Raw genomic sequence first — 56,133 nt, forward strand, 5'->3', positions numbered from 1 at the left:
GGCCGGGGATCGTGCGCAGAAAGGCGTCCTGGACGGCGTCCGGCATCGAAGTCGAGATACCATTTGGGTAGACGGTGTCGTCATCCAAACCTTCGGGCTCGAGAAATATCTGGTGCTCGGAACGATCCGCGAAGCGTACGACCTTGTCCTCAATCGATGGGCAATATCGTGGGCCACGGCCAGAGATCGAGCCGCTATAAACCGCCGATTGCTCAAGATTTTCCGCGATGATCCGATGCGTCGCCTCGTTTGTGTGCGTGATGGCACAGCTGATCTGAGGCACAGTGATCTTGGCGGTGAGAAACGAAAACGGCACGGGGACGTCGTCAGCAGCCTGTTGGTCGAGACTATCCCATGCAATCGAGGACTTAAGAATGCGGGCCGGCGTGCCGGTCTTGAGCCGCCCCATCCGCAGGCCCAGACCGTAGAGCGTTTCGCCCAACCCAATGGAGGGTTGCTCACCATATCGTCCGGCCGGAATTCGCTCGAGGCCGCGATGGATCACACCGCGCAGAAAGGTCCCGGTCGTCAATACAACACTGGGCGCGCGATAACTCTGACCTGAGGCGTCCAAGACACCAACGCAGCGGCCATCCTCGAGGATCAAATCCTCAACCGGGGCCGCGATGATTTCAAGATTGGTTGTTTCCGCCAGAGCGGCCTGCATGGCTTCGCGATAGAGCTTGCGATCCGATTGTGTCCGCGGTCCTCGGACAGCCGGCCCCTTTGAGCGGTTGAGCAATCTGAACTGAATCCCGGACGCGTCAGCCACGCGCCCCATCAACCCGTCCAGGGCGTCAATCTCGCGGACCAGATGTCCTTTACCCAAGCCGCCGATAGCTGGATTGCACGACATCTCGCCAATCGTTTCCAGCTTGTGCGTTAACAAAAGCGTCTTCGCGCCCAGACGTGCCGATGCCGAAGCGGCGTCACAGCCGGCATGTCCCCCACCGATAATGATGACGTCCCAGGTTTTCATGGTTTCTTGTCCAAACACGGAGGCGAAGTCCGGCGAAGGCCGCTACATAGGGCTGACGACGCTCTGAGTCGAGCGGTGGCGTCCAGTGTTTCACGTGAAACACCGCTGGAGCGCCCTATTTGCCGATGCAAAACTGACTGAAGACGCGGTCGAGGATATCTTCAACATCAACGCGGCCGGTCAGAGATTCGAGCGCCCGGACGGCCAGGCGGGCATCCTCACCGGCCAATTCCGGCGCATCGGCCAGCCGTGTCCGGCAACGCAGTAAGGCAGAATGAGCCGCTTCAACGGCGCGCCGATGCCGCGCCCGGCTCAAGGCCGGCAGTTCACGCGCACCCAGCCGCTCCTGCACAATCGCCTCGATGCGCCGCTCCAGGGCATCAATGCCCTCACCGGTTTTGGCGCTGACCCCAAGTCCGGCACCACCCGTCTTGCCCGAGACCAGATCCAGCTTGTTGAGGACCAGAAGATCGTCATCCAACAAACGACCTTTGAGATCGAGCAGTTCGCTCTGGGAGCGCGCATCAGCGACGCCGATCCGAAGATCGGCGTGCTCGGCCCGGTCCAGCGCCCGGCGGACGCCCTCAGCCTCAATCGCATCTACCGCTTCACGCAGCCCGGCCGTATCGCAGATCACGACCGGAAAGCCAGCCATCGTCACCCTCACTTCAACGATATCGCGCGTTGTCCCGGGAATATCGGTCACAATAGCCGCATCCCGGCCCGCCAGCCGATTGAGCAAACTCGATTTGCCGGCATTGGGCGCGCCGATCAGCGCGATCGAAAACCCAGTGCGGACCCGCTCGCCACGACGGCCGTCGGCCAAATGCAATTCGATGGAGAAGATCAGGCCCGAAATCGGCTCATAAGCCCGATGGGCCAGCGCATCAGGCACATCGGCCTCGTCGGGAAAATCGATCTCGCCCTCAATCGAGGCCAGCACCGAGATCAAGGCCTCGCGCCAGCCCTCATAGAGCTGTTTCAGTGAGCCGGACATCTGCGCCAGCGCCTGCTTGCGCTGACCTTCGGTCTCGGCCTCGATCAGATCCGCGAGGCCTTCGGCTTCCGTCAGATCCAGCTTGTCATTCTCGAAGGCGCGCCGCGTAAACTCGCCCGCCTGGGCCAGGCACCCACCAGCGCTCTCGATTGCCGTGATCGCTCCGTCAATCACCGCGGCGCCGCCATGCAGGTGTAGCTCGACGCAATCCTCGCCGGTAAAGCTGGCGGGAGCCGGAAACCAGAGTACCAGCGCGCGGTCGAACACATCGCCGGTCGCGGTGTGGAGACTGCGCAAACTGGCTTGGCGCGGCACGGGGTAAGGCTCCGTCAGCAGCGCGGCCAGAATATCTCTGGCGCTTGGTCCAGAAAGCCGCACCACCGCAATTCCCGACCGCCCTGGTGGCGTCGACAAGGCATATATAGTTGTTTTCACTTGCTTATTTCTTGGTTCCTGGTGTGGGCGTCACCGCAGCCTGACGCATCAAGTTCATGAAGGTGTCAGTCATTTGCCCGCCATAGGCGCTCCATTGCCGCATTAGGGCATCGGGCTCAAGCGATTCCATATTCGCATCCATGCGCCGGACCATCTCGCTGGTGAGGTGTTCATTGAGCGCTGTAACGTCCGGCAGACCCAGAAAAGCCCGCGCCTCAGCTGGCAAGCAGTCGATTTCGATATTGACCTTCATAACCATCTCCCGAAGTGTTGCGATGAGACTATCGCACAGAATTGGAGCGGACCATGAGCGGTCAAGACATTGAGATCGAATCTCCAGACGGAAACTTCTCGGCTTATCTCTCAACTCCGAAATCTGGCCAAGGGCCAGGCGTCCTCGTCCTGCAAGAGATTTTCGGCGTCAATCCGGCGATGCGATCACTCTGCGACTGGTTGGCCGGCGCCGGCTTCACCGCGCTTTGCCCCGACTTGTTCTGGCGCATTGAACCCGGGATCAAGCTGGATAGCGAAAGCGATGCCGGTCTCAAGCGCGCCTTCGAGCTGTTCGGTATCTTCAACCACGACACCGGCCTGTTGGATATCCAGACCAGCTTGGCCAAACTGCGCACGCTCGACGCCTGCACCGGCAAGGCCGGCGCGATCGGCTACTGCCTCGGCGGTCTGCTCGCCTACCGCACCGCCTGCCATACGGACTCTGATGCCAGCGTCGGCTATTATGGGGTCAGCATCCAGGACAGGCTCGATGAAGCCAAAGGCATCCGCCACCCGCTCATGCTCCACATTGCCGGTGCCGACGGCCTCACCCCGCCGGCAGCGCAGGCCAGCCTCTACAAAGGCTTGGCTGCGAACCCGCTGGTCACGCTGCACGACTATCCCGGCCAGGAACATGCCTTTGCGCGGCCAAATGGGGGGCATTACGACGCCGAAAGCGCCACCATCGCCAATCGCCGCACCTTGGAATTCCTGCATCTGCACCTGGATTGACGTTATCTGCCGAAACCGTGTGGCTTAATCGCTGGCAATAACCCAACTTGGCCGCGCTGTAAGCCGGGCGAAATAACTCTTGAGATTCTCGGGTGCGTCGGAAAACTGCCGGATCAGCTTCAAGAGAAAGAACATATACCCCATCGAGATATCGGCGGCCGTGAAGCGGTCACCAGCGATGAATTCACGGTCGCCCAGCCCGTGAGTCGAGGCAAAATCCAGCAGCTTGTCAGTCTCATAGCGCGCCCATTTCGCCAGATTTGGATCGCGCTTGTCCTCGGGCAGCAATTGGGTATGCGCCAAGAGCAGGGATACCGGCATGATCATGCCGCTTTCGCCGAAATGCAGCCAATGCAGGAAGCGGCCATAATCCGCTTCGTCAGGCGCGACGTCCAGCGGGCTCGGGCCGTAGCGGCCGAGCAGATACTGCATGATCGCGATCGAATCGAGGATGATCTCATCGCCATCCTTCAAGGCCGGGACCTTCCGGAGCGGGTGGATCAGCGCATAACTCTCATCCCCGGCCGGCCGCGTCGCAAATTGCACTGTGTGCAACTCATAGGGCAGCCCCATTTCCTCCAGCAACCAACGCACCCTGATCGAGCGGGTGCGCGGCGCATGGTAGAGCGTCAGATCAGGCGTGTGGCTCATGGGGCTTCCTCCGGAAATTATTACCCAATCCAAGCGCCAATTTCACGCCAAGCAAAGCGATCTCTGCTGCATCGCCACCAAACACGCCGTTCTGCGCGGGCCGAAGCCGACGGGCATCGCTGAACATCAGCCAGGTACAGACACAAAAAAGCCCGCCGAACCAAAGGTTTGACGGGCTTTTTGTCAGTCTATGACAGGATCAGGTATTCATCGAATCGAAGAACTCGTCATTGGTCTTGGTCTGACGCAATTTCTCGAGCAGGAACTCGATCGCATCCTGGGCACCCATCGGATTAAGGATCCGGCGCAGGACATACATCTTCTGCAATTGCGATTTGTCGACCAGAAGTTCCTCTTTCCGGGTACCGGATTTGAGAATGTCGATCGCCGGGAAGACGCGCTTGTCGGCAACCTTGCGGTCGAGCACGATTTCCGAATTGCCCGTACCCTTGAACTCTTCGAAGATCACTTCGTCCATCCGGCTACCGGTATCGATCAGCGCCGTCGCAATGATAGTCAACGAACCGCCATGCTCGATATTCCGCGCCGCACCGAAGAAACGTTTCGGCCGTTGCAACGCATTGGCGTCCACGCCACCCGTCAGCACCTTGCCAGAGCTCGGAACGACCGTGTTGTAGGCCCGGCCAAGGCGGGTGATGGAATCGAGCAGGATAACGACGTCACGGCCATGTTCGACCAGGCGCTTGGCTTTCTCGATTACCATCTCGGCGACCTGGACGTGCCGCGTCGCCGGTTCGTCGAAAGTTGAGGAGATAACCTCACCCTTCACCGTGCGCTGCATGTCGGTCACTTCTTCCGGCCGCTCATCGATCAGCAGAACCATCAGATAGCAATCGGGGTGGTTGGTCTCGATCGCATTGGCAATGTTTTGCAGCAGGACGGTCTTACCAGTCCGCGGCGGCGCGACGATCAGGCCACGCTGGCCTTTGCCGAGCGGCGCCACGATATCGATCACCCGGCCCGAGCGATCCTTGACCGTTGGATCGGGCAATTCGATCACGAAGCGAGATTCGGGATAAAGCGGTGTCAGATTGTCGAAATGTACCTTGTGACGGGCGCTCTCAGGGTCCTGGAAATTGATCGTGCTGATCTTCAGCAGCGCGAAATAGCGCTCACCGTCGCGAGGACTGCGAATTTCGCCTTCGACCGTATCACCTGTTCGCAGACCGAATTTGCGGATCTGGGTTGGCGAAACATAGATATCATCCGGGCCGGCGAGATAATTCGCTTCCGGAGAGCGCAGAAAACCGAAACCGTCCTGTAGCACTTCCATCACGCCGCCGCCGTGAATCTCAACACCGCGTTCGGCGAAAGCCTTCAGGATGGCGAACATCATCGCCTGCTTGCGCAGGGAAGATGCGTTCTCGATTTCAAGCGCTTCCGCGAATTCGAGCAATTCAGTCGGTTTCTTGAGTTTGAGGTCTTGCAGCGTCATGCGCTCAAGGCCTTCAAGCAAGGCTGGCGTGGTTGTTTCGTCGGTCATGATCAATCTGTTTTTTCAGGCAGGGGAACCGATTCCCGGACGGGAACAGGCTGGAACAAGCAATTCGGGTGCCAAAAGACGCTCATGGGCCCGGAAAGTCAGGATTGGGCAAGTGCGTTGTCGAATACGCGGACTTGACCGGAGAAGAGAGGATCCACGTGTGGATTCGTCGAAGGCTTGCCACGCTGACACGGCATCGTCAAGTTCCACGTAGCTACAGGGCCCTAGTGCAAGGCAACGACTGCAATGATGACAATCAAAATTGCCAAAACGAAGGGCAATTCGTTCAAAATACGGTAGCGCCGATCCGACCATTCATTGGTGCCAGCCTGAAAGCGCTTGTAGCGCAGCGCCAGGACGTGATGCAGCCCGCTCATGATCGACACGAGCGCAAACTTCCCAAACCAGGCAAAGCTCAAAAATACCGACCAGCCGCCGGCGCGCTCGGCATTCGACCAGATCAACAACAGGCCAAAAACCCAGGTCGCGATCATCGCCGGATTCATGATGATCTTCAGTAATCGTTGTTCTTGCAGCTTCAGCGTCTCATCAAGCTCACCACCGGGGATCGCACCGCAATGATAGACAAACAAACGCGGCAAATAGAGCAATCCGGCCATCCAGGCGATGACGGACAGAATGTGCAGGGCGCGTAGCCAATCATAAGCGGCGAGAATCATAGTGGTTCAAACCTCATTCAATGCGCAGGGGCAAGTCGTACAGGCCTGCGGACAAATACGTTCTCCGCCTGCGGCGGCAAGTCCGGACGGCCTTGCCAATGCCGCCAACACGATATCGGCGAGCGCAGCAATAAAATCCGGCGTCGTTCCCAGCGCCGGAACACGGGTATAACTGTTTACCCCACTAGACCGGGCCAGTTCCGCATAGTCTTCGTCCAGCTCGACCAAGGTCTCAATATGCTCCGATACAAAGGCGATCGGGCTCAACAGAATAGCCTTCCCGTCAGCGCCGGCTCGACAGACGGCCTCATCGGTCGCTGGGCCGATCCATTTGAGCGGCCCAACCCGGCTTTGATAGCAAATCTGCCAGTCGGGCAGTTCGGGCAACAGAGCCGCAACGGCATGAGCGGTCTGTTCGATCTGAAATTGATAAGGGTCACCAGCAAGAATGACCTTTTCGGGCAATCCGTGGGCCGAAAACAATAATCGGGTGTTGTCCGGCCGCCCGGCCTCGATCCAGCTGGTCCGGATCAATTCAGCATGGGCCCGGATAAAGCCTGGCTCGAGCGGATAGCAGCACACTGCGTGCGTTTCCAGGCCCGACGCCTTGCGCCAAGCCTTCAGCGACGAGCCCGTCGTGGTGGTTGAAAAGTGCGGGTAGAGCGGCAGCAAAACCGTCCGGTCAGGGCCCCAATCGGCAACGTCCTGGGCAACATCTTCGACGAAAGGGTGCCAGTAGCGCATCGCCGGCCAGATCCGGATCTCCTGCCCAGGCAGACGATCCGACAAGAGCGGCATCAAAGCATCGACCTGTTTCAAAGTCTCTGGCACCAGCGGTGACCCACCGCCCATCTTCGCATAATTCTGTCGAGCGGACTTTCCCCTTAATGTGGAAATCAGCCAAGCGAGTGCTTCACGGACAGGGCCGGGCGCACCAATGATGGCGGGGTCTCTAAACAGATTACGCAAAAACGGTTGTACATCATCGGGGCCATCGGGACCGCCAAGATTGAACAGAATAATTGCCAGCTTTCCCTCGGTCCTATCCATTTGCGGCTCCGTAATCAGCTCGAGCGCCTGATACGCGCCAGCAATTGCTCGACATGAGCGATTGGCACATCGGGTGTGATGCCGTGACCGAGATTGAAGATGTGCGGCCGGCCCGACCAAGTCTCAAGCAATCGATCAATCTCAGCGTCGAGCAAGGCCCCACCAGCTCGCAAGACCGACGGATCGAGATGGCCCTGAACCGGCAAAGTTTCGGGCAAGGCGGCGCGTGCCCATTCAGGTTGAACAGCTGTATCCAAAGCAAGTCCGGTAATTCCGGTTTCACAAGCATATCGAGGGTAGAGTGTGCCCGCACCGCGCGGAAAACCAATGATCGGGACCGTAACGCCAGCCGCGCGAATCTGATCAACGATCCGCCGCGTCGGCCGGATGATCACGCGTTCAAACAAGGGTTCCGGCAAACCTTCGGCCCAGCTGTCGAACAGTTTCAGCACTTCTGCCCCTGCCTGGGCCTGCATGATGAGATATTCGGCCGTCGCATCAGCGATCCGGTCCAGCATGCCATCAAACGCAACCGGGTCTCGCCAAGCTGCGACACGTGTTGCGTAACGATCCTTGGATCCGCCACCCTCAACCATATAAGTCGCAACCGTCCAAGGCGAACCAGCAAAGCCGATCAGCGTGGTCTCAGCGGGTAATTGCGGCTTGACCAGGCGCAGGGTCTCGGCGATTGGCGCCAACACCTCGGCTACGCGACCCTGCGTCAGGCTTTCATAATCTGTCGGGTTGAAAGGCTCGAGTTTTGGTCCTTCACCGGTGACGAACCAGACCTTGCGGCCCAGGGCGATAGGGATGAGTAAAATGTCCGCAAAGATAATCGCGGCATCAAAACCGAAGCGCCGGATCGGCTGCATCGTGACTTCGGCGGCGAGATCCGGAGAGAAGCAGAACTCGATGAAATTGGCAGCTTTTGCGCGGACTTGACGATATTCTGGCAAATAGCGACCAGCCTGTCGCATTAGCCATACCGGTGGCGGCGAACGCGTTTCTCCGTTCAAAACGGCGAGGATTGGTTTGGCAGGTTTTGACATCATGACGTTTGATTAGTCTGCTCTGTCGGATCATTCAATGCGGCCCTTTCACCCATATAGATATATGAATTTTTAGAGTCGTAATTGTTGGCACGTGGAAATCGGGGAGGGATAGGTTTATCCGGTCATACCGGAAAACGTCTTCCCCAGAATCCGAAAAGCCCAATCGAACCAGTATTTGCGCGAAGAAGGCAATTAGTCTCAAATTTATCAATCGTATAATCGAGCATCTTATGTTAAAAACCGTCTGAATTACTGTGCAAAACCGCTTATATCTGAACGGTTATTCGTCGGTTTTGAACAGGCAGCCAATTGTGGATAGAGATGTGGGTAGTACCGGGTCATACTTCGGGAAACCCACAGGTCAGCGATTTGAAACCATCCCTTGGGGAAAATCGCCACACTTGTTAACAATTCGTAAACGTCTTTAGGGCCCCCATCACCATGTCTTTCACCTCCAGGCCGCCTTTGAGCACCTGTTTTCATATTCACATGGTCTCCGATTCGACCGGTGAAACGCTGATGGAAGTCATGCGCGCCTCGGTCGCTCAGTTCGAGCACACCAACCCTCTGGAACATCTGTATGCGCTGGTCCGCTCCCCGCGGCAGCTCGATCGGGTTCTCGAAGAAATTGAAGGTTATCCGGGTGTTGTCATGTACACGATCGTCAATGCCGATTTGCGCCGGGATTTGGAAACACGTTGTGCCGATCTCGGCGTCCCAGCGATTGCCATTCTCGATCCGATGCTTGCGACCTTGAGCACCTATCTCGGCCGGGCCATGGCTAGCAGGGCAGGGGCGCAACGGGCTTTGGACGCAGATTATTACCATCGCATGGACGCCTTGAACTTTGCGATGGCACATGATGATGGCCAGGGCGATAATTTCGAGAATGCGGACATTATTCTGCTCGGCGTTAGCCGGACCTCAAAGACACCGACGAGTATCTATCTGGCGCATCGTGGCTATCGGGCCGCCAATATTCCACTTGTCAGAGGTGTGCCGACACCGGACTTTCTGTTCAGCCTGCGAAATCCTTTGATTGTTGGTCTGACCGCTTCACCGGAACGCATTGTGCAAATTCGCCGAAATCGGCTTTTGACTCTCAATGAAGATCGCTCGACCGATTATATCGACGATTTTGCCGTCCGTGACGAAATCGTTGAGGCTAAACGTCTTTTCGCGAAGCATGGCTGGGCCAATATCGATGTCACCCGGCGCTCGGTTGAGGAAACCGCCGCCAAAATCATCAATATGCTCAATGAAAAGCGTGGCCGGAAATGACGGCGCGGCTCATCCTCGCCTCAGGCAGCCACATCCGCCAGCAGATCTTGCGCGATGCCGGCATCGCATTCGAAATTATCAAATCCGATGTCGACGAAGATGAATTGAAACAAGCTCATCGCGAGCTGAAGCCAGCCGCCATGGCCGTTCTGTTGGCAAACGCCAAGGCCAACCAGGTCTCAAGCGCCCATCCGGAAGATTTCGTGCTCGGCGCCGATCAGACGATGGAACTCGACGGTGAGCTGCTCGACAAGCTGCCGCAGCGCGAATTGGCGCGGGCCCGGCTGACGGCGATGCGCGGCACGTCACACCAGCTTCATTCCGGTTTGGCTTTGGTGTGCGCCAATAAGACGGTCTGGGAGCATCAACAAAGCTCCACGCTCTGGGTCAGGCCCTTTTCAGACGCTTTTCTCGACATTTACCTCGCCACCGCCGGCGAAGAGCTGACGGCCAGTGTTGGCGCCTATGCCTATGAGGGCCTGGGCGCGCAATTGTTTGAGCGTGTTGATGGCGAATTTCATGCCATATTGGGCTTGCCGCTCCTACCTCTGCTCAAGGCGTTGCGAGACCTCCGGGTCATCGCATCATGAGGCCGACCGGCGCCGCGCGCCTGGCCGGCGTGGTCGGCGATCCGATTGGCCACTCGCTCTCGCCCAGCCTGATGTCAGCCTGGATCGACGCGGCTGGCCTTGATGCCGTCTATGCGCCCTTCGCTGTTCGCAAGGATGAAGCCGCTGACTTCTTTCGCACCATGGCGCGAACCCAGCTGGCCGGTCTCAATGTCACCCTGCCGCACAAGCAGACCGCGCTGGCGATCAGCGACCGAGCCAGCGAGGCTGCACAGGCGATTGGTGCTGCCAATCTCCTGACATTCAAGGACGGCCAGATTCACGCCGACAATACTGACGCCACAGGCTTCCTGAATGCCCTGCTTGCTGCCGGCATTGATCCCAAACAGGGGCCTGCACTGGTGCTTGGCGCCGGCGGCGCGGCTCGGGCGATCCTGCATGCTTTGGTGCAAGCCGGTGTGCCGGAGATTCGGCTCAGCAATCGCAGTTTCGCCAATGCTGAGGCCCTGGCGCGAGATCTGGCTCCACCAGCGCGGATCTATCCGTGGGAACAGCGCGACCAGGCGCTGGATCAGATCGCGCTGGTCGTGAATGCGACGGCTTTGGGATTAGCGGGAAACCCGAACCTTCAGCTTGATTGGCGAGCGGCGCCAACCAGCGCTATCGCCTGTGATAGCGTCTACAAGCCGCTCCAAACCGGGTTTTTGCGCGATGCCGACGAGCGGGGCATCAAGACGGTCGATGGCTTGGGCATGTTGATCGGTCAGGCGCGGCCGAGCTTTGAAGCTTTCTTTGGTGCTTCGCCCCCCGAAAGCGTTGATGCGCGGGCCCTGCTTGTCTCGCTATTGGGGTCTGAGCGATGAAAATCATCGGCTTGACCGGTTCGATCGGAATGGGGAAGTCAGCGACCGCTGCCCTGATCGCGGACGCAGGGATTCCGGTCTTCGATTCAGATGCCTGCGTCCATTCGCTATATGCGGCCGGCGGCAAGGCTGTCGCCCCGATAGAGGGCGCCTTTCCTGGCGTCGTTGTCGATGGTGCGGTTGATCGCCAACGCCTGTCGGCCGCTCTGCATGAAGACCCGTCGGGCTTTGCGCGGCTAGAGGCGATCGTTCATCCGCTGGTGTTGGAGGAGCGCGAAGCCTTTCTGCACAAGGCGCGTCAGCGCGGTGCGGACCTGGTTGTGTTTGATATTCCGCTTCTTTACGAGACCGGATCGGATAGCCATGTTGACCATGTTCTGGTCGCCTACGCGCCGGACGAAATTCGCCGCTCACGTGTCATGCAGAGACCCGGCATGACGCAGGACAAGCTGGACGCCATAATCGCGCGGCAACTGGATGATTCGAACAAGCTGGCCCGGGCGGACTATCGGATCGAAACTTCGGGCGGGCTCGACGACGCCAAACGGCAGCTGGATGCGATTTTGAAGTCCGTTCGCGAACGCAGCAAGGATTGAGACAGGCAGATGCGGGAAATCGTTTTCGATACCGAGACGACTGGTCTCTACGCCAATTCAGGCGATAGGGTGACGGAAATCGGCTGTGTCGAAGTGATCGATTTCATCCCGACCGGCCGCACCTGGCACGCCTATGTCAATCCACAGCGCTCTACCCCGAAAGAAGTGATTGCGATCACTGGGCTGACCGACGCTTTCCTCTCCGACAAACCGCTATTTAGCCATGTCGCGGAAGAGTTTATCGATTTCGTCGGCGACGCCGGCCTGGTTGCGCACAATGCCCCCTTTGACCGTGGCTTCATCAATATGGAGCTCGAACGACTGGGGCGGCCTGGCTATGAGGAAGTGCGCTTCAAGGATACGGCCCGGATGGCGCGCGCCAAATTTCCCGGCTCCTATGTCTCGCTCGACGCGCTCTGCAAACGCTTCGACATCTCGTTGGAAAGCCGCGACAAGCACGGTGCGCTGGTCGATGCGCTCCTGCTGGCCGAGGTTTATCTTGAGCTGTCGGGTGGACGCACTCGCGCCCTTGATCTCAGCGGTCAGGGTGTGACGGGTCCGGGTGAGACGGTCTTCCCGCCTCAACAGGCCCGGCCGCAGGCCTTAAGCCAAGCCCAGACAGACTCAGAGCGCGCCGCCCATGCTGCCTTCATTGAGGAGCTGGGCGAAAACGCGCTCTGGAAAAAACTGGCGATTGGTCGCGAGTAAGGCCTAGTTCGACGCTTCAGGCGCGCCATTGCCATTGGTGTCAGCCCCTGGGACAGCGGCGGCCCGCTTGACCATTTGCTGGCGGTAAAGCCCTGCAAAATCGACCGGATCCAGCATCAGCGGCGGGAAGCCACCATCGCGGGTGGCGTCGGCCAGAACGCGGCGGGCGAAGGGGAAGAGCAGGCGCGGACATTCGATCAGCAAGAAGGGCTCACGGTCAGCGTCGGCGACATTGGCCAGCTGGAACAGCCCACCAAAAGACAGTTCGGCGATGAAGACGACGTCATCATTCTCGCGTGTCGCCTTGGCTTCGATATTGAGCATGACCTCAAACGCGCCTTCGCCAACGGTGCGGGCTTGGACGTCGATCGCGAGATCAATCCCGGGGGTCTGGCCATTGCGCAGCGAATCCGGTGCGCCAGGGTTTTCGAACGACAAGTCCTTCACATACTGCGCCAAAATGCGCAGTTGTGGTTGGGCTGGCGGTGTGTTTTCGGTAGGCGTTGCTGGAGCGTCGGTCATGAAAGTCCCCACAAGACGGGCGTCGGCGATATTATGGCCGCTTCAGCGGTCACACGAAACGAGGCGCGCCGGTTACCATGCGGGCCCGGTGGGGGCAAGCATGCTGCGCCTCAGCGATAAGGCTGACGGATTGACAAATTCGGGCTATACCGGAACCAGATTGTCCATCGACCCCCTCTTGCGGCGAAAATCTTATGTTTGAGCTTCTATCCACTCTCATTTTCGCAGGCATCGCGATCTTCATCGCGTTTCGCCTCTATTCGACGCTGGGGCGGCGTGAAGGGCATATGGAAGCGCCGCCGGCATCGGACCCCAAAGCGCGCAGCGTCCTGTCGGATACACCGCAGACGCATTTGCGCCCGGCTTTTGAAGGGCGTGCTGCAGCAGGGCTTGAGGCGATTGCGGCGGCTGATAACCGCTTTGATCCCGACAGCTTCGTGACCGGTGCCAAAGCGGCTTACACCATGATCGTCGAGGCCTTTGCCAAGGGTGATCTGGAGGCTTTGCGGCCCCTGCTCGCCGATAAGGTCTATCAACGTTATGCAGATGCCATCACCGCGCGCAATGAGCGCAAGGAAAGCGTTCGAACCGAGATTGAACGGATCAAATCAGCCGAGATCTCCGAAGCCTCGCATGAGGGCTCCCTGGCCAAGGTCAAGGTGAGCTTTGAGGCTGAAATCGCTACGGAAACGCTCGGCGAATCCGGAGAGCGTGTGGCTGGCGATCTGGGCACGTTGAACACGGTTCGCGAAAATTGGGTGTTCGAGCGGCGCACCGATAATGCCAACCCCAACTGGGTGCTGTCCGGTGTGGCGGCGGTATAGTTCGGCCGCTCTGCTGGTCCTGCTGTCGGTTACAGCCTGTCAGCCAGCGCCCGACCCTGAACCGCCAACGTCAGAACCCCCTGTAGAACAACCACTTCCGACCGGTCTGCGGCTATTGCCGGCTGACTGGGATGCGATGGCCGGCTGGAGCGGTGCCGATCTGCGCCCGGCGCTGGCGGCTTTCCTGCGCTCCTGTGCCCGGCTCAGTAACCGCAATGATAACGAGGCCTTGAGCCCGCGCGCGCCGTGGGCTGGGCAGGTTGGTGATTGGCGGGCGGCGTGTACGGCAGCGTCCATGACCGAACCGTCGGCCGAGGCGGCGCAGGCAACGTTTGAGGCTTTCTTTGCACCGGTGCGGGCGATCGCGCTCGACGAAGAGGGCCAGGAAGCGGGCGAAACCGGCTTGCTGACAGGCTATTACGAGCCCTATGTCGAAGTGCGCCGGGTTGCGGATGCGGAGTTCAGCCAGCCCTTGCGGCGGCGGCCTGGTGATCTGGTTTCAATTGATCTGGGTCTGTTTGAATCCGATCTGGCGGGGCGGCGGCTGGTCGGCCGGGTGAATAACGGGTCCTTGGTCCAGTATTATAACCGCGGCGAGATCGAGGCGGATAATCGCGGCGAGATTTTCGCCTGGGGCCGGCCGATTGACGTGTTTTTCCTGCAGATCCAGGGTTCCGGCCGTCTGGTCGATGCCGAGGGTAACCAGACCCGCGCCGCCTTTTCGGCCCATAATGGTCTGCCCTATCGCTCGATCGGACGTGAGCTGATTGCGCGCGGTGAGCTGGAGCCGCATGCGGCCTCGAAAGCGGGGATTGAATCCTGGCTCAACGCCCATGGCCGCGACGCGACGGCGGAATTGTTCTCGGTCAATCCGCGCTATGTTTTCTTTGAAACACAAGTACTTGATGATCCCTCGCTCGGGCCGCGCGGCTCATCCGGCGTTGCTCTGACGCCAATGGCCTCGATTGCGGTCGACCCGGCCTTTCATGCTTGGGGCGTACCGGTCTGGCTGAGCGCTGATTTGCCCGATATGCCTGCCTGGACAGGGCTGGTGGTGACGCAGGATGGCGGCGGTGCGATCAATGGTCCGCTGCGCGGTGATTTCTTCTGGGGCTGGGGTGATATTGCCGAGCGGCGCGCCGGGACGACGCGGGCCCAGGCGCAATGGACTGTTTTACTTCCGGTTTCCGTCGCCCAGCGCATCGTCGATGCGACACCGCCGGCCTGATCTGATGGCCCGCAAACGATCCCTGCGCCCGGAAGAAAAGGCAATCTGGCGCAAAATCGCCAGCTCGACCAAGCCGATTTCGCCGGACCGGATGGACAGCTTGGACGATCCGGAAGCTGTTGAACTCGCACCGGAAAAACCAGCTCCTGACACCAAGATGTCATTGCGGAATGGTCATTTTCCTACACCCCAGACCACGCCGAAACTCCCCGTCTTGCCGGTTGATCGCGGCAATGAAAAGCGGGTGCGAAAAGGGCGGGTGGAGATCGATGGGCGGCTTGATTTGCATGGTCTGACACAGGATATCGCGCTGAGAACATTGCGCAATTTTTTGGCGATGGCGTATCGCGATGGCTATAAAACCGTGCTGGTGATCACCGGCAAGGGGCTCAAAGCGCGTGAGCGCGAGCGCGAGCCGTGGGAAAACCATGATGAGCCCGGCGTGCTTAAACGCAAACTCCCGGAATGGCTGGGCAATCCGGAATTTCGTCAGTGGGTGTCAGGGTATGCCATCGCGCATTTGCGCCATGGCGGTGGCGGCGCTTTTTACGTCACCATGCGGCGTGTGAAGCCGTAAATCGGCGTGTGACCAAGCCTGTCATTAGGTGGTCGTTAGAGTGTCACAGACCTGCCGCTCATTCACCGCTCAATGTCGATTGGTCTGCCCTTCAGTTACCGCTGTCTCGGAGCCGTGTTGTAGGAGTCACTTCGCGACCCGGAAAATGGTCAGAGAATGAATTTCGACAGATCGACATTCTTCGCCAGATTGCCGACATGTTCGGCGACGTAATCGGCATCGATCACGATGGTTTCGCCATCGCGGTCTGAGGCGGTGAATGAAATCTCCTCGACCAGTTTTTCCATCACCGTCTGCAAACGCCGGGCGCCGATATTCTCCACCGAGGCATTGACCTGGTGCGCCAGACTGGCAAGCGCGTCGATCGCTTCATCGGTGAAGCTCAGCGTCACGCCTTCCGTCCCCATCAGCGCGATATATTGCGTGATCAGGCTGGCTTCCGGCTCGGTGAGGATGCGTTTGAGGTCGGCTTCGCTGAGCGCCTGCAATTCAACGCGAATCGGCAGCCGGCCCTGCAATTCGGGCAGCATGTCGGAGGGTTTGGCGATGTGGAAGGCGCCCGAGGCGATGAAGAGGATATGGTCGGTCTTCATCACGCCGTGCTTGGTGGTGACCGATGTGCCCTCGATCAGCGGCAGCAGGTCGCGCTGCACGCCCTCACGCGAGACATCGGCGCCGCGGGCATCGGAGCGGCCGACAATCTTGTCGATCTCGTCGAGGAAGACGATGCCGTCATTTTCCGCCAGCTTGATCGCTTCGGCGGTGATTGCGGCATCATCGAGCAGCTTGTCGGCTTCCTCGGCCAGTAGCGGCGCATAGGCGTCGGAGACCTTCAGCCGTACGGTTTTCTTCTTTTTTCCGAAGCCCTTGCCGAGAATATCGCCGAGATTGATCACGCCGGCGCCGCCACCGGGCATGCCGGGGATATCCATCATCGGCATGCCGCCGGTATCGGCCAGTTCGATCTCGACATCTTTGTCGTCGAGCTCGCCCGCGCGCAGGCGTTTGCGAAAGCTCTCACGAGTAGCAGGACTGGCTCCCGGACCGACGAGTGCGTCCACCACACGCTCTTCGGCCTGGCTCTCGGCCTGGGCCTTGACCGCTTCGCGGCGGCTGTCGCGCACCAGGGTGATCGCCACCTCCACCAGATCGCGGGCGATCTGATCGACATCGCGGCCGACATAGCCGACTTCGGTAAATTTGGTCGCCTCGACCTTGATGAAGGGCGCCCCGGCCAGCTTGGCCAGACGGCGTGAGATCTCGGTCTTGCCGACGCCCGTGGGCCCGATCATCAGGATATTCTTCGGCATCACTTCTTCGCGCAGGTCCGGCTCGAGCTGACGCCGGCGCCAGCGATTGCGCAGCGCGATCGCGACCGCCTTCTTGGCATCGCCTTGGCCGACAATAAAGCGGTCGAGCTCGGAAACAATTTCACGGGGCGTAAATTCGGTCATGATCGGTTTCGCATTTGGCTTGGCTTCGCCCACCATGTAATCAGGCTGGAGCCGTGAAACCAGTGCTGAAAGGCATTTACCGACATGTCGAGCGATCAACAACGCCCCCGCTTCCACCTGGCCTTCCCCGTCGACAGCCTCGCGGCGGCGCGCGCCTTCTATGGCGGCATCATGGCCTGCCCCGAAGGCCGCTCAAGCGAGAGCTGGGTCGATTTCGATTTCTACGGCCATCAGATCGTCGCCCACCTCGCCCCCGAGGAATGCCAGGCCGTCGCCACCGGCGGTGTCGACGGCAAGGCCGTACCCGTCCGCCATTTCGGCCTGCTGATGGCCTGGGACGACTGGGAAGCCCTGGCGGAGCGCTTCCGGGCGGCCGGGGTGGATTTCATCATCGAGCCCTATGTGCGCTTCAAGGGCGAGCCGGGCGAGCAGGGGACGTTCTTCCTGCGCGATCCGGCGGGGAATGCGCTGGAGTTCAAGTGCTTTCGGGATGAGGGGGGGATTTTTGCGAGGTAGGGGTGGGAGTTTAAATGGGCGCGAAGTGGCTTCTGAGTGGGCTGTTGGCCCCCTCTCTTAGACCTTAGATGCTCTGATCTGGCGAATGCGATCGAACACTCGCGCCATTGGCTCTGTCCAGCCAAGATTGGTCCCAAGCGTGCCCGCCATCAAACGAAAGGCCTCTGCATTGGCGATCAGAAAAGCCCAGGCGGCGTCCACACTGCCAATGCCGGTCGCTATAACGAAAGCGCCGGGCGTGCTGCCCGCGACGATGCTAGCAATAATCGCTGCTCCGCCCACTTGAACAACACCCTTCAGAAGGGTTGTCGCAAGGTGTCCAAGGGTTTTCGAGGCGACCTGCGCTGAGCGTTCGGGCTGTGTGCCGTGGCCAAAGTCCGCGACAACTTCCGCTACCAGCTGGCGTACTTCGTTGGCAAACAGGTTCGGCGACTCTGCGATGGACGCACCGATTTCTTCGATGGCGGTGTGTAATGTTTCGACCTCGACTGTCGGTCGTTGAAAACTAGCAGCCGCATCAGCTATCGCAACCGCCTCAGGTTCGGTCATCATGTAGGCGGCGTGGAGGTGGAGAGTCGACCGCAAGTGCTGTTCGGTATCATATGGCAAAGAGGGAGTGTCGCCTGCCTGGATGCTTCGCTCGGCAGCATGCGATGCGTTTGAGAGGCGCACGCCTCGACCGTAAATCTGCGAGGCAGATGTCACTTCACCGTTCAATGCGTCGTTATAACGTGCAGCGGCTTGCAAGAGTTGAGGGTATGCGTTTGTGCCCGCAAGGCTTGTGAGAAGGTCGCTAAGTGTGCCCTGAAGTTCTTCTAGTAGATCCTGATTGCCTGTTGATCGTCTCAAATCTGGCGGTGGTTTGAGATGAAGGAGGTTATCTTCTCGAAATACAAACGCGGGGTCGGAGTCAGGTTCAGGCAGGCGTCCAACTAGGTCTTCAAGTTCAAGGACAAAGTTAGTAGCCGCGACCTCCGCGTTCGCTGGGGCGGAGAGCTCGTCGTCATCAATGTCGCCACCTCCGTAGTCTTCTTCGGATAGAATGCTGGCCCACTCCGTGATCCCTCCGGCTTCTAACTCAGCTGTTGCCAAGTTGATGACCTCTTCGTCCTCATCTGGAAAATTGTCGGCTAGTTCTGAACGGGCATCGTACGGCCCGCCGAGCACCCACTGGTAGCCGCCTTCGCGGCTTATATACGAGGTGTGCTCGGCGGGATCCTCAAAGTGCTCTCCAAACCATTGAACCATTTCGTCGACACGGTCCTGTCGTTCTTCGGCAGAGATGTCTCGTTCGCGCGCACCTTGGGGTTCGTTCCAAGGGTTGGCATTGAAATCGATCTCAATATCCCTCATCAAAAAATGGGGCTCCACGACAGTTTCTCGGTCGTTCTCTACTCCTGAGGGGTACTCCCAAATCAACCACGCCAGTTCGCCCAGCCCGAGGTGGTGGACGCTTGCTTCATGCCTAAACTCGGGCCCCATCTTCCGGTCTTCGTAGCCTGTCGTCTCAAATAAAATGTCTGCGGCGGGAATTTCATAAACGATGCCAGTTTCAGCGTGGCGGATCAGAGCGGTTCCTGTTGCGACGGCCATCAATTTGTACCCCCTCTTTTCAAATGAGTGGGGTCGAACGCGAATATTGTAGCGCACTGCACCCCCATCAATCCCTTGCCAGCCAGTGGGCCACCGGGGCTCAGCATGGGTTTTGGGGTGGGGTGTGGGCGCTGGTGCGACTCACCCCTCCGCCATTCAATCACAATACACCGCTTCCCCCGGACTTGTTCCGGGGTCTGCCGGGGTTGGTTGAGTTTGCTCGATTTCTGTTGGCAGGCCCCGGAATTCGCTGCGCTCCTCCGGGGGAAGAGATGTGGGGGGGAAGAGAGGTTGGGGAAGAGGTTGGGGAAGAGATTGGGGAAGAGATTGGGGACACAGTATACTGTGTCCCCGGGTCCCTATTCCGCCAGCTTGGCGCTGATGCCGGCGAAACCGGCTTCGTAAATCCCTGCCAGGGCCGCGGCCGCGGCATCGTCCATGCCTTCTGGTGTGGTGTAATGGCTGGACCATGTGACGGTCGAGACGCCGGTTGTGGTCTCGTCGACGCTGATGGTCGCGACATAATCGATCACGGGCAGTGGGCTGGAGATAATGGCGTAGGAATAGGTGTGGGCGTCGTCATCGCGGGTGGTTTCGCGCTCGTTGAAGGTCGCCGAACCGTCGGCGGTGACGATGGTGCGGGTGCCGTCATCGCCGATTGTGCAGCTGCCGACGACCGGATGCCAGTCGGGCAGCGAGCAGAACGGGCCGATCAGGGCCCAGACGGTGTGGGCGTCGGCATTGACTGTGACGCTGCGTGACAGGGTCGGTGCGGCGGTCTCGGCTGTAGCTTCGCTGGCCGGGGCGGCGGCGGGTGCGGCCTCCATTTCGGCGGGTGCGGCAGCGGGCGCTTCGGGAGCGCTGGCGTCAGGTGCGCTGCAGGCGCCCAGCACGAGGGCGGCGCCGAGGCCGAGCAGTGATGTGTTGAGAAGATGAGTCATAGCAGTATCGGCGACCGGAACGGCGCCCCCCCATTTGTGAAATTGAACGAGGGGCGAGGCTAGCATTTTGCTCGCGTGATGGGGGAATATTTTGGGGGGTGGATTGGGGACACAGGGTGGGGACACAGTATACTGTGTCCCCATCGGCCTCGCGCCTACTCCCCCGTCAGCGTTTCAATCGTCAGATTCTCATTGGTGTAGATGCAGATCTCGGCAGCGATTTTCATCGCTTTGCGGACGATGATTTCCGGGTCGGATTCATAGTCGAGCAGGGCGCGGGCGGCCGAGCTGGCGTAATTGCCGCCGGAGCCGACGGCGACGACGCCGTGTTCCGGTTCGAGCACATCGCCGGCGCCGGTGAGGACGAAGGTGGCGCTGGTGTCGGCGACGATCAGCATGGCGTCGAGCTTGCGTAAGTAACGGTCCGTGCGCCAGTCCTTGGCCAGTTCGACGCACGCGCGCGCCAATTGTGAGGGATATTGCTCGAGCTTGGCTTCGAGGCGTTCGAACAGGGCGAAGGCGTCGGCGGTGGAGCCGGCGAAACCGGCGACGACCTTGCCGTCAGCCAGGCGGCGGACTTTCTTGGCATTGCCCTTCATCACCGTCGGCCCGAAGGAGACCTGGCCATCACCGGCGAGAACGACGGTCTTGCCCTTGCGCACGGCAAGGATGGTGGTGCCACGCCATTGCGTTGCGTTGGTCGATGAGGCTTTCATGCTGCTCTCCGTCAAACTGGAGACACAGATGTGGCGGTCGCGGCGGCGGCGATCAAGCCCTCAGCCCATGCGGACTATTGGGAAACGGCGCGCTTGGCTGAACCTTCATGGACGTATTCCACGAAATCGCTGGCCGGCATCGGACGAGCAAACAGGAAGCCCTGAGCCAGGGTGGCGCCTTCGGCCCGCAGCATTTCGAACTGTTCGCGGGTCTCGACGCCTTCGGCGACGGTTTCCAGCTTCAGCGCCTTGGCCATGGCCAAGATGGTCTCGACGACGATGCGGGCATGCGGATCGGTGGTCATGTCGCGCACGAAGCTCTGGTCGATCTTGAACACGTCAAACGGCATCCGCGTCAGATAGGAGAGCGAGGAATGGCCGGTGCCGAAATCATCGATGGCGAAATTGACGCCGCGATCACGCAGGGGCTGGACCTGAACGATAGCGCGTTCGGGGTTTTCCATCGCAATCGATTCGGTCAGCTCAAGCTCGAGCAGGTTTGGCGGCAGATTGGCCAGCTCCAGCGCGTGCAACACGGATTCCGAGAAACCTTCACGCTCGAACTGCATCGCCGAGACATTGACCGCAACAGGGACTTCAATCCCCAGCGTGCGCCAGCGGGCAGCCTCGACACAGGCGGCGCGCAGAACCCAGTCGCCGATCTCGCCGATCAGGCCGCATTCCTCGGCCGCCTCGATAAAGGCGCCAGGTGAGAGCAGGCCGGCGGTTGGGTGCTGCCAGCGTACCAGCGCTTCGGCGCCGGCAACCGAGCCGTCGCGCATGTCGATCTTGGGCTGATAGAAGACGACCAGCTGGTCCTGGTGGACCGCGTCGCGCAGCTCGTTTTCCAGCACCAGACGCTCGAAGGCTGACTGGTTCATCGCCGGTTCGAAGAAGCGGGCCGAGGAGCCACCATCGCGCTTGGCATGAGCCATGGCGAGGTCGGCATGGCGGATCAGGGATTCCGGATCGGAGCCGTCCTGCGGGAAGACGGCGATCCCGATCGAGACGCCGAGGAAGACCTGGTGACCGGAAATTTCAAACGGCAGACGGATCGCATCAACCAGACGGTTGGCGACGCGCGCGGCTTCGGCGGCGTCCTCGATCTCGGGCAGCAAAACGGTGAACTCATCGCCGCCAAGACGGGCAACCAGGCTCGGCTCACATTCCTTGCCGGCGGCCATATCGCAGCCGCGTGCCACTTCTGACAGGCGCCGGGCGACCATTTCGAGCATCCGGTCGCCTTCGCCAATGCCCAGGCTGTCATTGACGCGCTTGAAGCGATCAAGGTCGAGGAAGAGCACGGCGCCGGTGCCGCCATCTTCCAGCGCCTTGCGGGCGACGCGCTCGGCTTCCTTGCGGAAGCGCTCGCGATTGGGCAATTCGGTGACGAGATCGACATAGGCGAGGCGGTGGATGCGCTTCAGATTGCCGTCGAGACGCGCAAACATGCGGTTGAAGGCATTGGCCAGCACTTCCAGCTCGTCGCCGGTATGGACATCAATCCGCATGTCGAGGGTTTTTGAGGAGGCCAAGCGCGCGGCATCGGTCAAGGTCTGCACCGGCTTCAGGGCGCGGCCCACGATCAGGGCGGCCAGCGGCAGGAAGATTCCGAGCGCGAACAGGGCAATCAGGGTCTGACGCTGGATGGCGGCATTGCGCGAGCGGGTCAGCTCGGTGAGTTCCTGGCTGGCATAGACCACACCGACCAAGCGGCGCGATTCGGTATAGACCGGCACAGCGACTTTCAGCGTCGTTGCGGTCAGCGAGGCGCGGCGATCGCCGGCGCCCAAGGCCATGATGGCGAGGTCGGACTGGCTCAAGCGCTCCGGCACCAGACCATCGGGATAGGCGCTGCCGAGCACTTCGCGGCGGTTATTGATGACATAGACTTCGGACAGGTCGAGCGAGGCCAGCATTTCGGTGAGATAGCGCTGGACGAAATCAACATCATTGCCGGCGACGGCGGCGGAGAGCCGGTCGGTGGTGGCTTGCAGGCGGGCGATGGAACTCTCGGCCAGCAGATTGCGGGTCTCGCGCTGGGCCGCGAAATTCTCAAGCGTCATCAACATCAATGTCGTGGCAAAAATCAGCATGCCGGTCAGAAGAGTGAACTTCATCACCAGTGACCGCATTACGCGGGATATCGCCTTACGGATGGGTGCCATGTCTGCCCCTGATCACAACCCTTTCGGGCCGCGCCTACACCAATAAAACTCCGGAGTGACACGCAGTCATCCAGTTCTCATCGAGCAGAATGGGGGCAACCACTTGAATTGTGGTTAAAATGCCGGAGTTTTTTCATTAAGATTTAAATCGAATTTGTCGGCAGCCCTTATTCAAAAGGGATTCCGGCCTGTGTTGCGAGTGATCTCAGGCTGCATTCCGGCCGTGCACCGAAGTGAGAAATGATCTCTGCGGCACAAATCGCGCCCATTCGACCCGATTCCGCCAGGCTGCGGCCCTGGGCCAGGCCGAGCAGAAATCCGGCGGCAAACAGATCGCCCGCGCCTGTCGTGTCTAGCAAATTGGCGATAGGTTCGGCGGAGATTGTGATAGTTTCCTCGCCACGCAACAGGATGGCGCCCTTATCGCCGCGGGTGATCGCGGCAATCGCGACATCGCGACGGCAAAGCTCGACCGCAGCGTCGAAATCCTCGGTTTCGTACAGGGCCGTGATTTCGGCCTCATTGGCGAGCAGGATATCGACATGATTGGCGACCAAGTGACGAAATGCGTTGCGGTGGCGTGCGACGCAAAACGTGTCCGACAGGGTCAACGCCGTTTTGCGCCCGGCCGCGGCTGCCAGTTCGGCGGCGCGGACATAGGCGCGTTTCGCCTCTTCGCGATCAAACAGATAGCCTTCCAGATAGACAATGCTCGAGGCTTTCAGGGCTTCGGCGCCGGCTTCGACATCGTCTTCGGTGACCAAGGCCGCAGCACCGAGAAAGGTCGACATTGAACGACCGGCATCCGGGGTGACGTTGATCAGGCAGCGCGCCGTCGCCGGACCGCCAACCAGGGGGGCAGAGTTGAACTCAACACCAATGGCGCGGATATCATGGCTGAAGATCTCGCCAAGCTGGTCAGCAGCGACCTTGCCGATATAGGCGGCGCGCCCACCGAGTGAAGCGATCCCGGCGACGGTATTGGCGGCCGACCCACCGGAGGCTTCCGTGCCGGGCTGCATCCGCGCATAGAGCGTACTTGCCCGCTCTTCATCGATCAGCGTCATCGCGTCCTTGGCAATGCCCTCGGCAGCGAGAAAGGCGTCGGTGGCTGGCGACAGCACGTCGACAATGGCATTTCCAACGGCAAGGACGTCAAAGCGGGTCGCGGTCATGGGCATATCTCTCGATCGTTAAGGTTAAGCGTGGCGTGGCAGGCGTCGCCCGGATGGCTGGAGCCGGATTAACCCTGACAGCGTCATACAGCAAGACTTGCAGGCATCCATCTTCAGACGGTTTTCGAGGGGGCGCATTTTCAAACGGCAAAACCGCTTCCCACCTTGGCGGAAAATGCTTTAGGGAGCGCCCCATGAAACACGTCGCATTTCTCTCCGCCGCCTGCATGCTCAAGGACAGTCCCGAGGCCCGCAAGGATTATTGGGAATATGATCTGGAGATCTCAGCCCTCGCTCCGGCCTGCCTGGCCGCCGGGATCGAGCTGACGACCTGTATCTGGGACGATCCGGGTTTTGATGCATCTCGCTATGATGGCGCCGTGATCGGCACCTGCTGGGACTATATGCAAAAGCCCGTGGCCTTCGAGGCAGCCCTTGAGGCAATTGCCGCGAAGACGCGCCTGCTCAATCCGTTCGAGATTTTCCGCTGGAACCAGCGCAAGACCTATCTCAAGGATCTCGCCGCGCGCGGCGCGCCGATGATCCCGACCCTGTGGTGTGAGCGCGCCGATGCCGCGACCATCTCCGAAGCTTTCGACGCGCTGGGGAGCGATGATATCGTCGTCAAGCCTGTGCTGGGCGGCGGCGCTTGGCGTCAGGCCCGGATCCGGCGCGGCGAGGCCCTGCCAGAGGCGGAAAATCTGCCAATCGCGCAATGCATGATCCAACCTTTTCTGCCAGCCGTTTCGCAGGAGGGTGAATACGCCTTTCTCTTCTTCGGCCGTGAGTTCTCCCATTGCGCCCGCAAGCTCCCGGCCAAGGGCGATTACCGCGTCCAGTCGGAATTTGGCGGCCGCGAGGAGATCCACATCCCGACCGTCGATGAGCTGGCGCTGGCGAGTTCGGTGCTGAAATGCGTTGAGGGCGATTTGCTCTATGCCCGCGTCGACATGCTGCGCGGCCTCGATGGCCAGCTGGCCCTGATCGAGCTGGAATTGATTGAGCCCTATCTTTATCCCGAACAGGGGCCGGATATAGGCGCGTGTTTTGCGCGGGCATTGAAGGCGATGCTGTAGCGGCTCGCCCGATCGCGCCGCACCGGTGTTCGGACGGGTCGTGATGGGCGGGTTTGCAGATAGAGTGTCTCTGGTGTGCGGGCGCTGCCTATCGGCCCATCAATTGCCGATCGACTGTCTGCGCGACAGGTCCGACATCAACGGGCTTGGAGCCGACGCTGTCGATCCGCACCAAGGTTGATCCGCGCACAAAATAGATTGAATCCACCAACTTGCCGTGACCGACAAAGCCAACATGTCCGGCATCCACCCCCCGCTCAATAGCGGGGATCAGCTTCATCGCCATGCAATGAGACAGGATGTCTACCAAGGCTTCATGGGCAGCCGTGGTTGAGGGCGTTTCCAGGAGTTCGATGGCGACAACGTTGTCCTTGCCGCCATCCAGCTGGAAATAGTCGCGGTGACCGCGGAAGCCGCCGCCGCCTGGCAGCGGGTCACGCCGCAAGAATTCGAGATTGGTCATCGCGCCCCGGTCCAACAGAAACCCGACTCGTGGCGGCACGTCCGCCGCTTTGGCGCGGCTGGCCCAATCAGCAAATCCATGGCGTTCCTTGACGGCTTCGCGAAACGTGTCGTTTTCAATGTCAGCCATGATATCCAACCTCCGTTTCTGTTGTCCGCATGCCTATTGAACCGCCCGTCGTCCCGCAGATGTGCCGGTTGACGGCCCGGTTGGTACGCACTTGCCAATTCCCGCCGCATCATTGGAGCACAGCCGTTCGCGATAGCTTGCCGGCGTGAAGGGCATGGGAATCGGCAATGTTGGGCTGATCGGCTCCGTGGTGAAGACCATTTTGACCGGCAAGGCGGGGGTGTGCGTGATCCCCGTGCCCCAATTCCAGGGATTGGGGCCGCTATCGACCTGCAGACAGGCATCGTAGAGCGGATCAGTATAGCTCGTTGCCCCGGTCCAGGCGACCTCATGATAACTGAAGGCCGGGCCGAAGCCGGGGTAACCGAACGCCGAATGACCGATGGCGATGATCTGGTTGAGACCGAAACCGGACCGCATGCAGGATTCATTGAGATCGCAACCGACCAGGTTGGCGAAAGTCGCAACGATTGTTGCGCAATCGGTGCAATTGATCGTGGCGCCATTCCCGGTGCCGGCGGTGAGGAAGTTGATGAATTGGGTGCCCAGAAAGACCATTTGCGAGATCGAGTAGTCGGCGCGGGTATAGACGGACGCGCCCCGGCTCATGTCATAGGTCAGTCCGAGGTGTTGATTGGTTTGGAGCGTGATCGCAGCGGCGGCCGTGTCAACGGTTTTCGTGCCGGCGGCCCAGCTGCACGCGAAGTCCAGCGCGTCGGTCCAGGGCGCTTGGGTGTCGGCGGGAAAATTGGCCTGTTTCCAAGGCGCTGTCGGCACGTCCAGGACCGTGTAGATGCGATGATGCGTCGTCTGCATCGTGGTCCAGGCACCGCCAGAGACAGGTCGGTATTGCCAGACCCAAGCGGTGTCAGTGCGCGCCACGCCGGCGCTGGCCAGGGTTTGGTGATTGAGCGGCAAGGTGACCCATTCCGGATCGGACACACTGTTTTTGAAATTGATGGTTACAGGGTCGATTGCACCGAGCAGGCCACCACCAGTCGCCTGAATTTGCATTTGCGTCGCGGTTTTGTCGCCGATGACGAAGCGGGCTTTGATCGTGACAGTATTGCCGGCAATCGCTTTGAGCGCGTAGGCCGCCGGCGCTTGCGCGGGGCTGGTTTCCTTGCGAACCCATTCGGGCACGTCGACCTGCTGGGTGTAATTCTTGCGGATATTGAGGGCGCAGGTCGCGGTGTTCGCCGGGCTGTGGTTGAACATGATGCCGGCGATATCGACCTGCGGAAGCGAGTCGCAAGTGCTGGGTTTGCTCAGATATGTGGCGATAAAAATTGCGGCGGTCGCGACGAGCGAGGCGATGAAGTCCGCCGCTGCCGCCCAGGGCAGCAAAAACTTCAGGACCAGTTTGACCAGCATGCGCAATAGCGCCCAGAAGCCGACATTGAGCACCAGCCTGGCAAGCTCCTTGAGCATGCCAGATTGATAGAGAATTCCGCCCATTGTGAAAATCTGGCCGGCCGTCATCAGTGTGCCGAGCGCCAGAATGGATGCAATGCGCGGGTTCAACAGCACCTTGCCCACGATATAGCGCAGGGCGTTATCGGTCAGATTGGCGCGGACGCCGAACATGACGTCGATGACGCCGCCGACAATGATGAAGACGAGCTGGGCGCGCCAAAGCGTGCAATCGTCAAACTCGGCCTTTGGCGCGCGGAAAATGACCCGCGACGTGTCGCCCTTGTGCCAGAGCATGACATGTTCGTTGTTGACGACGTGACGGGTGACGAGAAACGGGAGGTCGAGCGGTGCGTCTCGCATCCGGGATTCTGCCTCATCCCAGGCGGTGCCAATCTTGGCGCGGGCGCTTTCAAGCGCATCTCCGCTAAGTTGGGCTTTCAGCTCCGCAAGTTCCCGCGCCTTGGCGGTCTTGAGCATGTCGGGGTGGGATTTGAAAAGTGCGGAGAAATCAATCGAAGCGCGTAGCTTGGCGAGCGTGTCTGCGGGCAGTTGCTCGAATTCTGGAATGTCGATCCCGGCGTCGGCGTCCTTGGCTGTTGCCCCGTGAGCCAGCTTCGTGACCTCGGCATCGAGATAGGCGCCATCGGCCAAGCCGATCGGGTGCCCTGAAATCATATTGCGCGCAGGCGGCGACATGAATTCATAAATGGCGGCGAGATTCGCTGCAGCCAGATCAGGCAGGGCGCTCATATATTGGGTGATTTCCGCCGCGCTCAGCGCGCGCGACCAGACATCGACGCGGGAAATATAGCCCTGCAGCGAGGTCGAGGCTGAGGGCCGGCCGTGAGACAGCGCCGCGCCAATCAGGAGATTGCTGTCAATTTGCATCGTCGGGATCGGGCCAAAAGCGCCACTTCCAACGGCGACGCCGTTCACATAGATCGTCAGGGAGGTTCCGTCATAGGTCGTCGCGACATTTGCCCACGCTCCCGCGCGAACAGTCTGCGTCGATGCGAGCGTATCGACGGCGTTCTGGTTCGATCCGCGTTGAGACTTGACCTCATAGCCTGAGCCATTGTCAGCCGGCGCCAAATACAGCGCCATTCCGGAATCTGTCTCAAGGTCTGAATTGACGAAAATCGCCTGCGTGCCCAACTCGCCCGGATTGAGATAGACCCAGGCCTGGATCGTGTAGGGATCGACCTGCAATCCGCCCGGATTGACCCGTTCGTCGCGGATTGGCTGGGCATAGGCGGTGCCGCCGAAACTGACCGCCGGCGTTTTGGCAGCCATGGTGGCGCCGTCCTTAAGGCTGATCGGGTATCCGTGCGGGCCTTTGTCCAGAGGCGGGCTCTGGGTAAAATCGAACCAGGCGGCGATGGTGGCCGGATCGGGCTCGCCATACATATTGGCCATCACCTGATCGGGTGTCAGTGGGGTGTTGTAGACCCGCACACAGCGCGCCGCGCCCTGCAGGGTGTGGCCGATCTGGAACGGATTGGCACTGGTTTGCCCGGTCCCCGATATCGCCTGAAAGACATTGAATTCGCCGTCGATGAAGAGCCTGACCTGGCCGCCGCTATAGGTCACGCACACATAACGCCATTCATCTTCCGAGAGGGCGTTCTTGGAAATGTCCGAATAGACGGCCGGGTAGCCGTCGATCGCGACATGGAGTGCCTGACCGGTCAAACCAAAATCGAAAACGCCATCCTTGCAGAAGATTGATGCATTGGCGCACAAGCCGCCCAGCTTGATCCAGGCATCAACCGAGAAGGGCTGGCTGCCGTCCATGGCCATCGGCATCTGGTCCGACGTCTGCGCATTGGCGAAAGCCGATAATTGCAGCTGGATATATTGGGCAGGATTGAGGGGGGTGGGCATGACCAGGTCTCCCTTGAACGCCTGCGCGGCGTCTGATTGACGGGTTGAACAAATACGCGGTCAGGCGAGGAATACGGTACCGGTGTCGCCCAGGCGCACCAGAACGCCATCCTCCGGCATGCCCTCGATATCCTTCGGTCCGACGTCGAAACTGTCCCAGGATTCGCCATATTGATGCGCGGCATGGCGGCTGTCCTGGCCGTAATAGAGCGTGGTCTTCAGCGTTGCGCCGGCCGGCCAGGTATTCGTTCCGCTGGGCAGCGATCCCCAGGTTGTCACCGTTCCGTTGAAATTTGCCGGGACAATGCCGGAACCGGTTATCACCGTCGTGTTGGATGTATTGCCGCTGGCCGTCATGTTGGCTGGTGCGCACTGGACGCCGAATGTTGTGCCCGCCGGAAGGTTTCCCAGTACCTCAACCTTCGCCAGGACCGGAACGGTCGACGAGTTCGGATTGGTCAGATTGTCGAGCCGGCTGAATTGGCGATTGGGGTAGCTTTGCAGATAGGTGAGGTTGCGACCGCACACATTCTGGTTCTGGCGAACCCACAGGATGTAATCACCATAGGAGGCAAAACTGTCGGGGATGGTGGGCACCACGGTCGGGCTTGCGACGGCAATCAGGCAGAAGAGATGGTTGGCGAGGCCGCTCAACAGGAAGGCGTCGGGACCGACGCCGACGGCATTTGCCGGCACGGGTGCCATGGCGACATAGGGGTTGCCGGTTCGGGTCGAGAGCGGATTGCCCTTCCAGATGCTGGGCGTCATGAAGAGCGAGCTGCTCGCGCGGTAGGCGTGAACATACCAGCCGGTCATGGTCGTGGGCGCGAGATTTTTCGTTCGCGTGTAGATCAGATTGGTTTGACTGCCGAGCTCAACCGGCTGGTTCGGATCCGATGCGTAATTCTGCGTGAAATAAGTTTGTGGGTCGGCGACCTGAGCGTGGCAGATGATGTCGGGCGAATAATACGGATATCCCGGAGATGGAATAGTGCCGGTATCGTTCAGCGAGTCACGCATCAACAAACCGTCAAAGCCAGCCATGGAATTTTCTCCCCGATCCAAACTCAGGAGAAGGATACACCTTTGGGGTGTGTTTGCCAGTGAATCTATTTAAGGGCATATTTTCTGAGGAATTTCTGAGAGATCATGGGTCAGGCACGGCTCAGATCCCGCGCTTTCTGCACCCGTGTAGCCGATGGTGAGGGTGGAGGGCGGTGCCCACGTTCGGGGAGTGCGCTCAATCCCGCCCGCCTATTTCGGCGCCGGTGTCTTGTCCTTGAAGCGGCAGAGATCTTCGATCGGGCAACGCCAGCATTCCGGCTTTCTCGCTTTGCAGACATAGCGTCCGTGCAGGATCAGCCAGTGGTGAGCGCCCTTCATGAATTGCGCCGGCACGATCTTCATCAGGCGGGCTTCGACTTCTTCTGGGGTTTTTCCGGGAGCCAGTCCGGTTCTGTTGCCGACGCGGAAGATATGGGTGTCCACCGCGATGGTCTCTTCGCCGAAGGCTTCGTTGAGCACGACATTGGCGGTCTTGCGTCCGACCCCGGCCAGCGCTTCCAGTGAGGCGCGATCATGCGGCACCTCGCCGCCATGGCGCTCGACCAATTGCTGCGACATCAGGATCGCATTCTTGGCCTTGTTGCGGAACAGGCCGATGGTCTTGATCCGGTCGCGGACATGGTCCTCGCCCAGCGCCAATATCTTCTCGGGCGTGTCGGCCTCTTGGAACAAGAGCCTGGTCGCCTTGTTGACCCCGACATCGGTCGCCTGCGCCGACAGCGCGACGGCGAGCAGCAGGGTGAAAGGGTTCACATAATCGAGCTCGGTCTTCGGGTCGGGACGGTCCTGCGCCAGCCGGGCGAAGAGATCGAGCGCCTGTTCGCGGGTCAGGCCACGAGGGCTGCGTTTGACCGGTTTTTTGGCGCGTGTCGTGGTTGGGGTCTTGCTCATGCGCCTTGTTAGCCCACGCGCCGGGGTGGCGTCATGCCGTTTCTTGCGTGCGGGCGCGTTCGTCATCCCCGCCTCACAATTGGCAGTGCTGAAAACCTTTCTCGATGAGGTCAAGCAATGGACATGGGTTTGATCTCTCCACGATTGGCGAAATCAAAATTTACGCTTGCCACCTCTGGCTGCGCCTGACAGCCTCACACGACAAATCAATCAGGGTAAGGGAGTGAGATGGCGATGATCCGTGCGGCACTAGCAACAGGGCTATGGATAGTGATGGGCTTGCCGGCGGAGGCCGAAGCCGGCGAACCCGATAGCGCTGCGGCGACGATCGACGCTGGCTGGACCGAGCTCGCCCCCGCTGGCCGGTATGCCGATGCCTTGGCATCCCGGTACACGCCAGAAGGTCTGCCGGCAGAGTATGCAGAGGCCTATTTACGCAATGGCGAAGTGCAATTGCTCAACTTCACGGGACGGTATCTGGAGGCGCACAGTCGGTCTGCGTCTGCGGCTTATATGTCCGAAACGCCGATCGATTTTACGGATCCGGATGCCGTCATCGATCTGGAGACGGTGAATACGGCAGTGCCCGAGGCAGCGATCAACGCCATCCGGGAGCTCGCCCGGGACCGGCAGATTGTCATCCTCAATGAGGCTCACCAGATGGGCCGTCATCGCGCCTTTGCCATAGAGCTGGTCCGTGCGCTGCGCGAGGACGGGTTCACCTATTTTGGTGCCGAGGCCTTCTCTCCAACCGCCGAGGCGGCATGGCAAGCTCGTGCTGTGCCGCGCCGGGAAACAGGCTTCTATTTCAGTGACCCGCTATTTGGGGAATTGCTGCGGACGGTCGATACGGCCGGTTATCATTGGTTCGACTACGAGGCCCGAGCCGATCAGGAACAGGATTGTTCGCCTGATCCGTGTTCGGCCGCCGAGCGGGTCGCCTCGCGCGAGCGCGCCCAAGCCGGCAATATTGTCGAGGCCGTGCTGGCCGAGCATCCCGATGCCAGGCTGGTGCTTTATGTTGGCTACAGCCATCTGGATGAAACCCCTGGTCTTGACGAGGCGGGGCGGCCGCTTGGCTGGATGGCCGCCGAGCTGACGCGATTGACGGGTATTGACCCGCTCACCATCGACCAGGTCAGTGGATCGGGTATGGGCAACGCGCAAATCGGGACGCTGGCGCGGGCGCTTCGTGACCGGCACACCCTGACCGAGCCGAGCGTCTTTCGCCGGGAAGACGGAAGCTTGATGCCGCCGCCAGCCTCGAGATGGCTGGCTGACCTGATGGTCGTCTTCCCGCGATATACGCCTGTGCAGGGCCGCGCGCCCTGGTTGTTCGACCGGCTGCACCGACTGCCTGTCCCGATCGAGCTCGACGCCGATCCAGCCCGACCCATGGTTGTGCAGGCGTTTCGCGCGCCGCACGAGGCCGGAGATCGGCCCTTCGATCAGCTTGCGATCCTGCCGGACGAAACCGATTTTCCTGTCACATTGGCGCTCGATGACGGCAGCTATGACCTCGTGCTGCAGATTGCCGGCGATCCGGATCTTGAGTTCGGCCATGTCGATGTCAGCGACGGCGAGGCGCAGGTTTCATACGCCCAACCGCCACGATAACCCGGCCGCCAATGATCAGCGCGCTGTCGAGACCAGCAGCCAAAGCGCCACCGCGACCAGCAGTAGCGAGAGTGCGCGCTGGACGATGAGGCGGCGCGGGCGGTTATCCAACAGCAGGCGGGCGCTGCCGGCGAGGGCGATAATGGCGAGGTGGATGAGGGTCGCGATCAAGACCGAGATTGCGGCCAGCATCACCGCCTGCTGTGCGACCGGTCCGGCCGGGTCGATGAATTCCGGGAAGACGGCGATGTAGAATAATGCCGCCTTGGGGTTGAGGATATTGATCACGAAGCCGCGCAGGAAATAGCGGCGCAGACCCTGTGAGGCCTCCACTGGTGCGGTCTCACCGGCCTCGCGCCAGCCCTCCCAGGCGAGATAGAACAGGAAGCTCACCCCGCCCCAGCGCAGCAGGCCATAGAGCATGTCCGAGCGCTCGATCACGGCACCAAGGCCGAGCGCAGCGGCCAGTCCGACCAGGCCCAGACCCAGTGCAATTCCAGCCACAGCAGCGAGGCCAGCCCGGCGACCCTCGTTCACGCTGAGAACGGCGAGCCAGGCCATATTGGGGCCCGGCGTCAACTCGATCACCAGCACGGTGAAAGCAAAGGTTAGAAGGGAGGCGAGTTCGATCATGTCCCTTGACTACGCAAATGGAGCGGAACCGTCACTGGTCGCGGCAGGTCTGGCTGGAGGATTTGGCGTGTCACCAAGGAATTTTCTATAGGTATGAAGCCTAAAATCGATTGGAATAATGGTTTGCGATCCGGCATGGTGAGGTCATCGCATTGGAGCGCACGGCTTGCTTCAATCATCACGAAACTTGATCGGAGAGCATTATGGACGGCGAAAGCAAGTGCCCGGTATTGGCAGCGTCACAGCGGCACACAGCGGCCGGTGCGCCTTCAAACGCCAAATGGTGGCCCGAACAGCTGAATCTGCGCATTCTCCACCAACAGTCCAGCCGCTCCAACCCTTTGGGCGCGGACTTTGATTATGCCGAGGCGTTCAAAAGCCTCGATCTCAAGGCCCTGAAACAGGACCTCTATGCCCTGATGACGGATTCGCAGGAATGGTGGCCGGCCGATTACGGTCATTATGGCCCGCTCTTCATCCGCATGGCCTGGCACAGCGCCGGCACTTATCGCGTCGGCGATGGCCGCGGCGGCGCGGGCAGCGGCTCGCAACGCTTTGCCCCGCTCAATAGCTGGCCCGACAACGTCAATCTCGACAAGGCGCGCCGCTTGCTCTGGCCAGTAAAGCAGAAATACGGCAACAGGATTTCCTGGGCTGATCTGATGGTGCTGGCTGGCAATTGCGCTCTGGAATCAATGGGCTTCAAGACCTTTGGCTTTGCCGGTGGTCGCGTCGATGTTTGGGAGCCGGAAGAGGATATCTATTGGGGCGGCGAGAGCGAATGGCTCGGCGATGAGCGCTATAGCGGCGATCATGATCTGGATAACCCGCTCGCGGCGGTGCAGATGGGCCTGATCTACGTCAATCCGGAAGGCCCAAACGGAAAACCCGATCCGGTCGCCTCCGGCATTGATGTCCGTGAAACCTTCGCGCGCATGGCGATGAATGACGAAGAGACCGTGGCGCTGGTCGCTGGGGGTCACACCTTCGGCAAATGCCATGGTGCCGGCGATGCGGGCCTGGTCGGGCCGGAGCCGGAAGCCGGTCCCATCGAGCAGATGGGGTTGGGCTGGAAGAGCCGTTTTGGCAGCGGCATCGCCGGCGATCAGATCGGCAGCGGTATCGAAGGTGCCTGGAAACCCAATCCGACGACATGGGATATGGGCTATCTCAACACGCTGTTCAAATATGAGTGGGAGCTCTCGAAGAGCCCGGCCGGTGCCCATCAATGGCATCCCAAGAATTGTGAGGAGGCCGACATGATCGTCGATGCCTTCGATCCGAAGAAGAAGCATCGCCCGATGATGACGACGGCGGATCTCTCGCTGCGCTTCGACCCGATTTATGAGCCGATCTCCCGGCGCTATCAGAAAGACCCGGCCGCTTTCGCTGACGCTTTCGCCCGTGCCTGGTTCAAGCTGACGCATCGCGATATGGGACCGAAATCGCGTTATCTCGGCGCCGAAGTTCCCGCCGAGGACCTGCTCTGGCAGGACCCGATCCCGCCAGCCAAGGGCAAGCTGATCGACGCCAAGGATATCGCCAAGCTGAAGAGCAAGCTCCTCGCCTCGGGCTTGTCCAATGCCGAGCTGGTGCAGACCGCCTGGGCGTCGGCTGCGACCTTCCGAAGCTCCGACATGCGTGGCGGTGCCAATGGCGCGCGTCTGCGTCTCGCGCCGCAAAGGGACTGGGCGGTCAATCAGCCGGCCCAGCTGGCACGCGTACTCAAGACGCTCGAGGGCATCCAGATAGCGTTCAACGCTTCAGCAAACGACGGCAAACACGTCTCGCTCGCCGATCTGATTGTCCTCGGTGGCTGTGCTGCCATCGAGGCGGCCGCGAAGAAGGGCGGGCATGATGTCACCGTTCCTTTCAATCCGGGCCGCACCGATGCGACACCGGAGCAGACCGATATCGACGGTTTCGAGCCGCTCGAATTGACGGCCGATGGTTTCCGCAATTATCTCGGCAAAGCGCATGATCGCCCCGCCGAGGAAATGCTGGTCGACAAGGCGCAATTGCTGACCCTGTCAGCACCGGAGATGACGGTTCTGGTCGGTGGTCTGCGGGTGCTCGATGCCAATGCCGGCGGTGTCCAGCACGGCGTCTTCACGCAGCGCCCCGGCACGTTGAGCAATGATTTCTTCGTCAATCTGCTCGACATGCACACGACTTGGGCGCCGTCATCCGGGTCTGATGCCGTGCTCGAAGGCCGCGACCGCGCGACCGGCAAGGTCAAGTGGACGGCGACAAGGGTCGATCTCGTTTTCGGCTCCAACTCCCAGCTGAGAGCTCTGGCGGAAGTTTATGCCAGCGCGGGTGCGGAAGCGTCATTTGTGACCGAATTCGTCGCGGCTTGGGCCAAGGTGATGGATCTGGACCGCTATGATCTGACCTGATCAGCACCGACGCTGTCGACAGATGATCCAGAAAGAGAGCGGGCTGCACGGGCCCGCTCTTTTCTTTTGGGCGCCGCGCAGGCTGCGGTGAAACGTCACCTGTTGCGCCCGGGCGGACCGGGCTTAAATTGACCGATGGCAAGCCTTGTCGAATCCTGGCCCGCTCTGGGCGATGGCGGTGAGCCGGCCTTGGGGCCGTTCACGATGGATGCCGAGCTGGCGCCCAATCGCTCTTTGCCCAATCCGGCTTTCAACGTGCTTATGATCACGCTGGGTCTGGTGTCCTTCTTCTCCGGTATCGTCTTCATATCGATGGGGGCTTGGCCGGTGACGCCGTTTTTCGGGCTCGATGCGCTGCTGGTCTGGCTCGCGTTCAAGGCGTCCTATCGCGATGGCCGCCGGCGCGAATATGTCCGGGTCGATGCGCGCGATATCGAAGTGACGCGCCAGCACCCGACCGGACATGTGCGCCGTTACCGTCTGCCGACGGGTTGGGCGATGCTGAAACATCTCAATGCCGGCAAGCATGACGCCCAGGTCGCCATCGGCTCGCACGGGCGCTGGCTGGTGCTCGGCGCCTTTCTCAGCCCGAAGGAGCGCGATGAATTTGCTGCCGCGCTGGGGGCGGCGATCGGGCGGGCGCGCAATTTCACGCCCTTGGCCACCGAGCCTGATCTGCCGCAAGAACCGGGTGGCGAGCTGGCGTAACCGGCCTAAACTCCGCCCCATGACCGCTACGATCTACACCCTCGATGCCGCCGCCCGCGATTTTGATCGCGTTTCGGCTGCCCTCGCCTTTCTCGGCAATCATTGGCAGGACCATCCCGATCTGGATGCCGCCGCGAGCGCCGCTGGCCTGTCGCCGCACCATTTCCAGCGTGTCTTCACGCGCTGGGTCGGGGTCAGTCCGAAGAAATATGTCGGAGCCCTGGCGCATGGCGCGGCCCGCGCGGCGCTTGATGGCGGGGCTTGTGTGCTCGATGCCAGCTTTGAGGCGGGCCTGTCGGGTCCCGGACGCCTGCATGATCTCTTCATTGCCCACGAGGCGGTGACGCCCGGTGAAGCACGGCGACGCGGCGCGGGGCTGGAGTTTGTCTGGGGCGCGGCACCGACGCCGTTTGGCGAGGCGGTGTTCTTGATCGCGCCGCGCGGCCTGTCGGCGCTAGCCTTTGCCGATCCCGATATTGATGAGGGTTTCGCCGATTTGCAGGCGCGCTATCCGGCCGCCAATTATCGCCGCGATGACGATCTGGCGCGGCAATGGGCCGAGCGCGTGTTTGCGGCGGTGCCGGGCGAGCCGATCCCGCTGGCGCTCTATGGCACGCCCTGGCAGCGTCAGGTCTGGCGCGCTTTGCTCTCGATCCCGACCGGGGCGACGACGACCTACAAATCCATCGCCGATGCGGTCGGCTCGGCCAAGGCGTCACGCGCGGTCGGGGCTGCGGTCGGGGCCAACCCGATCTCCTGGTTGATTCCCTGCCATCGCGTGCTGGCCAGCAACGGGCTTTTGACCGGCTACCATTGGGGTGTCGACCGCAAGCGCGCCATGCTCGCCTATGAGGCCGCGAGGGGGTAAAAGGGGGGCATGGTTATGACCCTCTATATCGTTGCCCTGATCATATTCACTATCTCCGCCTCGCTGTTCTCGCGCTGGCTGGCGGCGCGCATCAATCTGACGGCCGATGCCCGCACCGAATATGGCGAGCGCCTGCTGACCAAGCCCGGCACCATCAAGGGTGTCGAGGAGGCGGTGTTTGTGAAGCTCTATGTCGCGGCGCACGAACCGCGCTGGGCGCTGTATATCCCGATCGCCCTATTGTCGGCGGCACTGTCGACGCCGCTGCTGGCGATTGCGCTGACCGCCTTCTGGCCGGTCTTCGTTTCAACGCTCGATGGCGGGCCTTGGTATGATGTCGGCTATTATCCGTGGATGTTCTACATGTTCTTCGGGTTTTGCGGCCTGTGGGCTTTGTGTGCCGCCATTGTCGCCCGCATCCACCATGCCCGGGCACCGGAAGCTTTCCAGCCGGCCCTGGCACGCGCGCGCGGCGAGCCGCTTGACGATGTCGTGATTGTGCGTCCGCGCCCGAAATGGGCCGTCAAGGCGCGCCCCGACCCGGCCCCGGATGCGAAACCCGCAGACAAGCCCGACGACAAGCCCGCCACGGAGCCCAAATAATGGAATTCCTCCACACCATGGTCCGCGTCTCGGACGTTGATGCCAGCCTGCGCTTTTATTGCGACGGGTTGGGCCTCAAGGAAATCAGCCGCTTCGACAGCGAGCCGGGTCGCTTCACCCTGATTTTCCTCGCCACCCCGGCCGATATCGCGCGCGCTGGTTATACTGGCGGCAAAATCCCGACTGGCCTGCCCTGCATCGAGCTGACCCATAACTGGGATCTGGAGAAATATGATGGCGGCCGCAATTTTGGGCATCTCGCCTATCGTGTCGCCGATATCTACGCCACCTGCGCCCATCTCGACGCCATGGGCTATCTGATCTGCCGCCCACCACGCGACGGTCACATGGCCTTCGTCCGCTCCCCCGATCTGATCTCGGTCGAATTGCTGCAAAGCGGCGACAGCCTGCCGCCGCAAGAGCCCTGGGCCTCGATGGAGAATACGGGGAGTTGGTAGGGGTAACAAAATTTGATCTAAGGCCCGGATTCCAAAACGGACTCTGGATCAAAGAGTTAGCCTCGACTAGCTGCTTCCATTTTGAAATCGACGATTTTTCGGCTTGGATCGGTGCCAAAACTCGGTAATGTCGCCCCCAGCGAACGGCGTTCGCTAGCGAAGAAGGGCGGCCACTTTGACCGCCCTTCCCTAGTCCACTATCAGGTCGCGTTGGCTTAGAACTTGAACTGATACTGGTACGGCCAACGGCGTGTGTGCTCGCACACATGCTCGAGGCGGCCGAAGCGAATGCGGGTATATTCCCGCACATGGACGCGCATAGCGTACATAGTCACTCCTCCTCTTCTTCTGCCGGATAGAGCCGGACGACTCCGGAGCACCCTGTGCGCCCGCGCGGATTGGCGCGTCGGATGGCGGAGAGAAGAATCGAATCGACGACTTCACGCAGACATACTGAGTGAGAGTCAGCCCACTGGGGAACCCTTTTATCCAGTATTCCACCGGAAAAGGGTCGGCGCGGAACAAAAACGCAACAATTTTATCTAGTGCGGGGTCCGGGGGCTAACCTAAGCCGCCCGCTGCATGTCCTCAAACCGCTTGCCAACCTCATCTTCGAAGCTTTCGGCGAGGACGGTGACGCGTTCGATTCTGTCAGTGCGGAAGTGGCGGAAATTATTGCGCAGTTCGCACCAGGCTGTCAGCAGCCAGATCCGGCCGAAACAGGTCAGAGCCAGCGGGCGGATGACGCGGGTCGTTGCCTCATCGCTGAGCGAATTATAGCGCACCCGCAATTTGCGGCGATTGCTGATCGCATTGCGCACCGGGCCAAAGGCTTCCGGCCGCACCGTGTCGTCGAGGAAGGCGGCAAACAGCGGCGCCGATTTGAGGCGTTCGCGATGCGTGTCCGGCAGGGCGTGCTCGATCTTCGACAGGGCTTCGGCGGCGGCGGAGGCGAGATCGCGGTCGCCGGTGGCGCGCACGAAGCGGGCGCCCAGGGCCAGGGCGTCGAGTTGCTCATAGCTGAAAGTGATTGGCGGCAGGTCGAAACCAGGCCGCAACACATAGCCGACGCCGGCCTCGCCATCGATCGGGGCACCGGACCCGATCAGATGCGCGATGTCGCGATAGATGGTGCGTTCGGAAACTTCGAACTTATTGCCCATGTCCTGGGCCGTCACGGCGCCGGGCGCCGCCTGGCGCAGGGCCTGGATGATGCGGATTAAACGTTCGGCACGACGCACTGACATCTCCTGACGCCATTCATGTATGGCGGCAAGGTGTCAGGATTTGCGGTTTCGCGCAAGCCAGCTGTTACGGGGGAAAATGCCTCGCAGCCGTCTGGAGCCCTCCTGACGTCAGGCTGTCAGTTGGGGTGCGCTAATGTCCTGCGTGTCGGGACAGAAGGAACCAGAGCCATGACCGTATTCGAAATCGTGACATATAGTGTCAAGGATATCCAAGCCGCAGAAATCGCGCGCGAAAAGGCGCGCTCGGCATTGGCGGCCTATCCCGGCTTCATCGGCTGGACCCGCTACGCGACGGCCGAGGACAACCGGCATTTCGTTGACCAGGTCGAGTGGGACACGCTCGCCGAAGCGAAATCGGCGCAACTTGCCTTCATGACCGACCCGGCCATGGCGGATTTCATTGCGGCCATCGATACCGTGCTGGCGATGTCGCACGTGAAACAGGTAACCTAAACCCTAACGACATCCTGCATCGAATACAGGCCGGCCTCGCGGCCCTTGCCGCCATGGCACATCCAGTGCGCCGCAGCGATGGCGCCGCGGGCGAAGACGTTGCGATCATAGGCGCGGTGCGAAATCGTCAATTCCTCAAGCTCGGCGAGAAAGCGCACGGCGTGTTCGCCGACGACCGAGCCACCACGGCTGACGGCGAAACCGATCTGGCCCGGCTTGCGCGTGCCGGTGACGCCTTCGCGGCTCCAGATCGCTGTGCGGTCGAGGTCGACGCCACGTGCCTTGGCGGCGGCGCGCCCCAGCAGGAGCGCCGTGCCCGAGGGTGCGTCGGTCTTGAGACGGTGATGGGTCTCGGTAATTTCAATGTCCCAGTCCTTGGCCGGCAGGGCCGCGGCCTGTTCGACCAGCGCCTCGATGACGGCGATGCCGAGCGAGAAATTGCCCGTCATCAGGATTGGCACCCGTCGCGAGGCGGTGGCGAGCCGCTCGAGCTGGCCGGGCTTGAAGCCGGTGACGCCGGTGACGAGGCAGCAATGGTGCGGCAGCACCGCCATGCGTTCGGCCACCGAGACCGTCATTGCCGGCAGGCTGGCATCGATCACGATATCACTGTTGGCGACGCTCTCCTCAAACGAGACCGACGCCAGGCAGCCATGCGGCGCCCGGCCCAGCATCTCGCCGATATCCTGTCCGACGCGCGGTGATTCCGCGCGGACGATGGCACCGACCAGCTGCATGCCCGGCGCATCCAGCACCGCTTCGCAAATCGCGCGTCCGAGCCGGCCGGTGGGCCCGAGAATGGTCACTTTGATGGACGGGTTCAAAACACGCCTCCGTAAATCAGGCCGTCGGCAAATTTCTCGAACAGATAGGAGCCAAGGATCGGCAGGATGGGGATCAGGATATAGAGGCTGAAGCGCAAGGTCACCGAGGTTGAGATCGGCCATTCCGGCCGCCGCTCGACCCAGACTTCATAATCGGTGAGGCCGGCCAGGGCAGAGGCGGCGCTATCGTCACCCGCGAAGGCCCGTTCGCGGGCCTGCGCCATCAGCTTGTGAACCTGCGCCAGTTCAACCGCCTTGGCAGCGTGGATCTTGCGCTGAATCGGGCGGACGGCATTCGTCAGGGCAACCACACCGCCCAGCACAGCCAGCGCAATCGCCGGTGTGGCGATCCATGCCTGACTCGCATCGGCGACGAATAACAACAAAACGCCGGCCATCACCAACCAGGAGCCCGCAGCGGCCAGTCCAATGCGGCCAAAAATATCGAGGCGTTCCAAGTGGTAGAGATCGATCACGACATGTTCGCTGATCAATTTGCGCATTTCCCGGCCTTCGCGGGCCAGGCTCAAACCGGCGCGCATGCCCACCGCATAGAGCCAGGGTGAGAGCAGCAGAAACCATAATCCGATCGACTGCAGGTATTGCAAGAGCGTCACGGACTGGGACCGGAGCATGAGGAGATTGAACACCAATCCGACAATCACGCCGGCCGCCGTCAAGGCCCAGTAATAGCGGCGCCAGGACACGGGCGCGCCATCGCACAGGGCGTTGGCGGCCTCATGGCCCAAGGGTTCGATCGCCGCCAGAAGGCTGGCCCGCTCGGTTTCCCAGCGGCGGCGGCCGATTTGTGTCAGGGCGACGCCGGTTGTCAGGATCATCGACAGAACGAAGCCGACCCAGCTGACCGTGTTGAGCTGCCAGGTCCCGGCGGCATCGACATAGCCCAGATGGGGCCGCCCGGTGATCTCGGCGATCATCGCAAACGAGCCAAAACTGATCACGAAGACGGCAAGCGTCGTGCCCCAGAACCCCAAAGGAGACCAGCGATACAGCGCGGTCTCTGCCGAAGTGAATCGGTTGAGGTCCAGGGTCGGCAGGGATTTGGCGTCGCTTGTCGTCATGCGGCCCACATTAGGACGTGCCGGACGTTTCTGTCACCCGGTCTGTGAGCCGGGGTCGCAGGGGCTCAGGCGTTGGGCCGGCCGTCATCTGTGGTGACTTCATTCCAGAATTGTTTGACCTTGGTGAAGAAGCCGTCGCTGTCGGGATTGCAGCCTTCGCCGGAGAGCGAGCAGAACTCCTTGAGGAGTTCCTTCTGGCGTTCGCACAGATTGCGCGGGGTCTCGACGAAGAGCTCGATCACCATATCGCCGCGTGGACCACCACGAAGACGCGGCATGCCCTTGCCGCGCAAGCGCATGCGGCGACCGGTCTGGGCGCCGGCGGGGATCTTAAGCTCGGCCTTGCCGCCATCAATCGTCGGAACTTCGATCGTCGCTCCCAGCGCTGCAGAGACCATTGAGGCGGGCGTGCGGCAATAGAGATTGGGTCCGTCACGCTCGAATAATTGGTGCGGCTTGGCGGAGAGGAAGAGGTAGAGATCGCCACGTGGACCGCCGCGCGCGCCGGCTTCACCTTCGCCGGCAAGGCGGATGCGGGTGCCGTCTTCGACGCCGGCCGGGATGTTGACGGTCAGGGTGCGGTTCTTGCGCACGCGCCCGACGCCATCACAGTCCTGGCAGGGTGTCTTGACGTATTGGCCGCGCCCGCCGCACTGCGGACAGGTCTGTTCCATCGTGAACAGACCCTGGGAGCGGCGAATGCGGCCGGCGCCATGACAGGTCGGGCAGGATTCCAGATCGGTTCCGGGCTCATTGCCATGGCCGTCGCAACGCTCGCAATTCATCGCCGTCGGGACGGTGATGGTGGTTTCCTTGCCGTTGAAGGCATCCTCCAGCGACACTTCCATGTCGAACCGCAAATCATTGCCGCGTGCCGGGCCGGTCTGGCCGCCGCCGCGCCGTCCGCCGCCACGCCCGAAGGCATCGCCGAACACCTGCTCGAAAATATCGGCAAATTCCGCAGCCCCGCCGGCCCCGAACGGGCCTTGCCCGCCAAAACCGCCATTGCCGCCCTGTTCGAAGGCGGCGTGGCCCATGCGGTCATAGGCCGCGCGCTTGTCGGCATCGGACAGGATGGCATAAGCCTCGCCAACTTCCTTGAACTTGGCCTCAGCGGCGTCATCGCCCGGATTGCGGTCCGGGTGAAACTCCATCGCCAGCTTGCGATAAGCGACCTTCAGGGCCTTCTCATCGGCGGTCTTGGCGACACCAAGGATTTCGTAGAAGTCACGCTTGCTCATTACAACTCTTCCGATTTCAGCACCAGCACAGCGTTTTGACGCATCTGCCTTGCCAATTCATAACCATTTCGCAGGCACAGGCCGGCAGCCCCCACTGTGATCCCGGCTTCATGCCGGGTCTCCAGCAGGATCATACGGGGCCATATGGTTCGGGGCGCATCCCCGAAAAAGGCCTCAAGGACAATTTCCTCAAAGCCTTCAATATCCATCTTCATGATGTCGACATGATCGACACCGGCTTCATGCAGCGCCGCCCGTAGCGGACGCAGGCGAACAGTGCTGCCCATCCCGCCGCTCTCGATATGCACTTCACCGCGATTATTGTCGGACTGGACCAGCACCGCCTCGCCTTCTTCCGCGCCAAGCGCATAGGGCAGGACCGTGACATTGCCCGCGCTCGACGCGGCGAGATTGAATTCCAGCCGGCGGCGGTTTTCGACATCCGGTTCGATCGCGATCGCCTTGATCGGGCGCCCAAGCGCGGCGGCATCGGCGACGGCAGACAGGGTGTAGAAGCCGGCATTGGCGCCAGCATCGACGAAAACAAAACCTTCATTGGCCGACTTGGCGGCAATCATTTCGCGAATGGCGGCGCGTTCGGCGCTGTCCCAGGTTTTCGAGCCGGCAAAGACGCGTTTCTCGCAACGATTATCGCGCATGTGCAGGCGGGCAAACTGGCCGGGGAAGACCTCGACATCGGCGATATCGCGTCCGCCCGACATCAGCATGCGGCGCACCACGGATTCGGCGCCGCGCCGCAGCCCGTCGGTGGGCAGGCTCATGGCAAGCCGCCGCAACCATTCCTCACGGGAGTTCAGTGCAAAGGCACCAAAGGGCGCCGTCATCGGGTCGGGATTCGACATCATCACGCTTTCCAGCTCAGGCCGGGACGGTGCTGCTCGCGCAAAACCGTCCCGGGACTGATGGAGTTTAAGCGTCTTTCTTGGCGTCGTCGTCAACCTCGGAGAATTCCGCGTCGACAACATCATCATCCGCCTTCTCTTCGCCGTCGCTCTCGGAAGCTTCCGATTGCTGGGCCGAATAGATGGCTTCGCCGAGCTTCATCGAAGCTTGGACCAGCGCCTGGGTCTTCTGCTGGATGGCTTCGAGATCTTCGCCATCCTTGACCTCTTTCAGCTCGGCCAGCGCCGTCTCGATCAGCTCCTTGTCGGCGGTCGGGACCTTGTCGCCGAACTCTTCAAGCTGCTTCTCGGTCTGGTGCACCATGGCTTCGGCGCCGTTCTTGGCCTCGACCAGAGCGCGGGCGGCCTTGTCGCTTTCGGCGTTGGCTTCGGCGTCCTTGACCATCTGCTCGATATCGGCGTCGGTCAGACCACCCGAGGCCTGGATGCGGATCTGTTGCTCCTTGCCGGTGGCCTTGTCCTTGGCCGAGACGTTGACGATGCCGTTGGCGTCGATGTCGAAAGTGACTTCGACTTGCGGCATGCCGCGCGGTGCCGGTGGCAGGCCGACCAGGTCGAACTGACCCAACAGCTTGTTGTCGGCAGCCATTTCACGCTCGCCCTGGGAGACGCGGATGGTGACGGCGGTCTGGTTGTCGTCGGCGGTCGAGAAGACCTGGCTCTTCTTGGTCGGGATCGTCGTATTGCGTTCGATCAGACGGGTGAAGACACCGCCCAGCGTTTCGATACCCAGCGAGAGCGGGGTGACGTCGAGCAGCAGCACGTCTTTGACGTCGCCTTGCAGCACGCCGGCCTGGATGGCGGCACCCATGGCAACGACTTCGTCCGGGTTGACACCCTTGTGAGGGTCGCGGCCGAAGAAGCCTTTGACGACTTCCTGCACTTTCGGCATCCGGGTCATACCGCCAACCAGCACGACATCATCGATATCGGCGGCGGTCAGGCCGGCATCCTTGAGCGCTTTCTTGCAGGGCTCGAGGGTGCGCTTGACCAGATCTTCGACCAAGGCTTCGAGCTTGGCGCGCGAGAGCTTGATATTGAGGTGTTTCGGACCGGAAGCGTCGGCGGTGATGAAGGGCAGATTGACTTCATAGCTGGTGGCCGAAGAGAGTTCCTTCTTCGCCTTTTCAGCTTCTTCCTTCAGACGCTGCAGGGCCAGCTTGTCCTTGCGCAGGTCGATCGCGTGTTCTTTTTTGAACTCGTCGGCGAGATACTGGACAATGCGCATGTCGAAGTCTTCACCACCGAGGAATGTGTCCCCATTGGTGGCTTTCACTTCAAACACGCCATCGCCGATCTCGAGCACCGAGACGTCGAACGTGCCGCCGCCGAGGTCGAACACGGCAATCGTCTTGCCTTCATTCTTGTCGAGGCCGTAGGCGAGTGCGGCTGCGGTGGGCTCATTGATGATGCGCAGGACTTCAAGACCGGCAATCTTGCCCGCATCCTTGGTCGCTTGGCGCTGGGCGTCGTCGAAATAGGCCGGCACGGTGATGACGGCCTGCTCAACTTTTTCGCCGAGATGCGCTTCGGCGGTCTCTTTCATCTTTTGCAGAATGAAGGCGGAGATTTCCGAAGGCGAATATTTCTTGTCGCGGCCCTGGACCCAGGCGGCGTTGTTTTCCGACGGGACGATCTTGTAGGGCACCATGTCGATGTCCTTCTTGACCGTCGGGTCATCCATCGTGCGGCCAATCAGGCGCTTGATGGCAAAGAAGGTGAAGTCCGGATTGGTGACAGCCTGGCGACGGGCCGGCTGGCCGATCAGGCGTTCGCCGTCAGCGGAAAACGCGACAACGGACGGGGTGGTGCGGGCGCCCTCGGAATTTTCAATCACCTTTGCGGTGCCGCCTTCCATGACGGATACGCAGGAATTGGTGGTTCCCAGGTCGATGCCGATGACCTTGCTCATAGATATATTCTCCGTTTTTCTCACAGCGGGACCGCCACGCGGATACAGACCTTGAAATCAAGCGTCCATTACCCGGGTTGACTGCCCCCTTCGGGATCGTCGTTGATTGTCCAGCGGAGCCGCCGCCGGACGTGGTTCGTGTTCAGCGGTAATAGCCCCGCTCTTGGTAGGCGATTTAGGGAGCGACGGCGCGGAGCGCAAGTGCGCGTGCAGGATCAGTGCAGGGTTTTTGCGATTCCCGCCCGTCCTGCCCGTGCGCTGACGTATCCGACGGTGAGGCGTTGCCCGCTTGAGGAAATGCGCTGATCGCACCAGCCGCGCGCTTTCCGGGTGGCCGCGCTGCGTGGACTGCGGCATTTTCTGGCCCATGACCGCGCCCTTTATCCTTCCCGACGGCTTTCGCTATCTGCCAGGCCATTTTGACCGCTCGGCCCAGTCGGCGCTGATCGAGGCGGTGATCGCGGCGCAGGCGTGTGCGCCCTTCTGGCGGCCTTCCATGCCACGCACCGGGCAGCCGCTCTCGGTGATGATGACGAATTTCGGCCCGCTCGGCTGGGTGACGGACAAGGCGAAGGGCTATCGCTATGAGCCGCGTCACCCAGAGACCGGCCAGCCCTGGCCGCAAATACCCGCAGCCCTGTTGCAGCTCTGGCGGGATTTCGCGGCCTATCCGGCGCCACCGGAGGCCTGTCTGGTGAATTGGTATGCATCGGACAGCCGGATGGGGCTGCATGTCGATTGGGACGAAGAGGCGACCGATGCCGCGGTGATCTCGGTCTCGCTGGGGGACAAGGCGCGATTTCGTATTGGTGGCCCGCAGCGCGGTGGCAAGACTGGTTCGCTGATCGTGTCATCGGGTGATGTCGTCGTGCTCGGCGGCGAAGCCCGGCGCTGTTATCACGGGGTCGACCGGATATATCCGGGCACGTCAACGCTTCTGCCTGAGGCCGCGTTCACCGGCGGCGGGCGGATTAATTTGACCCTGCGGCGAGTGACCCTGCTTGAGCTGGGACAAGGTTGAATATTCGCCTGCGAAAAACCGGCCACCTTAATTTCGCCACGCCATTGGTCGCATGATGCAATCGGTTGACCTTGGCGACTTGTTCGCCGGGCATCCAGGATTGAATTCATCATAGCGACCGGATGTGGTGCGGTTTCGCGCCCCGGTCGGACAGGGAGGCATGATATTATGTTCAGGAAAATTCTCATTGTTGGTTTGGCGACACTCGGCTTGGCCGCATGCGGCGCGACCAGTCAGGGCGCCCTCGCCGGCGGGGCTATGGGCGCTGCGGCGGGTGCCATCATCGGCAATAATACCGGTTCGGGCGATGCTCGCACTGGCGCCATCATTGGTGGCGCGATCGGTGCTGCAGGCGGCGCCTATGCCGGTTGCCGCAGCGAAGGCACCTGCATGTGGGATCAAAACAACACCCACCAGTCGCGCCTCTATACCGACCAGCGTACCGGCGGCCAGTATTATCTCGACGACAGGGATGGCTGTTCCTACTGGCGCAATGGCGAACGTCGCGGCTGTTAAGCCCGACTGACCGATAAGGGCCCGCCTCGCCGATGACCGGCGGGGCGGGCTTTTTTCTGCCCGGAGCTAGCTCTGGCTCGGCAATTCCGGCGGCTCGGCCTCGCTGGGCGGCATATAATTGATCGCCGTCATCGGGATCGAGCGGCCATTGGCCTGTACCAGCCTGACATGTTTGCGCCGCAGCAGGCGCGGCTCGGCGACGCCGCAGGAGTGCGCAATGATCTCGACGTGCTCGCGCACCGTATTGGCGTAGTGCGCCACGCGCTCGGACTTTTCCCCCACCACGAGGCCGCGCTGCAGGCGCGGGTCATGGGTGGTGACACCGGTCGGGCAGGTATTCTTGTGGCATTTCATCGCCTGGATACAGCCAAGCGAGAACATGAAGCCACGGCCGCACTGGATGAAATCCGCGCCCGACGCCAACGCCCAGGCGACCGCTCCCGGGGTCAAGAGCTTGCCCGATGCGATGATATGCATCCGGCCGCGCAGGCCATGTGCGCCGAGGATCGTCACGGCGATGGGCAGGCTTTCGCGGATTGGCAGGCCGACATTGTCCATCAGCGCCATCGGCGCGGCTCCAGTGCCGCCATCGCCGCTATCAATGGTGAAGAAATCGGGCGCGCTGTCGACGCCGCGCTCCTTGATCTCCAGGCATAATTCCTCCAGCCAGCCATAGGCACCGATACAGGCCTTGAAGCCGACCGGCTTGCCGGTGATCTGGCGCAGCCAGGCGATGGTATCGAGCAGTTCGACAGAATTGCTGATTTCGGGGTGGCGGTTGGGGGAAATTGACGCCTCGCCAGCGGGGATGCCGCGGATCGCCGCGATCTCCTCTGTCACTTTTTCCGCCGGCAATATCCCGCCCTTGCCCGGCTTGGCGCCCTGGCTGAGCTTGAGCTCGAACATCTTGACCTGCGGGATCGCGGCGACGGCACGCAGCTTCTCCTCCGAGAAGCCGCCCTTGGCGTCACGCACGCCATATTTGGCAGTGCCGATCTGAACGACGATGTCGCAGCCGCCCTCCAAATGCATGTCGGTTAGCCCGCCCTCGCCGGTATTCATCCAGACCCCGGACTTGGCCGCCCCGCGCGACAAAGCCCGCACTGCCGGCTTCGACAGGGCGCCAAAACTCATGCCGGAAATATTGAAAAAGGACGGCGCGTCATAGGGTTGGCGCGCCGTTGGCCCGATGCGCAGCGCTTGGGTGGCCGCGGCGTGATCGTCGAGCGGCGGAAAGGCGCAATTGGAGAAAATAGGGGTTCCCACCGGCGTCAGCGGCTTGGTTGAACCAAACGGGACCGTGCCGCCTTCGCCGCGCGCCGAGCGGTAGACCCATTCGCGTTCGGCACGGTTGAACGGCAATTCCTCGCGATCCATCGCGAAAAAATACTGGCGGAAGAACTCGCCCAGCGCCGTGAACAGGCTGCGAAACCGGCCGACCACGGGATAATTGCGGCGGATGGCATCAGTGGTCTGGGTGCGATCAATGATGAAGAGGATGAGCGCGATCAGGGCGACGACCCCCAGCGCCAGGATGAAAAGCTGGGTCAGTACGGACATGGCCTGCATGGCCCAGGGCGGCAAATTCATCGCGTCACTCCATTGACTGGACAGGGGTCATGATGGCGCAGCGGTCTGCCGGAGGCGAGCGGCGAACGCTCTGCCTCCAGCCTTTGTGATCGGCTGTGATGCGCCTTATTCCGCGTTGGCTGCCTCCAGCTCCGCCGCAATCGCCTCCGCCCGGTCGATGCGCAGATCCGGCGTCTGGTCGGCAGCGCCCAGTTCCAGCTGGCCGGCTTTCCATTGCATCGCCATAAAGACGCGGGCACGGCCGGATGGGTGGTCGAACATGAACCATTCTTCCAGCGCCCCCGGCTCGATCTTGCGATAAGAGGCCAAGCGCAGGTCTACTGTGGCAGATCCGTCCGGTTCTCGTGCGGCGTTGAGGCCAAATAGATCGGCCGCGGCCTCATTGGTGCGGATGATGGTGTTGAAGATGGGCGTCGTCGCGAAGAAGAAGACCGACAGGCAGGCCAGCAGTAGTGGCAGACCGGCGATGTCGCCGATATCCGTGACGCCCCATTTCCTGCCCATCACACGATTGGCCCAGCCGAACAGCCCGTTTGTGATGGCGAAGCCGATCGCCAGCAGCAGGGCAAACATCGCGAACATTTCCCAGATATGGTTGAGCACGTAATGGCCCATCTCGTGCGCCATTACCGCCATCACCTCATCGCGATCCGTATTCTCGATCAGTGTGTCGGACAGGGCGATCCGCGTCGTGCCGAACAGGCCGGAAACATTGGCGGTGATGCGGTTGGACTGGCGCGAGACGTCGAACACGAAGACATCGTCAGCCGGGATGCCATTGGCGTGAGCGACCGAGAGGATATCGTCGCGCAGCTCGCCGGCCTCCATCGGCTGATAATCATTGAAAAGCGGGTCGATATAGACCGGCGAGAGGAAGAGCATAAAGCCCAGGAAGGCGACCGACAGGGCCGTGCCCCACAACCACCAGCTCGCCTTGGCGATGCGGATGACGGCGTAGAGAGTGGTGATAAAAATCGCGAACATCAGGGTCGAAACCCCGAGATTGATCGCCCACTCACCAAACCAGTCTGGCAGGGTCATGGTCGAGAGGTTGAAGGCGTGCTCGCGATAGAAGCCTTCATACAGCGTCATCGGAAAGGTCAGGATCGAGGTGATCAGCGAGTAGACCGCCGCAAAAATCAGTGTCGTCAGCCAGTTGAACTTCACCGCGGCGCGTAGCTTGTCGCGCAGGGTTTTTGCGAAACCGCTTTGCAACAGGAAGCCGGCGACCGCCAGACCGATCACGAAATTGGCCAGGATCAGCCAATACCCGCCTTCGAAATAGCTGTCAGAGCGGGCGCGCGCGGCGCCGTCGAGCGTGGCGAGATAGGCCTGGGTGGCCGTTTCCGGGTCGAAGCCCGGCGCCGCTTGCAAAGCCAGGCTGGCGAGATGGGTGATGATCATCGTGCTGTCCCCCCAAGAACATACCGCAGTGTGGCGGCGCTTCGGGGGCAATTAGAACGACGTCATCACCCAATAGGCAAGGGCGAAGGATAAAAACCTGCCGGTCAGGCCTTGAGGTCGACTTGCCCACCCGGCTCACCGCTAGGCGGTGTGTCGGACGTGGCTTGGCCTGCGGACACGGCGACCATCGCTGCGCGCAGAGTGCGGCCGCTGATCGTGAAACCCGTCTGCATCGCCGCAGCGATGGTTCCGGCCGGCTGGTCCGACGGGATTTGGGCGACGGCCTGGTGCAGGTGGGGATCGAAGACGTCGCCCGGCTGTGGATCGACTTTGCGGACGCCATGTCGCTCCATCTTGGCCAGCATGGAGCGTTCAGTCATCGCAACGCCATCGATCAGATTCTTCATCGGCTCGGAGGCATTGGCGATGGTGTCCTCGTCCACCGCAGCGACGGCGCGCGACAGACTGTCAGAGATGTCGAGCATGTCTTCGGCGAATTTGGAGACGGAATATTCGCGCGCATCGCGGACTTCCTTCTCGGCCCGCTTGCGGGTGTTGTCGGCCTCGGCGACGGAGCGCAGCAGCCGGTCGCGCGTCGCTTCCAGCTCGGCATTCAGCTTGAAAATGATATCGTCGCGGCCGGTGGGGATATCCTCGGCGGCGTCATTTTCCTGGGTCGCGTCGTCGGTCATGATGTCCTCATTCTCAATATCGAGAGGCGTGCCGTCGGTCGTGTCAGTCATGCTTCTTCACTCTCAAGGTCTGGCGCCGTCCAAAATCTTGCCGACGACGCGGGCTGTATAATCGACCAGGGGGATAACACGCGCATAGTTCAAACGGGTGGGGCCAATTACACCCAGCGCGCCGACAATCTCCTGGTCCCTGTTCATATAGGGAGCCACGATCACACTTGAACCCGACAGGCTGAAAAGCGGGTTCTCGGCGCCGATGAACAGGCGCACGCCCTGGCCGTCCCGGGTCCTGTCCAGCAAGGCGATCAGCTCCTGTTTGCGCTCGAGATCGTCGAACAGCATCCGGATGCGTTCAAGATCGTCGGCGGCTTCGAGATTCTCCAGCAGACGACCCTGACCGCGTACAATTAAGGAGCGATGCTCGCCGCCGCCGCCCCAATCGGCCAAGCCCTGCTTGACCAGACCCTGGGCTGCTGCGTCGAGCTGGGAGCGGTTTTCCGCGATTTCGGTTTCGATATCGAGCCGCGCCTGTTCCAAGCTGCGTCCGGTCAGGCGTGAGGAGAGGAAATTGCCGGCCTCCACCAGCGTCGCCGGTGGCAGGCCGTCGGGTGCCGTCATCAGCCGGTTCTCGATCGAGCCGTCGGAAAAGACGAGTACGGCAAGAACTTCATGGCGCGAGATTGGCACGAATTCGACATGGCGCAGTGGTGCATCGCGCTTGGGCGTCACGACCAAACCGGCGCCGCCGGCCAGCCCGCCGAGCACGGCGGACACTTCATTGAGCAGATCGGGCACGGTGCGGCCCGTCGTGGCGACGCGGCCTTCAATTGCGCTGCGTTCGGAGGCGTTGAGCTCGCCAACTTGCAGCAGTCCGTCGACGAAGAGACGCAGCCCGGCATGGGTCGGCATCCGGCCGGCGCTGGAATGGGGTGCCGACAACAGGCCCATCTGCGCGAGATCAGCCATCGTATTGCGGATCGAAGCCGGCGACAGGGCCAGCTTGCCGGCTTGGGCCAAGGTGCGTGAGCCGACCGGGCCGCCCGATTGCAGATAGCTCTCGACGATCTCGCGAAAAATATCGCGCATGCGCTCGTCGAGGGCGGCGAGCCCGGTCTTGGGTGTGGTGTCGGCCATCCCCATCAATTAGGCCTGACCGCGCCAAGGTTCAATTGCCCTGTTCCGCGCAGCCTTGCCGGCGCTCAAGACGGTGTGCGTGCTTGATGCGCGGCGGGATGACCGCTAGAGCGGCAGTCGAACACGCTTTGGAGAGCCCTATGAGACCTTTTGGACGCGCGCCCGATGCCATGCGGGACATCACTCTTGAGCCGGGCGTCTCGCTCTATGCCGAGGGCTCCTGCCTGGCCCGCTTTGGCGGCACGCACGTGCTGTGCACCGCCAGCGTCGAAGACAACCTGCCGCCTTGGTTGCGCGGTGGCGGCAAGGGCTGGGTGACGGCGGAATACGGCATGCTGCCCCGCGCGACCCACACGCGCTCGCGCCGTGAAGCCGCGGCTGGCAAGCAATCGGGCCGTACCCAGGAAATCCAGCGCCTGATCGGCCGTTCCCTGCGGGCCGTGGTCGACCTCAAAGCACTCGGCGAACGCCAGATCACCATTGATTGCGACGTGCTGCAGGCCGATGGCGGCACCCGCACCGCCGCGATCACCGGCGCTTGGGTCGCGCTGAAGCAGGCCACCGCCTATCTGATGGAAGAGGGCCTGCTCAAGGCCGATCCGGTGCACGGCCAATTGGCGGCGATTTCCTGCGGCGTCATCGATGGCGAATCCCGCCTCGACCTCGAATACGAAGAGGATCGCCGCGCCGAAGCCGATGCGAATTTTGTCCTGACACCCAATGGCGGGATCGTCGAAATCCAGGCGACGGCAGAAGATCGTCCGATTCCGGAAACGGCGTTCGAGGAATTGTTTGCGCTCGCCCGGGCCGGTGTGGCCGATCTGGGAACGCTGCAATTGGCAGCGCTCAAGCGCTAAGGCTCGGAGGCGGGTCCCGGAGTGGCTGGAAAGGCCGCCATGAGACCCGTCGCGAATTGCCGGCTGAACGCCAGATATGTATGCCCCGATACGAAGCGCTGAAAATGAGCCTCGGCGCCGGCGGCTGAGAGAGTCTCGGCGGCGTTTTGGCTGTCGCGCAGAAACCCGGGCTCGAGTTCGCCTCCGCTGAGATAGAAGGCCGGGCTTCCGGCGCTGGCCGCCGCTGCCGTCATGGCGCGCTGCCAGCCGAATGAGGCCCCCGTGACATAGCCGAATTGATCGGGATGGAGCAGGGCCGTCGTCAAGGCCCAGGCGGCACCACTGGAGAAGCCAAACACCATCCGCTGATCCCGGTTTTGCGTCGCGTGGTAATCGCGCACGGTCAGCGGAATGACCTCGCTCATCAGGAAGTCTTGATGCGCCTGGAAGCGGTCGGGATCGACGCCCCAGAGATATTCCTGGGACCGTGAGTCGGTGCTGAAGGAAAAGTCCACCGGCGGTGTCGGCGGCGCGGGAGCATTCCAGAGCCCGACAAGCAGGACCGGGGTGATCTCGCCACTCATGATGAGCGCGTCCGCAATATTCGCTAGCCCCGCCACGGCGCGGCCGTCAGCGATATACACCACCGGCCATCCCTGTGCCGGCGGCTGGCCTGGCGGGGTGTAGATGGTCAGCGTGCGGGTCATTGCCAGCGCGTCGCTGACCAGTTCGGTGTCTTCAAGCGTGCCATTGAGGCTCGCGCTCTGTGGCGGTGGCGGCGGTGAATTGGCACCCCGGAACGTCAGGACTTGTGGTTCGCCGTCCGCGCTTTCGGGCCGGGGCGAGACATTGATATCGATGAAGGCTTGGTCGAGATCGGCGATCCAGAAGCGGGCGCCCCAGATTTGACCATCATCAAGCAGATCGAGCGATTCCTGCAGGGCGCAGCAGAGGCGGGCGGGTTCGCCGCCGGCTGGGCGCCGGGCGGCGATGACGATGGTCTCGCCCTCAGTCCAGTAGGCCGTATCGGCGTCGCTCAGGTACTCCAGCGCGTCGGCCAGGGAGACGCCGTCAGCGATTCTGCAGAAGTGCGCGGTGTTGTCTTCGCAGGCCGCCGTGTCGTCGGCCCGGGGAATCGGCTCATCCGCGCTTGCAGCTGCGGTCGTGAACAGGATCGAAATCGCCAGTGCTCGAAACAAAATGACACCCCCAGTAAAACACCCTTGGGTTACTTAATGAGGCAATTGTGACCAAAGGGTGGCGTTGCCGCGCGTGCAGGGTGACTTGCCGAGTGGGTTAATCCCGCTATCCTTGGAGATGGTGACGTCTTCGGGCGACGCAAATTCAGAATATAGGCAGACGGCGGGAGTGCGCTGGGGGGCTGGAAACGGCCCGCTCGGACTCTCTTGGGAAGGGGCGTACCGTGCAGGCCCACTCCCGCCGTCTGATCCACCCACACATAAGGTGGGCGAATTTCAGTGACAATTCGGGCGCTTAACGTGCGCCGTCGCGACTGTCTTCCTCGTCTTCATCGTCGAACGACAACAGGTCACCCGGCTGACACCCCAGTTCGCGGCACAGCGCCTCCAGGGTTGAGAAGCGGACGGCCTTGGCCTTGCCTGTCTTGAGGATGGACAGGTTGGCCATCGTGATTCCGACGCGATCGCACAGCTCGGTGAGCGACATGCGACGCTCCAGCAGCATTCGATCAAGGGTGACGCGAATAGGCATATCTGGCGCTCCCCCCTAGATCGTCAATTTTTGTTCTTGGCGCATTTTCGCACCTTCGCGGAACACTTCGGCAAACACCAGCAGGGTTGCCACCGCGAACCAGGCACCAAGGCCGATATTCGGTGTTACATCAAGTTGCCCACAACCGACTACCGGCTCGTCCATGTCCATCAGGGTGAGGATCATCGCGACCGCGCCCTGGGTCAGATGCCGCAGCACCTGATAGGCGGCGATGGCTATCGCGATCACCTGTAGATGGCGCGCATTTTCCGGAACGAAAGGGTCGCCGGCGATCAGGGTGGCGAACACCCGGCGCAGACGGTCGATGACGACCATTGCTGCCACGATCTCGGCAATCAGGAAGGGATAGATCCATCCCAACCGCTGTACGGCGTCGAATACCTGCGACACAGGTCCCGGCGAATAGCCTATAATATCCATCAGGAAGGCGGCGGCTGCTGCCACCAAAACGAGCGATGCAAAGGCGAGCAAGGCCCAACCCAGATACCAAGCTCCGCTCAGTATCATCTTGAGAACCGACGTAATCGATCCGCGACCCAGCGCTTTCATGCCCACCCTTCCCATAGTCTCTCGATGGGGCCGGCGGCAGGTTTCCCCGCCTGACCGGCCTCATCTGATGTCAACCATTACGCGACCATTGGCGCAATAGCGTAGAACGTACCGGCGGCGACTGAAATCAGAAGCACCATATTAATCGCGATTGATGCGAACATACGAAAGCCGGAATTGTCGGACCTGACCATCTCACTGTTTCCTTTGTGTTGAATCGAAACCATTACCGTTGTCATTTCTGCTGCGAGGACGATGTCTCCCGTCCTTGTTGATTATCGATAAACGCGAACCGGAATAGACGCAAGTAAAAAATATCGTTTTTCGATATTAATTTCTCGAAAGCCGATAAAACATCTGTAAGGAATGGGCGATGACGGAGCGGAACACATGGGTGCTGGCAAGCCATAACGCCGGGAAAATCAAAGAGTTGGAGGCCATCTTGTCGCCCCACGGTATTGCCCTGAAGGGCGCTGCGGAAATTGGTCTGGATGAACCCGATGAAACCGAGCCGACATTCGAAGGTAATGCGGCGCTGAAGGCGCGGGCTGCCTGGACGGCCACCGGGCTGACCTGTCTGTCCGATGATTCCGGCCTCGCCGTTGATGCGCTCGGCGGTGACCCCGGCGTGCTCTCCGCTCGATGGGCCGGGCCCGAGCGCGA

55 protein-coding genes (2 of these 55 only partly in view) are annotated in these 56,133 nt (G+C 61.1%); 22 read left to right on the forward strand and 33 right to left on the reverse strand.

The genetic code is table 11. The features are described 5' to 3' along the window. From mnmG to AAC029_RS08475, 3 genes are all read right to left on the reverse strand, one after another. A protein-coding gene (mnmG, locus tag AAC029_RS08465) for a tRNA uridine-5-carboxymethylaminomethyl(34) synthesis enzyme MnmG (RefSeq protein ID WP_339746313.1) crosses the window boundary here: on the reverse strand, positions 1–979 show its 5' portion. The gene continues 881 nt to the left of window position 1, outside the view; the window shows 979 of its 1,860 coding nt (coding positions 1–979); it begins with the start codon at positions 977–979; its stop codon lies beyond the left edge, outside the window. Positions 980–1,094: 115 nt separating this feature from the next. Further along, positions 1,095–2,411, reverse strand: coding sequence for a tRNA uridine-5-carboxymethylaminomethyl(34) synthesis GTPase MnmE (mnmE, locus tag AAC029_RS08470; RefSeq protein ID WP_339746316.1), 1,317 nt, complete (start codon positions 2,409–2,411; stop codon positions 1,095–1,097). A gap of 4 nt (positions 2,412–2,415) precedes the next feature. Continuing rightward, complete coding sequence (locus AAC029_RS08475) at positions 2,416–2,664, reverse strand: DUF6489 family protein (protein ID WP_339746319.1); 249 nt, start codon at positions 2,662–2,664, stop codon at positions 2,416–2,418. Between the two features lie 53 nt (positions 2,665–2,717). Here AAC029_RS08475 and AAC029_RS08480 point away from each other — a divergent pair, with 53 nt between their 5' ends. Next, positions 2,718–3,416 carry a dienelactone hydrolase family protein gene (locus tag AAC029_RS08480; RefSeq protein WP_339746322.1) on the forward strand — a complete coding sequence of 233 codons (699 nt, stop codon included), beginning with the start codon at positions 2,718–2,720 and terminating at the stop codon, positions 3,414–3,416. 24 nt (positions 3,417–3,440) lie between these two features. Here AAC029_RS08480 and AAC029_RS08485 read toward each other — a convergent pair whose 3' ends face one another. From AAC029_RS08485 to hemE, 5 genes are all read right to left on the reverse strand, one after another. Then, entirely contained in the window at positions 3,441–4,067 is a 627-nt protein-coding gene (locus AAC029_RS08485) for a glutathione S-transferase family protein (RefSeq protein WP_339746325.1), read from the reverse strand. A 199-nt stretch (positions 4,068–4,266) separates the two neighbouring features. After that, positions 4,267–5,523 carry a transcription termination factor Rho gene (gene rho / locus AAC029_RS08490; RefSeq protein WP_339746478.1) on the reverse strand — a complete coding sequence of 419 codons (1,257 nt, stop codon included), beginning with the start codon at positions 5,521–5,523 and terminating at the stop codon, positions 4,267–4,269. Positions 5,524–5,795: 272 nt separating this feature from the next. Then, entirely contained in the window at positions 5,796–6,251 is a 456-nt protein-coding gene (locus tag AAC029_RS08495; RefSeq protein ID WP_339746328.1) for a CopD family protein, read from the reverse strand. Between the two features lie 6 nt (positions 6,252–6,257). Then, positions 6,258–7,301 carry a ferrochelatase gene (gene hemH / locus AAC029_RS08500; protein ID WP_339746331.1) on the reverse strand — a complete coding sequence of 348 codons (1,044 nt, stop codon included), beginning with the start codon at positions 7,299–7,301 and terminating at the stop codon, positions 6,258–6,260. A gap of 14 nt (positions 7,302–7,315) precedes the next feature. Next, a complete protein-coding gene (hemE, locus tag AAC029_RS08505; protein ID WP_339746334.1) occupies positions 7,316–8,353 on the reverse strand; it encodes a uroporphyrinogen decarboxylase in 1,038 nt (345 codons plus the stop codon). Between the two features lie 441 nt (positions 8,354–8,794). Here hemE and AAC029_RS08510 point away from each other — a divergent pair, with 441 nt between their 5' ends. The 5 genes from AAC029_RS08510 to dnaQ are packed head-to-tail and all read left to right on the forward strand — an operon-like array spanning position 8,795 to position 12,370. Then, on the forward strand, positions 8,795–9,634 hold the full coding sequence (locus AAC029_RS08510; protein ID WP_339746337.1) for a pyruvate, water dikinase regulatory protein: 840 nt from the start codon (positions 8,795–8,797) through the stop codon (positions 9,632–9,634). Beyond that, positions 9,631–10,224 (forward strand): Maf family protein, encoded by a 594-nt coding sequence (locus AAC029_RS08515; RefSeq protein ID WP_339746340.1) that lies wholly within the window; start codon positions 9,631–9,633, stop codon positions 10,222–10,224. Before AAC029_RS08510 ends, AAC029_RS08515 begins: the two co-directional genes overlap by 4 nt. Next, complete coding sequence (aroE, locus tag AAC029_RS08520; protein ID WP_339746343.1) at positions 10,221–11,066, forward strand: shikimate dehydrogenase; 846 nt, start codon at positions 10,221–10,223, stop codon at positions 11,064–11,066. The genes AAC029_RS08515 and aroE overlap by 4 nt, the downstream gene beginning before the upstream one ends. Then, positions 11,063–11,662: a dephospho-CoA kinase gene (gene coaE / locus AAC029_RS08525; protein ID WP_339746346.1), complete on the forward strand. Its 600-nt coding sequence runs from the start codon at positions 11,063–11,065 to the stop codon at positions 11,660–11,662. The genes aroE and coaE overlap by 4 nt, the downstream gene beginning before the upstream one ends. A gap of 9 nt (positions 11,663–11,671) precedes the next feature. Beyond that, positions 11,672–12,370, forward strand: a complete 699-nt coding sequence (gene dnaQ / locus AAC029_RS08530) for a DNA polymerase III subunit epsilon (RefSeq protein WP_339746349.1) — start codon at positions 11,672–11,674, stop codon at positions 12,368–12,370. A gap of 3 nt (positions 12,371–12,373) precedes the next feature. On the opposite strand, the gene secB is transcribed toward dnaQ, so the two are convergent. Continuing rightward, complete coding sequence (gene secB, locus AAC029_RS08535) at positions 12,374–12,892, reverse strand: protein-export chaperone SecB (RefSeq protein ID WP_339746352.1); 519 nt, start codon at positions 12,890–12,892, stop codon at positions 12,374–12,376. A 194-nt stretch (positions 12,893–13,086) separates the two neighbouring features. On the opposite strand from secB, the gene AAC029_RS08540 reads away from it, so the two are divergent. From AAC029_RS08540 to AAC029_RS08550, 3 genes are all read left to right on the forward strand, one after another. Then, a complete protein-coding gene (locus AAC029_RS08540; protein ID WP_339746355.1) occupies positions 13,087–13,716 on the forward strand; it encodes a Tim44/TimA family putative adaptor protein in 630 nt (209 codons plus the stop codon). 115 nt (positions 13,717–13,831) lie between these two features. Further along, on the forward strand, positions 13,832–14,944 hold the full coding sequence (locus AAC029_RS08545) for a murein transglycosylase A (RefSeq protein WP_339746358.1): 1,113 nt from the start codon (positions 13,832–13,834) through the stop codon (positions 14,942–14,944). A gap of 4 nt (positions 14,945–14,948) precedes the next feature. Continuing rightward, positions 14,949–15,521 (forward strand): Smr/MutS family protein, encoded by a 573-nt coding sequence (locus AAC029_RS08550; RefSeq protein WP_339746361.1) that lies wholly within the window; start codon positions 14,949–14,951, stop codon positions 15,519–15,521. A 149-nt stretch (positions 15,522–15,670) separates the two neighbouring features. Here AAC029_RS08550 and hslU read toward each other — a convergent pair whose 3' ends face one another. Then, positions 15,671–16,975, reverse strand: coding sequence for an ATP-dependent protease ATPase subunit HslU (gene hslU, locus AAC029_RS08555; RefSeq protein WP_339746364.1), 1,305 nt, complete (start codon positions 16,973–16,975; stop codon positions 15,671–15,673). A gap of 84 nt (positions 16,976–17,059) precedes the next feature. Between hslU and AAC029_RS08560 the strand changes: the two genes are divergently transcribed. Next, positions 17,060–17,491, forward strand: coding sequence for a VOC family protein (locus tag AAC029_RS08560; protein WP_339746367.1), 432 nt, complete (start codon positions 17,060–17,062; stop codon positions 17,489–17,491). 57 nt (positions 17,492–17,548) lie between these two features. Here the strand turns inward: AAC029_RS08560 and AAC029_RS08565 are convergent, their stop codons facing one another. The 5 genes from AAC029_RS08565 to AAC029_RS08585 all read right to left on the reverse strand — a co-directional run bounded on the left by AAC029_RS08565 (position 17,549) and on the right by AAC029_RS08585 (position 24,084). Continuing rightward, positions 17,549–19,084: a hypothetical protein gene (locus tag AAC029_RS08565; RefSeq protein ID WP_339746370.1), complete on the reverse strand. Its 1,536-nt coding sequence runs from the start codon at positions 19,082–19,084 to the stop codon at positions 17,549–17,551. A 359-nt stretch (positions 19,085–19,443) separates the two neighbouring features. Further along, positions 19,444–20,025 (reverse strand): SRPBCC family protein, encoded by a 582-nt coding sequence (locus tag AAC029_RS08570; protein ID WP_339746372.1) that lies wholly within the window; start codon positions 20,023–20,025, stop codon positions 19,444–19,446. A 155-nt stretch (positions 20,026–20,180) separates the two neighbouring features. Beyond that, the gene (gene hslV / locus AAC029_RS08575) at positions 20,181–20,741 is read right to left on the reverse strand and encodes an ATP-dependent protease subunit HslV (protein WP_339746374.1); all 561 of its coding nucleotides are present in this window, start codon (positions 20,739–20,741) and stop codon (positions 20,181–20,183) included. A 74-nt stretch (positions 20,742–20,815) separates the two neighbouring features. Then, positions 20,816–22,861 (reverse strand): EAL domain-containing protein, encoded by a 2,046-nt coding sequence (locus AAC029_RS08580; RefSeq protein WP_339746377.1) that lies wholly within the window; start codon positions 22,859–22,861, stop codon positions 20,816–20,818. 215 nt (positions 22,862–23,076) lie between these two features. Then, entirely contained in the window at positions 23,077–24,084 is a 1,008-nt protein-coding gene (locus AAC029_RS08585; RefSeq protein WP_339746379.1) for an adenosine kinase, read from the reverse strand. A gap of 194 nt (positions 24,085–24,278) precedes the next feature. Between AAC029_RS08585 and AAC029_RS08590 the strand changes: the two genes are divergently transcribed. Further along, positions 24,279–25,160 (forward strand): hypothetical protein, encoded by an 882-nt coding sequence (locus AAC029_RS08590; protein WP_339746381.1) that lies wholly within the window; start codon positions 24,279–24,281, stop codon positions 25,158–25,160. A gap of 88 nt (positions 25,161–25,248) precedes the next feature. Here the strand turns inward: AAC029_RS08590 and AAC029_RS08595 are convergent, their stop codons facing one another. The 4 genes from AAC029_RS08595 to nth all read right to left on the reverse strand — a co-directional run bounded on the left by AAC029_RS08595 (position 25,249) and on the right by nth (position 31,008). Next, positions 25,249–25,752, reverse strand: a complete 504-nt coding sequence (locus AAC029_RS08595; protein ID WP_339746383.1) for a hypothetical protein — start codon at positions 25,750–25,752, stop codon at positions 25,249–25,251. Positions 25,753–25,785: 33 nt separating this feature from the next. After that, a complete protein-coding gene (locus AAC029_RS08600) occupies positions 25,786–29,052 on the reverse strand; it encodes a LamG domain-containing protein (protein WP_339746385.1) in 3,267 nt (1,088 codons plus the stop codon). 60 nt (positions 29,053–29,112) lie between these two features. After that, positions 29,113–30,096 (reverse strand): hypothetical protein, encoded by a 984-nt coding sequence (locus AAC029_RS08605; protein ID WP_339746388.1) that lies wholly within the window; start codon positions 30,094–30,096, stop codon positions 29,113–29,115. A 210-nt stretch (positions 30,097–30,306) separates the two neighbouring features. Continuing rightward, on the reverse strand, positions 30,307–31,008 hold the full coding sequence (gene nth / locus AAC029_RS08610) for an endonuclease III (protein ID WP_339746390.1): 702 nt from the start codon (positions 31,006–31,008) through the stop codon (positions 30,307–30,309). 228 nt (positions 31,009–31,236) lie between these two features. Here nth and AAC029_RS08615 point away from each other — a divergent pair, with 228 nt between their 5' ends. Continuing rightward, entirely contained in the window at positions 31,237–32,625 is a 1,389-nt protein-coding gene (locus AAC029_RS08615) for a hypothetical protein (RefSeq protein WP_339746392.1), read from the forward strand. 15 nt (positions 32,626–32,640) lie between these two features. On the opposite strand, the gene AAC029_RS08620 is transcribed toward AAC029_RS08615, so the two are convergent. Further along, positions 32,641–33,258 (reverse strand): LysE family translocator, encoded by a 618-nt coding sequence (locus AAC029_RS08620; protein ID WP_339746393.1) that lies wholly within the window; start codon positions 33,256–33,258, stop codon positions 32,641–32,643. A 203-nt stretch (positions 33,259–33,461) separates the two neighbouring features. Between AAC029_RS08620 and katG the strand changes: the two genes are divergently transcribed. The 5 genes from katG (at position 33,462) to AAC029_RS08645 (ending at position 38,294) form a co-directional block, all read left to right on the forward strand. Beyond that, on the forward strand, positions 33,462–35,657 hold the full coding sequence (gene katG, locus AAC029_RS08625; protein WP_339746395.1) for a catalase/peroxidase HPI: 2,196 nt from the start codon (positions 33,462–33,464) through the stop codon (positions 35,655–35,657). 135 nt (positions 35,658–35,792) lie between these two features. Continuing rightward, complete coding sequence (locus AAC029_RS08630) at positions 35,793–36,365, forward strand: DUF2244 domain-containing protein (protein WP_339746398.1); 573 nt, start codon at positions 35,793–35,795, stop codon at positions 36,363–36,365. Between the two features lie 19 nt (positions 36,366–36,384). Next, positions 36,385–37,233 (forward strand): bifunctional helix-turn-helix domain-containing protein/methylated-DNA--[protein]-cysteine S-methyltransferase, encoded by an 849-nt coding sequence (locus AAC029_RS08635; protein ID WP_339746399.1) that lies wholly within the window; start codon positions 36,385–36,387, stop codon positions 37,231–37,233. Between the two features lie 15 nt (positions 37,234–37,248). Next, positions 37,249–37,836, forward strand: coding sequence for a hypothetical protein (locus AAC029_RS08640; RefSeq protein WP_339746401.1), 588 nt, complete (start codon positions 37,249–37,251; stop codon positions 37,834–37,836). Further along, positions 37,836–38,294 carry a VOC family protein gene (locus AAC029_RS08645; RefSeq protein ID WP_339746403.1) on the forward strand — a complete coding sequence of 153 codons (459 nt, stop codon included), beginning with the start codon at positions 37,836–37,838 and terminating at the stop codon, positions 38,292–38,294. Before AAC029_RS08640 ends, AAC029_RS08645 begins: the two co-directional genes overlap by 1 nt. A 566-nt stretch (positions 38,295–38,860) precedes the next feature. On the opposite strand, the gene AAC029_RS08650 is transcribed toward AAC029_RS08645, so the two are convergent. Next, positions 38,861–39,535, reverse strand: coding sequence for a YafY family protein (locus AAC029_RS08650; protein ID WP_339746405.1), 675 nt, complete (start codon positions 39,533–39,535; stop codon positions 38,861–38,863). 174 nt (positions 39,536–39,709) lie between these two features. Here AAC029_RS08650 and AAC029_RS08655 point away from each other — a divergent pair, with 174 nt between their 5' ends. Continuing rightward, positions 39,710–39,994 carry a hypothetical protein gene (locus AAC029_RS08655; RefSeq protein WP_339746408.1) on the forward strand — a complete coding sequence of 95 codons (285 nt, stop codon included), beginning with the start codon at positions 39,710–39,712 and terminating at the stop codon, positions 39,992–39,994. Here the strand turns inward: AAC029_RS08655 and dapB are convergent. From dapB to dnaK, 5 genes are all read right to left on the reverse strand, one after another. After that, positions 39,991–40,818 carry a 4-hydroxy-tetrahydrodipicolinate reductase gene (dapB, locus tag AAC029_RS08660; protein WP_339746410.1) on the reverse strand — a complete coding sequence of 276 codons (828 nt, stop codon included), beginning with the start codon at positions 40,816–40,818 and terminating at the stop codon, positions 39,991–39,993. The two genes, AAC029_RS08655 and dapB, sit on opposite strands and share 4 nt — an antisense overlap. Next, complete coding sequence (locus AAC029_RS08665; RefSeq protein ID WP_339746412.1) at positions 40,815–41,900, reverse strand: hypothetical protein; 1,086 nt, start codon at positions 41,898–41,900, stop codon at positions 40,815–40,817. Before AAC029_RS08665 ends, dapB begins: the two co-directional genes overlap by 4 nt. 65 nt (positions 41,901–41,965) lie before the next feature. Then, positions 41,966–43,141 carry a molecular chaperone DnaJ gene (gene dnaJ, locus AAC029_RS08670; RefSeq protein WP_339746415.1) on the reverse strand — a complete coding sequence of 392 codons (1,176 nt, stop codon included), beginning with the start codon at positions 43,139–43,141 and terminating at the stop codon, positions 41,966–41,968. Further along, complete coding sequence (locus tag AAC029_RS08675; RefSeq protein WP_339746417.1) at positions 43,141–44,007, reverse strand: FkbM family methyltransferase; 867 nt, start codon at positions 44,005–44,007, stop codon at positions 43,141–43,143. Before AAC029_RS08675 ends, dnaJ begins: the two co-directional genes overlap by 1 nt. Positions 44,008–44,071: 64 nt before the next feature. Beyond that, positions 44,072–45,976 (reverse strand): molecular chaperone DnaK, encoded by a 1,905-nt coding sequence (dnaK, locus tag AAC029_RS08680; RefSeq protein WP_339746420.1) that lies wholly within the window; start codon positions 45,974–45,976, stop codon positions 44,072–44,074. Between the two features lie 367 nt (positions 45,977–46,343). Here dnaK and AAC029_RS08685 point away from each other — a divergent pair, with 367 nt between their 5' ends. After that, the gene (locus tag AAC029_RS08685) at positions 46,344–46,997 is read left to right on the forward strand and encodes an alpha-ketoglutarate-dependent dioxygenase AlkB (RefSeq protein WP_339746422.1); all 654 of its coding nucleotides are present in this window, start codon (positions 46,344–46,346) and stop codon (positions 46,995–46,997) included. 168 nt (positions 46,998–47,165) lie between these two features. Further along, complete coding sequence (locus AAC029_RS08690) at positions 47,166–47,513, forward strand: hypothetical protein (protein ID WP_339746424.1); 348 nt, start codon at positions 47,166–47,168, stop codon at positions 47,511–47,513. 66 nt (positions 47,514–47,579) lie between these two features. Here the strand turns inward: AAC029_RS08690 and AAC029_RS08695 are convergent, their stop codons facing one another. The 4 genes from AAC029_RS08695 to hrcA all read right to left on the reverse strand — a co-directional run bounded on the left by AAC029_RS08695 (position 47,580) and on the right by hrcA (position 52,333). Next, on the reverse strand, positions 47,580–49,103 hold the full coding sequence (locus AAC029_RS08695) for an FMN-binding glutamate synthase family protein (protein ID WP_339746426.1): 1,524 nt from the start codon (positions 49,101–49,103) through the stop codon (positions 47,580–47,582). Between the two features lie 105 nt (positions 49,104–49,208). After that, positions 49,209–50,507: a M48 family metallopeptidase gene (locus AAC029_RS08700; protein WP_339746428.1), complete on the reverse strand. Its 1,299-nt coding sequence runs from the start codon at positions 50,505–50,507 to the stop codon at positions 49,209–49,211. A 104-nt stretch (positions 50,508–50,611) separates the two neighbouring features. Beyond that, complete coding sequence (grpE, locus tag AAC029_RS08705; protein WP_339746431.1) at positions 50,612–51,250, reverse strand: nucleotide exchange factor GrpE; 639 nt, start codon at positions 51,248–51,250, stop codon at positions 50,612–50,614. Positions 51,251–51,262: 12 nt separating this feature from the next. Then, complete coding sequence (gene hrcA / locus AAC029_RS08710) at positions 51,263–52,333, reverse strand: heat-inducible transcriptional repressor HrcA (RefSeq protein ID WP_339746433.1); 1,071 nt, start codon at positions 52,331–52,333, stop codon at positions 51,263–51,265. 140 nt (positions 52,334–52,473) lie between these two features. Here hrcA and rph point away from each other — a divergent pair, with 140 nt between their 5' ends. Continuing rightward, positions 52,474–53,190 (forward strand): ribonuclease PH, encoded by a 717-nt coding sequence (rph, locus tag AAC029_RS08715; RefSeq protein WP_339746437.1) that lies wholly within the window; start codon positions 52,474–52,476, stop codon positions 53,188–53,190. On the opposite strand, the gene AAC029_RS08720 is transcribed toward rph, so the two are convergent. The 3 genes from AAC029_RS08720 to AAC029_RS08730 all read right to left on the reverse strand — a co-directional run bounded on the left by AAC029_RS08720 (position 53,187) and on the right by AAC029_RS08730 (position 55,470). Then, positions 53,187–54,368, reverse strand: a complete 1,182-nt coding sequence (locus tag AAC029_RS08720) for an alpha/beta hydrolase-fold protein (RefSeq protein WP_339746439.1) — start codon at positions 54,366–54,368, stop codon at positions 53,187–53,189. The genes rph and AAC029_RS08720 overlap by 4 nt on opposite strands. Positions 54,369–54,663: 295 nt before the next feature. Beyond that, on the reverse strand, positions 54,664–54,900 hold the full coding sequence (locus tag AAC029_RS08725; protein ID WP_339746441.1) for a helix-turn-helix transcriptional regulator: 237 nt from the start codon (positions 54,898–54,900) through the stop codon (positions 54,664–54,666). Positions 54,901–54,915: 15 nt separating this feature from the next. Beyond that, complete coding sequence (locus AAC029_RS08730; RefSeq protein ID WP_339746443.1) at positions 54,916–55,470, reverse strand: DUF2975 domain-containing protein; 555 nt, start codon at positions 55,468–55,470, stop codon at positions 54,916–54,918. Positions 55,471–55,843: 373 nt separating this feature from the next. Between AAC029_RS08730 and rdgB the strand changes: the two genes are divergently transcribed. Then, positions 55,844–56,133, forward strand: the beginning of a protein-coding gene (rdgB, locus tag AAC029_RS08735) for an RdgB/HAM1 family non-canonical purine NTP pyrophosphatase (RefSeq protein ID WP_339746445.1). It continues 307 nt past the right edge of the window; only the first 290 of its 597 coding nucleotides appear in the window; its start codon is at positions 55,844–55,846; the stop codon falls past the right edge of the window.

The organism is uncultured Maricaulis sp., assembly GCF_963975345.1.
Classification (GTDB): Bacteria; Pseudomonadota; Alphaproteobacteria; order Caulobacterales; family Maricaulaceae; genus Maricaulis.

Excerpts from the sequence above, each read along its gene's own strand:
- rph (WP_339746437.1), top strand. The coding sequence starts at position 52,474 with ATGAGACCTTTTGGACGCGCGCCCGATGCCATGCGGGACATCACTCTT.
- AAC029_RS08580 (WP_339746377.1), bottom strand. The coding sequence starts at position 22,861 with ATGAAGTTCACTCTTCTGACCGGCATGCTGATTTTTGCCACGACATTG.
- AAC029_RS08540 (WP_339746355.1), top strand. The coding sequence starts at position 13,087 with ATGTTTGAGCTTCTATCCACTCTCATTTTCGCAGGCATCGCGATCTTC.
- AAC029_RS08645 (WP_339746403.1), top strand. The coding sequence starts at position 37,836 with ATGGAATTCCTCCACACCATGGTCCGCGTCTCGGACGTTGATGCCAGC.
- AAC029_RS08600 (WP_339746385.1), bottom strand. The coding sequence starts at position 29,052 with ATGCCCACCCCCCTCAATCCTGCCCAATATATCCAGCTGCAATTATCG.
- AAC029_RS08730 (WP_339746443.1), bottom strand. The coding sequence starts at position 55,470 with ATGAAAGCGCTGGGTCGCGGATCGATTACGTCGGTTCTCAAGATGATA.
- secB (WP_339746352.1), bottom strand. The coding sequence starts at position 12,892 with ATGACCGACGCTCCAGCAACGCCTACCGAAAACACACCGCCAGCCCAA.
- AAC029_RS08475 (WP_339746319.1), bottom strand. The coding sequence starts at position 2,664 with ATGAAGGTCAATATCGAAATCGACTGCTTGCCAGCTGAGGCGCGGGCT.
- AAC029_RS08495 (WP_339746328.1), bottom strand. The coding sequence starts at position 6,251 with ATGATTCTCGCCGCTTATGATTGGCTACGCGCCCTGCACATTCTGTCC.
- aroE (WP_339746343.1), top strand. The coding sequence starts at position 10,221 with ATGAGGCCGACCGGCGCCGCGCGCCTGGCCGGCGTGGTCGGCGATCCG.
- grpE (WP_339746431.1), bottom strand. The coding sequence starts at position 51,250 with ATGACTGACACGACCGACGGCACGCCTCTCGATATTGAGAATGAGGAC.
- hrcA (WP_339746433.1), bottom strand. The coding sequence starts at position 52,333 with ATGGCCGACACCACACCCAAGACCGGGCTCGCCGCCCTCGACGAGCGC.
- AAC029_RS08620 (WP_339746393.1), bottom strand. The coding sequence starts at position 33,258 with ATGATCGAACTCGCCTCCCTTCTAACCTTTGCTTTCACCGTGCTGGTG.
- AAC029_RS08510 (WP_339746337.1), top strand. The coding sequence starts at position 8,795 with ATGTCTTTCACCTCCAGGCCGCCTTTGAGCACCTGTTTTCATATTCAC.
- AAC029_RS08480 (WP_339746322.1), top strand. The coding sequence starts at position 2,718 with ATGAGCGGTCAAGACATTGAGATCGAATCTCCAGACGGAAACTTCTCG.
- AAC029_RS08665 (WP_339746412.1), bottom strand. The coding sequence starts at position 41,900 with ATGACGACAAGCGACGCCAAATCCCTGCCGACCCTGGACCTCAACCGA.
- AAC029_RS08595 (WP_339746383.1), bottom strand. The coding sequence starts at position 25,752 with ATGGCTGACATTGAAAACGACACGTTTCGCGAAGCCGTCAAGGAACGC.
- AAC029_RS08685 (WP_339746422.1), top strand. The coding sequence starts at position 46,344 with ATGACCGCGCCCTTTATCCTTCCCGACGGCTTTCGCTATCTGCCAGGC.
- AAC029_RS08690 (WP_339746424.1), top strand. The coding sequence starts at position 47,166 with ATGTTCAGGAAAATTCTCATTGTTGGTTTGGCGACACTCGGCTTGGCC.
- AAC029_RS08615 (WP_339746392.1), top strand. The coding sequence starts at position 31,237 with ATGGCGATGATCCGTGCGGCACTAGCAACAGGGCTATGGATAGTGATG.
- AAC029_RS08560 (WP_339746367.1), top strand. The coding sequence starts at position 17,060 with ATGTCGAGCGATCAACAACGCCCCCGCTTCCACCTGGCCTTCCCCGTC.
- AAC029_RS08725 (WP_339746441.1), bottom strand. The coding sequence starts at position 54,900 with ATGCCTATTCGCGTCACCCTTGATCGAATGCTGCTGGAGCGTCGCATG.
- AAC029_RS08565 (WP_339746370.1), bottom strand. The coding sequence starts at position 19,084 with ATGGCCGTCGCAACAGGAACCGCTCTGATCCGCCACGCTGAAACTGGC.
- coaE (WP_339746346.1), top strand. The coding sequence starts at position 11,063 with ATGAAAATCATCGGCTTGACCGGTTCGATCGGAATGGGGAAGTCAGCG.
- nth (WP_339746390.1), bottom strand. The coding sequence starts at position 31,008 with ATGAGCAAGACCCCAACCACGACACGCGCCAAAAAACCGGTCAAACGC.
- AAC029_RS08590 (WP_339746381.1), top strand. The coding sequence starts at position 24,279 with ATGAAACACGTCGCATTTCTCTCCGCCGCCTGCATGCTCAAGGACAGT.
- AAC029_RS08695 (WP_339746426.1), bottom strand. The coding sequence starts at position 49,103 with ATGAATTTGCCGCCCTGGGCCATGCAGGCCATGTCCGTACTGACCCAG.
- hemH (WP_339746331.1), bottom strand. The coding sequence starts at position 7,301 with ATGGATAGGACCGAGGGAAAGCTGGCAATTATTCTGTTCAATCTTGGC.
- AAC029_RS08570 (WP_339746372.1), bottom strand. The coding sequence starts at position 20,025 with ATGACTCATCTTCTCAACACATCACTGCTCGGCCTCGGCGCCGCCCTC.
- AAC029_RS08675 (WP_339746417.1), bottom strand. The coding sequence starts at position 44,007 with ATGATGTCGAATCCCGACCCGATGACGGCGCCCTTTGGTGCCTTTGCA.
- katG (WP_339746395.1), top strand. The coding sequence starts at position 33,462 with ATGGACGGCGAAAGCAAGTGCCCGGTATTGGCAGCGTCACAGCGGCAC.
- hslU (WP_339746364.1), bottom strand. The coding sequence starts at position 16,975 with ATGACCGAATTTACGCCCCGTGAAATTGTTTCCGAGCTCGACCGCTTT.
- dnaQ (WP_339746349.1), top strand. The coding sequence starts at position 11,672 with ATGCGGGAAATCGTTTTCGATACCGAGACGACTGGTCTCTACGCCAAT.
- dnaJ (WP_339746415.1), bottom strand. The coding sequence starts at position 43,141 with ATGAGCAAGCGTGACTTCTACGAAATCCTTGGTGTCGCCAAGACCGCC.
- AAC029_RS08700 (WP_339746428.1), bottom strand. The coding sequence starts at position 50,507 with ATGATCATCACCCATCTCGCCAGCCTGGCTTTGCAAGCGGCGCCGGGC.
- rho (WP_339746478.1), bottom strand. The coding sequence starts at position 5,523 with ATGACGCTGCAAGACCTCAAACTCAAGAAACCGACTGAATTGCTCGAA.
- AAC029_RS08630 (WP_339746398.1), top strand. The coding sequence starts at position 35,793 with ATGGCAAGCCTTGTCGAATCCTGGCCCGCTCTGGGCGATGGCGGTGAG.
- AAC029_RS08485 (WP_339746325.1), bottom strand. The coding sequence starts at position 4,067 with ATGAGCCACACGCCTGATCTGACGCTCTACCATGCGCCGCGCACCCGC.
- AAC029_RS08655 (WP_339746408.1), top strand. The coding sequence starts at position 39,710 with ATGACCGTATTCGAAATCGTGACATATAGTGTCAAGGATATCCAAGCC.
- hemE (WP_339746334.1), bottom strand. The coding sequence starts at position 8,353 with ATGATGTCAAAACCTGCCAAACCAATCCTCGCCGTTTTGAACGGAGAA.
- AAC029_RS08585 (WP_339746379.1), bottom strand. The coding sequence starts at position 24,084 with ATGACCGCGACCCGCTTTGACGTCCTTGCCGTTGGAAATGCCATTGTC.
- AAC029_RS08635 (WP_339746399.1), top strand. The coding sequence starts at position 36,385 with ATGACCGCTACGATCTACACCCTCGATGCCGCCGCCCGCGATTTTGAT.
- hslV (WP_339746374.1), bottom strand. The coding sequence starts at position 20,741 with ATGAAAGCCTCATCGACCAACGCAACGCAATGGCGTGGCACCACCATC.
- AAC029_RS08515 (WP_339746340.1), top strand. The coding sequence starts at position 9,631 with ATGACGGCGCGGCTCATCCTCGCCTCAGGCAGCCACATCCGCCAGCAG.
- dnaK (WP_339746420.1), bottom strand. The coding sequence starts at position 45,976 with ATGAGCAAGGTCATCGGCATCGACCTGGGAACCACCAATTCCTGCGTA.
- AAC029_RS08550 (WP_339746361.1), top strand. The coding sequence starts at position 14,949 with ATGGCCCGCAAACGATCCCTGCGCCCGGAAGAAAAGGCAATCTGGCGC.
- AAC029_RS08605 (WP_339746388.1), bottom strand. The coding sequence starts at position 30,096 with ATGGCTGGCTTTGACGGTTTGTTGATGCGTGACTCGCTGAACGATACC.
- AAC029_RS08640 (WP_339746401.1), top strand. The coding sequence starts at position 37,249 with ATGACCCTCTATATCGTTGCCCTGATCATATTCACTATCTCCGCCTCG.